Raw genomic sequence first — 57,671 nt, forward strand, 5'->3', positions numbered from 1 at the left:
CGACTTCGGAATCAAGAAGCTCAATAACGAGCAGATACTCGACCTGATGGAAATCATCGAGGACCGCCACGGGCGCAAATCAACCATAATCGCCTCGCAGATACCGGTCGCAGACTGGTATGACTGCCTGGAGACCAACACCACCGCCGCCGACGCAATACTCGACCGGATGGTGCACTCTGCCATACGTTTTGAACTCAAAGGCGATAGTCTGAGAAAAAATCATTAACTTTGCCGCATCAAAAGTGTCCCAGCCTCCTCCGGCGCACTGTCCCAGTCTGCTCCGGTTTTTCCAGTTTGAGTTGCTTGGCATTCAACAGGTACTCACGGAATTTTTTGCACAAGTCCACATTCACATCGCCAAAAGTACATTGCCCTTTAACGAAATTGTAGAAATGCTGATAGACAAACTGCCATTTCTGGTCTTTGCTTCGTGACATCTTCTTGAAGTAAGCAAGGAAATCGGCTTTCTGCTTGGTCTTATCCAAGAAGCCGAACTCTTCATTGATAAGCGATTGCACTCTGATACAACGGATAGCCTCTGCCTTGTTCAACATATCGTTGTTGAACTCTCGCTCCATCTCGTTCTTCGGACGGGCATAGATGTAGATGCCGAGATATTCCCGGCGGCTCATCTGCATCGTTTCGGGGTTACGAACTGCCGGATAATAATCCAGATACAAGGAGATGCGATTATTCCGAATCGCTCTCTGACGAACTGTTACTTTTGTACACGTGTGTGTCATACTGTTTATATTTAGAGTTTTACATTTGTTTGGTGCAAAGGAATAAGGTGATTCAATGGTGGCAACATTCACCGAAAAATAACTGACCTTCGGAATTATTCAATCTTTGGGGCTGCAAATAGCTTATCCAATTCGGGCTTGGAGATAAGCGTGTACTTGCCTTTCTTCACCTTGGGGATATTATGATACTTTGCATAGTGATAGAGCTGGTCACGAGTGAGGCTGAACTTCTCCATTGCTTCAGGTACAGTATAGTATTGCGGTTCTTCAGGCGCAACAACTCCTTTGGCTATATCCACATGCTTCTTGGAATAGTACACCATGATGCCTTCTTTCTTCTTTGGAATGGCATTCTTGGAAACAAAAGTGTAGATGGCAGATAAGCTCATGCCGAACTTCTTCTGCATCTCTTGGACGCTATACCATTCGGTAATGTCGGGGTTTGGGGCTTTCTTGGCAAAGTAAGCGTCCATGTGCTTCTTGCTCCAGTAGGTTTTGCCACGATTGAAAGTCCGGGGGATGTTATTCTTCTTGGCTACCAAGAATATCCATGACTCGTTTACATGGTATTTCTCTTTCACTTCGGCAGTAGTATAGAAGTCGGTGATAGGGGCTTTCTCTTTTGTAGGAGTATGGAACTCTGTCGGATTATTGAATAACTCATCAATATCCTCTTTCTTCAAAAGGTATTTGAAGCCCAATCGAGTGACCTTTAATTCACCTCGTTTAATGTATCCGTAAACGGTAGGTCGGGTTACTCCGAGATAGATTGCGGTCTCGGTAATTGTGAGAAATGGTTTGTCTTTGATTCTTTCGATAGGCTTTTCTTCAATCTTCTTCTCCACGAATTGATTGTTAGCCTTGATTGCTTCATCACGCCTCTTCTTTTTATAAAGAGCGTTGGCGCATTGTTTGGAACAACACGCTGTTGTTGTCTTTTGGGCGATAAACTCTTTACCGCACCAAACGCAAATTCGCTTAATTTTCAGGTTACTGCTCATTTTAATACATCTTTATTTCTCCATTATTACTGTAAATTCCCGTAAAACCGTGTAAAATGGCGTAAAGTTTCTCCACGACCTTTCCACCCGAATTCCGGATAGCAACAAGCGAGCAACAAATGCGGTACAAAAATGAGCTGAAAAAGCCCTATAAACGATAACTATCGCTTATAAGGCTAAAAAGAAAGACGCTCAAAATGAACGCCTTAATAATCATTGATGATGTATGCTAATCGTTGGTAATCACCATTTACTTGCCGATGCAAAAATGCTGGAATATATTCCGCAGCACCTGATCTGTCGTAACTTCTCCTATGATATCCGACAAGTGGAATATGCACGCTCGTAGATCTTGCGAAATGAGATCCCCGGAAAGGTTGGAGCTCAAGCCCTCTTGTACGTTATGTATAGCTTCCAGCGCATGCGTAAGAGCCTCGAAGTGGCGGACATTTGTCACGATGATGTCGCTTTGGTGGAGGGTGGGGATGGAAGCGACTTCCGTGAGGAGTTGTTGCAGCTCCGCGATATGCAGCTTGCGCTTGGCGGAGATCGCGATTTGATGCCAGTCGCCGGTGGGGAAAGAGAAGGCGGGGAGAGAGGGCGCGGGTAATACGTCGCATTTGTTCATCGCCAGGATAACAGACTTATCCGTCAATCTCGGAGCTATTGCCTGATAAAAAACCTCGAAATCCTTGAGGTCGCAGGTCAGGTCGTACATGAGGATGACGATTCGCGCTTGCTCTAGGGCCCTGAAACTGCGTTCGATGCCGAGCGCTTCGATCGTATCGCTTGTCTCGCGGATACCGGCGGTGTCGATGAAGCGGAAGAGCTGGCCGTTGATAAGGATCGTATCCTCGATAACGTCGCGGGTCGTCCCGTGGATGTCGCTGACGATCGCTTTATCCTCGTTCAGCAGCGCATTCAGCAAGGTGGACTTGCCAGCGTTCGTCTCACCGATGATGGCGACGGGAATGCCGTTCTTGATGGCGTTACCTACGCTGAAAGATTGGGCGAGCCTGGAGATGACCTGCTCGATATGATCTGCGAGCGCGCGAAGCTCGCTACGATCTGCGAACTCCAATTCCTCGTGATCGCTGAAATCCAGCTCCAGTTCCATGAGGGAGGTGAAATGGAGCAGCTGGTCCCGGAGTCCGGTGAGCTCCTTACTGAAACCGCCTCGCATCTGGCTTAGGGCCAAACGATGCTGACCCGCCGAAGTGGAGGCGATCAGATCCGCGACGGCCTCCGCTTGACTGAGGTCCATCTTGCCATTCATGAAAGCGCGTTGCGTATACTCACCCGGTCGCGCCATACGGCATCCGTTGGAGATAAGGGATTGCAGGATTTGTTGTTGGATATACGTCGAGCCATGGCAGGTGATTTCCACCGTGTCTTCCCCCGTGAAAGAATGGGGGGCGCGGAAAACGGCGGCGATCACCTCGTCTATCGTTTCGTCATCGTTGCCGCTGATGGAACCATACGTCAAGGTAGAAGCCTTTTGGGTAGACAAACGCTTACCCGCCCTCTTGGGGCGGAATATCCGGTCACAAATCTCGAGGGCATCCGGCCCGGAGACGCGGATCACCGCGATTCCTCCCACTCCCGGAGCCGTAGATATAGCGCAAATGGTACTCATCCCGTCTGTCAAACCGTTATCAATTCATACGCTTGAGAACCCAGCCCGATTTCTTCCGCGTAACGCAGGCCGGCTTGCCAGTTCGTGTCCGGGTGGATCAGATGGAATTTATCCGCTCCCGCCAGATGCTCGTGCGGATGAGCCTCGGCCAATTTGTTGCCTCCGATAATAGGCGCATTGATCACCATATCAGCGCAAGCCTTATCCAAGGCCACCGGATCAAAAGAGGCGGCGATGCCCAGATCCGGGATGATGGCGGCGTCGTTATGGTTCCAGCAATCGCATTCCGGAGATACGTTCATGATAAAGCTGACGTGGAAATGGGGCTTGTCTGACAATACGGCTTTCGTGTACTCGTCGATCTTGTAATTCAATCGCTCGGAGGTGTCATCTTCGCCCATCACGGCGCCATCGTACTGGCAAAGAGCCACGCACTGCCCGCAACCGACGCAACGTGCGTAATCGATCTCGGCCTTTCGGTTGTCGCTCAAATGGATGGCCTCGTGCCGGCAATGCTTGACACATAGGTTGCATCCCTTGCAATGATCGGTGTCGATTCGAGGTTGCGATGCCGAGTGAAGCTCAAGTTTGCCGCCTACGCTGGCGCATCCCATGCCGAGGTTTTTCAGCGCGCCGCCGAAGCCGGCCTGCTCGTGGCCTTTGAAATGGTTCATGGAAATGATGATATCGGCATCGGCGATGGCGGCGCCGATTTTCGGGGCCTTGCAATAGCGCCCGTCGATCTCGATTTCCCGGTAGTCCGTGCCTTTCACGCCATCGGCGATGATAACGTCGCAACCGGCGGACAGGGGATTGAACCCGTTCTCCATGGCGCTTTGAAGATGATCGACAGCGTTGGAGCGGCGGCCTGAGTATAGGGTGTTACAATCGGTGAGGAACGGTTTCGCACCGAATCCGCGCAGCAGGCGCGCCAGGCGGGCGACGTAATTCGGGCGGATGTATGCCAGATTCCCCGGTTCGCCGAAGTGGATCTTGATGGCTACAAATTGATTCTTGAAGTCGATATTGGCGATACCGGCACGTTTCACCAGGCGCTCCAGCTTGTCCAGCAGGTTGCTGCTGGGGGTCGTGCGTAAATTCGTAAAGTAGACGTTGGATGTGTTCATCTTTTTATTGGTTTAGTGCTGGCAAAGGTATGAAAAACACGGAACATTTTTTACATTCGCGCAAGACAGATTGATAAGGATCCCCATTCCGCTGTGGAATCTCTTGGCCCTCCTCCGGTTGGGCGAGGGGGAGGGGAGGACGCGGGCTTGACCGTATGGCCGGCACGGGTCGCAGGATTTAGTCATTGAGAATTTTAAAAATAGGATCGCTATGTCAGAAAGCATGAAGAACAGAAGAAGTATCCGTACCTATACGGATCAGGATATCCCGGAGTCTTTGCTGAATGAGTTGCTGGAAGTGGCTGCTCGCGCCTCGAATACGGGGAATATGCAATTGTACAGTGTCGTGGTCACCCGCGACCCCGCGAATAAGGAGAAACTGGCCCCGGCTCATTTTAACCAGCCCATGGTTACGGGAGCGCCGGTGGTCCTTACGTTTTGCGCGGACGCGAACCGTTTCGTGAAGTGGGCGGAGTGCAGGAAGGCGAAGGCCGGATTCGACAATTTGCAGACATTTATCGCCTCGACGATAGACGCGATGCTGTTTGCCCAGAGTTTCTGCGATGCCGCCGAGGAGAAAGGCCTGGGCATTTGCTACCTGGGCACGACGGCTTACAACGCGGACCGGATTATCGAGGTGCTTTCTCTTCCTCGTCTGGTTGTCCCGATCGTTACGGTCACGGTGGGCTATCCGGCAGCGCCTATACCCGCTCAAGTAGAGCGTTTGCCTCTGGCGGCCGTGGTACAGCACGAGACCTATACGGACTTTACCCCGGCCTCCATCGATGCCCTGTATAGTGAGAAAGAGGCATTGGCGGTGAACCGGCAGTTTGTAAGGGAGAATAATAAGGAGACCTTGGCTCAGGTCTTTACGGACGTACGCTATACGAAGCAGAATAATGAGTATTTCTCTGGCGTATTGCTTGGCGTGTTGAGGCGGCAGGGTTTCTTGCCGGAGGAATAGGTTCCCGGAGGGTCGCCGGGGGAGTCGGAAGCCTCGCGAGACGCGCGGCGAGGGGTCGCCGGGCATCCCGCACGCGTTTGAAACCAGATCCGCTAGATGCGCTCCAATACCTTTTCGATCAAACCTCCCAGCGAATCCTTGTAATCCGTGTTCATCCGGTGATCCACCCGCCCGGCGATGATACAGCATACGGTCATCGCCCGGTGCCCCATAAGGGCGGCCAGGCCGGCCAAAGAGGAGCTCTCCATCTCGAAGTTCGTAATCTTTCGCGCCTTGTAGTCGAAAGCCTCTATTTTCCGGTTCAACTCCGGGTCGGCCAGGGGCAGGCGGAGCTCGCGTCCTTGCGGCCCGTAAAAGCCATTCGCCGCGATAGTCGTCCCCCGGACCATGTCGTCGCGGGTGATTTGCTCGATCAACGACGGATCCGCCGATACGACATAGGGGCGGATGCCGTTAAGCCGCCAGTCCAGCTGTTTCACGAGTTCGGATTCCAGCTCTGCGTCGCGCACGGAGTCACTGTCCGCGTAGAAATAAATGACGCCATCGAATCCGATCGATTTCTCCGCCGCCACATAAGTCCCGATCGGGATGAACGGCTGCAACCCTCCGGAGGTCCCGATACGGACCAGGGTAAGCCGCTTGAACGCCGGCTTGACCGTACGGGTCGCGAAATCGATATTCGCGAGCGCGTCCAGTTCATTCAATACGATGTCGATATTATCCGTGCCGATGCCATGGGAGACGACCGTGATCCGTTTCCCCCTGTATCGGCCTGTGATGGTATGAAACTCCCGGCTGGAAATCTCGCATTCCCGGGAATCAAAATAGGAGGCGACGGTCGTGACCCGCGCGGGATCACCGACCAGCACCACGCGGTCCGCGAGTTGCTCCGGTCTTAGACGCAGGTGGAAAACGCTGCCATCCGAATGGATCGCCAGTTCTGAGGCGGGGATTGTTCTCATATTCGATCAGTTGATTACGTTTGTCTTATTCAGGAGGGGCAAGGCGCGAACCCCGCCCCCTCCCCGTGCGGGCAGCCCTGTCTCAGTCCTTTAAGGGTCTTGACGGAGCGCCGGCCGGTTTGGCGATCGCTTCGCGCATGGAGGTGTCCGCCTCGATGTTCTTCATCTTATAATAGTCCATTACGCCCAGGTTTCCCGTGCGGAAGGCGTCTGCCATCGCCTTGGGAACCTCCGCCTCTGCCTCGATCACCTTGGCCCGGGCCTCCTGCGCTTTCGCCTTCATCTCTTGTTCGAGGGCGACAGCCATCGCACGGCGCTCCTCGGCCTTTGCCTGGGCGATGTTCTTATCCGCTTGCGCCTGGTCCATTTGCAAGAAAGCGCCGATGTTCTTGCCTATGTCGATATCGGCGATGTCGATGGAAAGGATCTCGAAAGCCGTCCCGGCGTCAAGTCCCTTGCGAAGCACTAGCTTCGAGATGGAATCCGGGTTCTCCAATACGGTCTTGTGGCTTTCGGATGAGCCGATGGAAGATACGATACCCTCGCCCACGCGGGCCAAGATCGTCTCCTCCCCGGCGCCACCCACCAATTGCTTGATATTTGCGCGAACGGTGACACGTGCCTTGGCGATTAACTGAATGCCGTCTTTCGCCACCGCTGTCACCGGAGGGGTATCGATCACTTTCGGGTTCACCGACATTTGTACCGCCTCGAATACGTCGCGTCCGGCCAAATCGATAGCGGTGGCCATCTGAAAGGGAAGGTCGATATTCGCCTTCGACGCGGAAACCAGCGCGTGCACCACCTTCTCGACATGTCCACCCGCCAAGTAGTGCGCCTCCAGCTCGTCACGCGTGAGCGTCTTCAATCCCGCCTTGTGCGCCTCGATCATCGCGCGCGTGATGATCGAGGGAGGGACCTTGCGGATACGCATCAAGAATAACTGGATCAAGGAGATATTGACTCCCGATACTTTGGCCGAGATCCAGAGCAGGAACGGCACGTAATAGAAAAAGATCGCCAGCAGAAGCACCGCAGCTCCCAACAGGACAAGGGGTAAAAAGGTTATTTCCATATACAAAAAAATTTAAGCGTGAATAGTTGTCTCTTCTCTCGGGCGGACAACCGCATCGCGGCTGTCTGCCCTGATCACTTAGTTCAGTTGGGGTTGTCTCTCAGGTATGCGATCTCAGCGTTGCGCGCCCGCTTCTCCCATTCGTCCGGTTGGTCGAGCAGGTTGTCCAGCCTCTCTTCCGCGTCAAGAATCGTAGGCTTCAGCTGTTCTCGCCTCGCCTTGTCCCCTTTGATGTAGCCGGCTCGCAAGCTCTCCAGCCTCTCCTTCAACTCCTGGATCTGCTTACGGAGGGCAACCGCCTTCTCGTAGCAGTTCTTCGCCTCCGGGCTTCGGATATCGTCCAGCGTGTAATAAACGATATCCTGATGGATCGGGAACGTGAAATCTTTCCGTATCTCCACACGTCCATAGGGTATCTCGGCATGGGCCAGATGAACCAGCTCTTCGTAATTCGATCCGGGTTCCCACGAATCCTTGATCGAGGCGATCGAGGCCCGGGCGCGTTTCAGTTCGATGTCCTCGCTATCTACCCGCTCGCGGTTGTCATTCGGGATGAACAGGTATACACAGACTTTCCCTTCCGGCTGGTGGCGATCGGAAACGAACCATCCCAATTGCTTGGCTTCGTCGATCACCATCATATAATCGTTGGACGGGGAGTTATAGGGCATGCCCAGCTGCTCCGGTGTCAGGTACGTATCGGAATTGATGTTGTAGCGGGTGACGAATAAATCATATCCGCCCAGGGAGCCGTTCCCTTTGGACGCGTAATAAATCGTCACGCCATCGGCAAGTACGAAAGGATACCCGTCGTCGGCGTCACTATTGATATTCATCGGCAGCTGTTTCTCGTCTCCCCATTGGTCCATGAGCTTGGATTGGGTAAAAAGACAATTGCGGCTGCCGTCTGTCGGGTGGGCGTAATAGATCTTGTCCCCCTTCTGGTTCATGTATACCGACGCATTGTCCGGATCCTTTGTCCGGAAGAAATCCTGGTAAGTGGTCAGCCTGCCGCTCTCCTCGCTCAAGGTATAAGCGGACAAGAAATCCTCTTTGTCAACGACCATGCTATCGATGATCCGGACATTCTCTACCTTATCAAGCATGCGGCTTGCCTTGCTTGCCAAATCCATACGGATCCGGTAAGGCTCCACCTCTTGTTTCTTTTTCGTCAGGAGGGTGATGTATTCCTCGAACATCTCCTCGGCCTCGTCAAAACGATAGGTCCGGTAGTAGATTTCTCCAAGGTATCGATAAGCCTCCTGTATCCTACGCTTCGCAGCGATCTTGAGGTGTTTCTCCGCTCCCGCTAAGTCTCCGGTCTCGAAACAGCAAACGCCATACCACTGATTATAAGAGGCATTACTTGGCACTCGTTTCACCAGCCTCTCGAACACCGGTTTGGCTTCCGCGTAGTTCCCGTCGTTATAGAATTTCTTTGCCTGATCAAGATTTTGCGCATGTAGCTGCATCCCTCCGCATACGAGTGTGACTCCTAGCGCGTAAAGCAGCTTTTGGGATAACCGTTTCATTTTTTTTCTGTTCTGGATTATGTAGTTATACAGTCTCAAAGGTAAGAATATTTTTGTAGAGGCATGCAAATCGAAAAGATAAATATATAATTTCGCGCCTATGAAGAGGGTATATACCTCGAAAAATAAGATAATATGCAAAGTGTTTATACGATTTTGTTGTTGATCGTGTCTAATGTTTTTATGACATGCGCCTGGTACGGCCACTTGAAGATGAAGCAACAATTCAGTTGGTTCGAGCATCTTCCTTTGTTTGGCGTAATCCTGTTCAGTTGGTTTCTCGCTTTTTTCGAGTATTGTTTCCAAGTGCCGGCGAACCGTATCGGTTTCCGGGATAACGGGGGACCGTTCAACTTGATCCAATTGAAAGTGATCCAAGAGGTGATTACGTTGGTGGTATTCGTGGCCTTCAGTACCATCGCCTTTAAGGGGGAGTCGTTTAAATGGAACCATGCGCTCGCCTTTGTCTTCTTGGTAGCCGCGGTCTATCTAGTTTTCAAGAAATAAGATCGGCGCGTTTGATGGTGATAAGCGACGCTACAGGACCTGTTGCCCCAGGTGCGCGAATATCGCTTCGGTGTCCTCCGGATGGAACCATGTTATCTCCGGGTCCCGTTTAAACCAGGTCATTTGCTTCCGGGCGTAGACCCGGGAGTCTCGTTTGATCTTCGCTACGGCGAGGTCCAAGGTCCATTCTCCGCTGAGATAATGGAACAATTCTTTGTAACCGACCGTGTTCAAGGAATTCAAATGACGGAAGGGATAAACCCGGCGGGCTTCTTCCAATAAGCCCTCGTCCATCATTTGGTCCACACGTCGGTCGATACGTTCGCATAGTTCGTCGCGGTCTCTGGCAAGCCCTACTTTGATGATCCGGAACGGACGCTCTTTCTTGCTGTTCGTGCGAAAGGAGGAGTAAGGCTTGCCTGTCATCCGGCAAATCTCTACGGCATGGATCACCCGTTTGTAATTATCGCGGTCCACCTCCTCGTAATGAACCGGATCCGCTTCTTTCAACTCGGCGAGGATAGGGGCTAGTCCCTCGGTCTCATATTGCCGGTACAAGGCATCCCGGATCTCCGGTGTAACCGTCGGGATATCATCAATGCCCTTACATACGGCGTCGATGTACATCATAGAGCCTCCGGCCATTACGACGGTCGGTATCGTTTTATGTAATTCGGATAAAAGGGAGATCACGTCTTTCTCGAAGTTGCTGGCGCTGTAATAATCGGTAAGCGAGAGCGTGCCTACCATGTAATGCTTGACGCGGGCCCTTTGTCCCGGTGTGGGGGCAGCCGTGCCGATCGGGAGGTCTTTATAGAGCTGACGGGAGTCGGACGAGATAATCGGAGAGCCGAAACGTTCCGCCACCTGGAGGCTCAACTCGGTCTTTCCGACTCCTGTCGGCCCAAGCAATACAACGAGCGAATTCATCAAAAACGCTCGTCGTCGTAAGGATTATCCATCGGGCCTTCGCCTAAACCGTCGAAGCCGCTTTTATCTAACTCATCGATATCGTATTCGGAATCCCCGTAAAAATCTTCTCCCACATCCGTGCCGTTGTTTCTCGTCTCGAACTCATCCAAAGAAATCATCTGCGCGGGAGGGGTACCTGTCGATTTGCTACAGATAGGGGCATCCAGGTTTTTCCCCGGAACGATCTCGCGAAGCTCCATGAAGAACGCACGTTCAGTCATATAATCGAAAACGAAAAGTAGTTTTTGGCGCTCATCTTCCAATAATTCTTCCAGTTGGGTATCGGCCATGACATAGCTGTCCTCCTCGGAGGAGGTATCCATCTCCACTAACGTGATCTCTGTTTTCTTACTCCAGTCATCGTCACATATAAAGAAAGAGGTCATTTGATCTTTTGTATAGCCCACAGAGTCGAGGATGGCGTTTTGCAAATCCAAGAAAGTAGCCTCGGAATCAATCTTGATCTCGCGCTTGAAGTTGTCTGCTTCATCTGATAGGATTAGAAATCTGAATAGCATAGTCGTTTAGTTTTATTGTCGCCTCAAAAGTAGTAAAAATATGGATATGCCCAATAGGCGTCGCTATAAATAATGAAGGGGGGGCGCGCTTCCGATCCTTCCGTCTCGATCGCTTTCAGGGTAAGTTTCGTGCCGGTCGGAATATCCATGCCCGGGGTGTCTTGGAAGGTCACCCGGTGGTGTCTTGGGAGATCACCGGGTGATACCGTGTCGTTTATACGTCGATCGAGCCTCTTACGATACCCCGGCTGGAAGACTTGATGAAATTAAGGATCAAGTCTCTTTCCTCGCTGGGTTCGTATTCCGTCTCGATCGCCTTCAGCGCCTCCGTATTATTCAATCCTCGGGTATACAGCGTGCGGTAGATGTCTTGAATCAGGAATACCTGCTGATTCGTGAATCCCCGGCGACGCAAACCTACGATATTGATGCCGCAATAGACGATTGGATCGCGGCCGATCAAGGTATAAGGCGGAATATCTTTCCCGATACGGGAACCGCCTTGTATCATCACGTGCTTGGATATACGCGAGAACTGATGTACCAAGGAACCTCCGCTTACGATGGCGAAATCGTCAATCTCCACCTCCCCGGCGATTTGCGAAGCGTTTCCGATGATAATATGATCTTTCAAGACGCAATCATGGGCCACGTGCGAATAAGCCATGATTAAGCAATTGCGGCCTACCACGGTCTTTCCTTTGGAAGCGGTACCCCGGTTGATCGTCACGCACTCGCGAAGCGTCGTGTTATCTCCGATTTCCGCCGTCGTGGTTTCTCCCGCGAATTTCATGTCTTGAGGGATACCGGCGACGACCGCTCCCGGGAAAACAGCGCAATTCTTGCCAATCCGCGCGCCATCCAAGATGACGGCGTGAGGATATAGATGGCAATTGTCACCGATTACGACATCTTTCTCAATCACGGCAAACGGATCGATAGTTACATTCTGCCCGATCCGGGCTTCCGGATGAACGACTGCTAGAGGAGATATATTCATGATCGTACGTTATCTTATTATTTGTTTTTTACAATCTGAGCCATGAACTCGGCTTCACTAACCAATTTATCGCCAACGAATACATACCCTTTCATGGTGGAGATGCCGCGACGGATCGGCGCCAGCAATTCCAGACGTAAGATCAATGTGTCGCCCGGAACGACTTTCTGACGGAATTTCACGCCATCTATTTTCATGAAGTAGGTAGAATAACGCTCCGGCTCATCTACGGAATTCAAGACTAGCAAACCTCCCGTTTGTGCCATGGCCTCAACCTGCAAGACGCCCGGCATGACCGGCTCCTGCGGGAAATGCCCTTGGAAGAACGGCTCGTTGGTCGTGATATTCTTTACGCCTACGATGTAATTTCCTCCGATCTCGATGATCTTGTCGACCAATAAGAATGGATAGCGGTGTGGCAACAGCTCGCGGATACGATTGATATCCATCACCGGCTCGCGGTTCGGATCGTATACAGGGGCTTGCACCTCGTTTAACTTGATATCCTTGCGGATCATACGGGCCAGCTGGTTATTGATCTTATGGCCCGGACGGGTAGCGATCACACGTCCGCGGATCGGCTTGCCGATCAAGGCGATGTCTCCGATCACGTCGATCAATTTATGACGTGCCGGCTCGTTATCGAATACAAGCGGTTTGTTATTGATATAGCCTAACTCCCGTACGTTCTTGTGAGGGATGTTCAGCATATCCGCCAATTTGTCCAAAGACTCTTGAGGGATTTTCTGGTCGTAGATGACAATGGCGTTATCCAAGTCTCCACCCTTGATTAAGTTGTTGTTCAACAACATCTCGACCTCGCGGACGAATACGAACGTACGTGAGGCCGCCAATTCCGCGGGAAATTCGCCAAGATCGTTCAACGTGGCGAATTGGTTGGAAAGCACGGGCGAATCGAATGAGATCAATACGTTCGCGCTGAACTTATCATCCGGAAGGATGATCAGCGAAGAACCGGTCTCCTCATCTTTTACCTCGATCTTGTGCTTTACGATGTAATAATCCTTCGGAGCGTTTTGCTCAACGACCCCTGTCTTTTGGATTTCCTCGGAGAAGAAGCGGGAGCTTCCGTCCAGGATCGGAAACTCGGGCGCGTTTACCTCGATCAAGCAGTTATCGATCTCATAAGCGTATAAAGCCGCCATCGCGTGCTCGATCGTACTTACTTGAACGCCATTCTTGCTGAGTACCGTACCCCGTTGTGTATTAACCACGTTCTCCGCCAAGGCATCGATCGTCGGTTGGCCTTCCATATCGACACGTTTGATCTTGTATCCATGGTTCTCGGGCGCGGGATTAAACGTAATCTCTATATCTAATCCGGTATGCAACCCTTTTCCTTTCAAGGAGAAACTTGCCGCGAGCGTTTTCTGTTTTTGCATAGGTCTTTATTGTTTATTGATTTCTTTCTTGAGTTGTTCGATCTCCCGTTGCATTTGCCCCAGCGAGCGGTATATATCCGGAAGACGGTTGAAGATTGCGCTGGAACGCATGAAATTCTTCGCGTTGATCGCCGGCGCCCCAAGCAATGTCGCGGCCTCCTTTACGTCGCTGATAACGCCGGCCTGAGCTCCGAATACGACATGGTCCGCCACACGGATATGTCCGGCCAGGCCCGCTTGCCCTCCAAACATGCAATGCTTCCCTATTTTTACGGAACCGGCGATGCCGACTTGCGCCGCCATCACGGTATTCTCGCCTACCTCTACGTTGTGAGCGATTTGTACGAGATTGTCCAGCTTAACGCCTCTACGAATGATCGTGGAATCCATCACCGCGCGGTCGATCGTCGTATTGGCTCCGATCTCTACATCATCCTCGATGATAACGTTGCCTAATTGCGGGATTTTCTTGTAAGTCTCCCCTTCGGGAGCGAATCCGAAACCATCGGCCCCGACTACGCTGCCGGCATGCAGGATACAATTATTACCGATCGTGCAATTCTCGTAAACGGTGGCATGCGGATAGAATACGCAGTTGTCTCCTACCGTCACGTGGTCGCCGATATAGGCGTGCGGGTATACCATACAGTTCTTACCCATTGTCACGCCTTCTCCGATGTAGGCGAAGTTGCCGACATAACAATCGTCGCTCACGGTCGCGGAAGCGGCGATAAAAGCGGTAGAATCAACCCCCTTCTTTTTGCTCTTCGATTGCTCTACCCGATTCAATAACACTGCGAGCGCCGCGTAAGCGTTCTCTACTTTTACAAGTGTGGCTTTTATCGGTTGTTCCGGTTTAAAATCATGATTCACCAAAACAATGCTTGCCTCGGTAGTATAAATATGATGCGCATATTTAAGATTCGCCAAAAAGGTCAATGTACCTGGCTTTCCTTCTTCTATTTTAGAGAAGTTGCTGACTTTGATGTCCGGATCTCCTTCGATCGTCCCGTTCAGGAAGTCGGCAATTTGTTGGGCTGAAAACTCCATTACTTATTCAATTATATATGTATCTTCGTCGACCGTCCGCTGTTTATGGACAGTTCGTTTGCAAAAGTGGTGAAAATTCTTTACATAGCCTATGCTTCGCGGGGAATAATTCCCTTATCGCGTAGATAACCGGCCATTTCTTTCTGTACGGTATGCGCTGCCTCGCCGGCTACGTTGGCGAAAGCCTCCGTCTGGTCCGCGTAAATAATCGCACGGGAGGAATTGACCAAAAGGCCGCATTGGTCGTTCATCCCGTATCGGGCTACTTCCGCCAGGCTTCCGCCTTGAGCGCCCACGCCCGGGACTAACAAGAAATGATCCGGGGCCTGCTTGCGGATGTCCAGGAACATCTTGCCTTGGGTAGCGCCCACTACATACATCATTTGCTCGTCGGTCGCCCACGCCTGCGATTTCTTCAATACTTTCTCGAAAAGACGTTCGCCATTCGCGTCTTCCGTCAATTGAAAGTCCTGTGAGCCTTTATTTGAGGTCAAGGCCAATAAGATTACCCAAGCCTCCGGGTAGATCAAGAATGGCTTCACGCTATCCTCGCCCATATAGGGAGCGACCGTTACGGCATCTACCTTGATATGATCGAAGAAAGAACGGGCGTACATCTCGGAGGTATTCCCGATATCGCCGCGTTTTGCGTCGGCGATGATAAATTGATCGGGATAATTCTCCCGTAAATAGGCCACTGTTCGCTCAAAAGCCATCATGCCCTTTGTGCCGAGGCTCTCGTAAAAAGCCAGATTCGGCTTGTAAGCGACGCAATAATCGGCGGTAGCGTCGATGATCGCTTTATTGAACGCAAAAATAGGATCTTCCTCCGACAATAGATGCCGCGGGATCTTTTTTATATCGGTATCTAATCCGACACAAAGGAAGGATTGTCTTTTTTTTATATTCTCGAATAGTTGCTGCTTGTTCATTTTCTTATTCCGTATGAAATGATTGGTGTGTTTACAATTCAGACTCTTTCAGTCGCTCGGCGTTCTCCGCTACGATCAGGTGGTCCAAGCAGTCTTGAATTTCGCCGTCCATAAAGGCTGAAAGATTATAGATCGTGTAATTGATACGGTGATCCGTAATACGTCCTTGCGGGTAGTTGTAAGTACGGATCTTCGCGGAACGGTCACCGGTAGATACCATGGTCTTGCGCTTGCTGGCGATATCATCCAGGTATTTCTGGTGTTCCTTGTCATAAATAAATGAACGAAGACGGGTAAGCGCCCTCTCTTTGTTCTTCGGCTGGTCTCGTGTCTCCGTACATTCGATCAGGATTTCCTCACTCACACCTGTAATGGGGTTCTTCCAGACATAACGCAGGCGAACACCGGATTCCACCTTGTTTACGTTCTGGCCTCCGGCGCCACCGGAGCGGAAGGTATCCCATTTAATCTCCCCTTCATTGATCTCAACATCAAACTCATCCGCCTCGGGCAATACGGCGACCGTGGCGGCGGAGGTATGTACACGTCCTTGCGTCTCCGTAGCCGGTACGCGCTGTACGCGGTGTACGCCGGACTCATACTTCAACGTTCCGTATACTTTCTCGCCCGATACCGTGAAGATGATTTCCTTAAAGCCGCCGGACGAGCCTTCGCTAAAGCTAGACACGCTTATTTTCCATCCTTTCAGCTCACAATACTTCACGTACATGCGATACAGATCGCCGGCGAAAAGGGCGGCTTCGTCACCTCCCGTTCCTCCTCGTATCTCAACGATCGCATTCTTGTCGTCTTGCGGATCAGCGGGGACGAGCAATAATTTTATCTCTTCTTCCAAAGAGGGAATACGTTCGTTGCAGGTATCCAGCTCTTCACGGGCTATTTCCCGCATTTCCGGATCTTGCTCGGACTCAAGCAAGGCTCTCGCTTCCTCGATCCCGTTCAAGACTTTCACGTATTCCGAACGAGCTCTCACGATTTTCTCCAAATCGCGGTACTCTTTGTTCAGCTTTACGAACCGTTTCATGTCGGCGATCACCGCCGGGTCGGTAATAAGGGTACCGACTTCCTCAAAACGGCTCACTAATCCGTCTAATTTACCAAGTAAACTATTTTCGGCCATTTATCTGTATTAATAGGTGAAGCGACCTTTCTCGCTTTCGATAATCAATTCATTTTTATCGGCTTCCTCTACGAAGCCCACGATTCGTGCGTCAATGCCAAAGCTTTTTGAGACGCTGATTACTTCTTCCGCGTACTCGGGAGCGATGTAGATCTCCATCCGGTGTCCCATGTTGAATACCTTGTACATCTCGCTCCAGTCCGTACCGCTCTGTTCCTGAATCGTGCGGAACAGCGGCGGGATAGGGAAGAGGTTGTTCTTGGTCACGCGCTTGTTCTCTACGAAATGCATAACTTTTGTCTGGGCCCCTCCCGAACAATGTACCATGCCGTGGATTTGGGCGCGCAGCTTATCAAGCAATACCTTGATTACCGGCGCGTAGGTACGTGTCGGCGAAAGCACCAGCTTTCCGGCGTCGATCCCTAATCCTTCGATCCGGTCCGTAAGTCTCAATCCTCCGGAGTATACCAATTCCTCGGGGACGGCGGCATCGTAGCTTTCCGGATATTTTCTCGCTAAGTACTTGGAGAAAACATCATGGCGGGCGGAGGTCAATCCGTTGCTTCCCATACCGCCATTGTATGCTTTCTCGTAAGTGGATTGTCCGGAAGATGCCAGGCCTACGATCACGTCCCCTCCCTGGATATTCTTAGTATCGATTACGTCCGAACGTTTCATGCGGCAGGTAACCGTGCTGTCTACGATGATGGTACGAACCAAGTCGCCGACATCTGCGGTCTCGCCACCGGTCGCGTAGCAGCCAACGCCCATCTCGCGTAATTCCGCCAGCAACTCGTCCGTCCCGTTGATGATCGCCGAGATCACCTCGCCCGGGATCAGCAGCTTGTTACGTCCGATCGTGGAAGAGACCAAGATGTTGTCTACGGCACCTACGCAGAGCAGGTCGTCGATATTCATGATCAGGGCGTCTTGGGCGATACCTTTCCACACCGAGAGATCTCCGGTCTCTTTCCAGTACAGATACGCTAAGGACGATTTGGTGCCGGCGCCATCCGCGTGCATAATATTGCAATATTCGGGATCACCGCCTAAGATATCGGGGATGATCTTACAGAACGCTTTCGGAAAAATTCCCTTATCGATGTTCTTTATCGCGTCGTGAACATCTTCTTTCGAAGCGGAAACGCCTCGCAGGTTATAACGTTGATCACTCATTGTACTGTATTGTTTGAACCGCGAAGGTAATACTTTTTTATGTTACTTATCTAAGTTTTAAGACATCTCCTTCTTCCGGGATGTAATCTTTGTCTTTTTTATTCATTTTATACAGGCTCTTGATCCGGATCCCGTACATCTGCGCGATGCTGTGCATCGACTCCCCGACTTGTATCACATGGTCGTAATTCGGTTTGTCCGCCTTCTTCTTTTTCTTCTCCAGGTATACGATATCGCCCGCCTGCAACGGGAAGTCCTCGGGCACCTCATTGAATTTCATCAACTGCTTGGCCTTGAATCCCAGGCTTCGGGCGATCCGGTCGAAACTGTCGTTGTCCTTGGCGTATACATAGATCAGGCCGTGGGTCCGATAGACTTGATAATCGGACACCGGAAGATCTCGCTGCTTCTTCGCGGCGGTTTTCTTTGTTCCCTTGCCGGAGTCAAAGCGATATAACTCATAATCTTCGATAACCTTGATTAGTTTATTCGCGTAAGCACGGTCGGTCGCGTAACCGCATTTTTGCAGTCCTTTGGCCCAGCCTTTGTAATCCTTGATGCTTAACTTGAACAGGCGTTCGTAGCGGGAGCGTTCGGCGAGGAAGCGGGAATGGTCATCGTAAGAGTCCTCTACTCGTTTGTATTTCCGGAAACACTCTCCCCGCAGGTCGTCGTCGTGATAGACCCTGCCTCCCCGCCAGTCTGAATGGCATTTGATACCGAAGTGATTGTTGGAACGCCTGGCCAAGTCGCTTTGCCCGGCTCCGGACTCCAGTAATCCTTGCGCTAAGGTGATACTTGCCGGGATGCGATATTTCTTTTGGTGTTGAACCGCCAAGTCACTGTATTTATTGATGTACTTCTGATAGAGAGTCAGCTTCCGCTGGCTTTCCGCCCCCGCGCTTAAACAGACGAGGGAGAGGCATAATATGCCTAAAAAATGAAGGGATAAACGCATACTTGTTCTTTTTAATCGAGGGGTTAAAAATAGGAGATACGGGCTAGATAATCGTAATGCTCCCCCTCTTCTATTTTCTCCGCTTTGAAGCCGGCTTGCCTCGCGTATAGATAGAGGGTGTTGAAATCGATATAGAGCCAATCGAACGAATCTCCCCGGATACTCTTATATTGCATACGGAAGTCGATCTCTCCGAAATAATCGTCCTCGGGGGCGATATCCAGATTCCCGTCTTCATCCTCAAATAAATAGCTTAAATCACTGGAGTCGAGTAGAAGTTGTCCGTCTCGGGCTAGCACCTCTTTCAAGCGGTGAAAGAAGGCCGGGAGATTTTCCAGTTTGCCGATAATCCCGGAGCCGTTCATCAAGAGAAGGAGGGTGTCGAATGGCCCGGTTAAGCGCTTGTCGAAGAAGTTCTGCAAGCGGGCCTCTTTCACGCCCCGCGCGCGCATGGCCTCTACGGAAAGAGGGGATATGTCGATAGCGGTGACCGCTTTGCCCATCTCTTGCAAGGCCAAGGTGTGACATCCGCTTCCGGCACCGACATCCAGTATCTTGCCTGTACTGAGTTGAAGGGCCTTCTGTTCCAGGGAAGGCATTTCCTGGAAAGTCCGGAATAATTGATTCACCGGGATCTCGTCCTCGTCGAACATGGAGGAGAATACGCGGAGTTTGTCCGCTTTCCCATGCGCGAGATAGTCGGTGATCGCGGCGCCCATCGGGTCTTTATCGGAGGTCAGAAGCATTGAATGCATAGGTGTTTGTTTTATATATAAGGTGTGTTTTAGGATATGGGTGCGAAATTAATATATTCTTTTTACATTTATGGCCTATAAGAAGTATAGTTATGTTTCTTTCAAAACCGTAAAGCAATCAAGAGAATGAAAGCATTGAGATTAGAGACCCGGGTAGAGCTCTTCGAGGTAGGAGAGTTGGACGCGGTATACAAGCGATTGTACGAGGCCGCCTTTGAAGCTTCGCGGAAGGCCTACGCTCCTTATTCCAAGTTTCATGTGGGAGCGGCGGTCCTGTTGGAGAATGGCGAGATCCTTTCCGGGAATAATCAGGAGAACGCGGCCTATCCGTCCGGGCTTTGCGCGGAACGGACCACCTTGTTCTACGCGGGGGCGCGTTACCCGGACGTGCCCGTCCGGATTTTGGCGATCGCCGCTATGAAGGATGGGGAGCGTGTGGATCTTATCACGCCCTGCGGCGCTTGCCGGCAAGTGATGTTGGAAACCGAGCAGCGTTACGGCCAACCGATGGAAGTCCTTCTTTGTGGAAAAGAGGTGGCGTATCTCGTTCCGGGCGCGGCGACCCTGCTGCCGTTCTGTTTCGGTAAGTCGGATTTGATCCGGTAGCCTAAGAAGCGGCGAGGACGATTCCCGCCCTCGCCGCCATATGCCCGATCATGAAGTCCGGTTAGATTCCTAAGGAGGCCTTGATCTGGCGGATCTTTTCTTCCGCCGCTTTCTCGGCCTCCGGCAATTCATCGACATGTTTTACCTTGGAGTGAACCTCGCAATAGAATTTGATCTTCGGTTCCGTACCGGAAGGACGGATGGATACCTTTGTATTGTCTTCCGTGAAGTATTGGAGCACGTTGGAGGTAGTAGGCATGTCTAACGTGACGGTCTCGTTCTCCGCGTAGTCCTTGCCTTTCAGGGTGGAGTAATCGTAGAAATAGGTTACCTTGGAGCCGGCGATCTCAGTCAACGGGTTCTCGCGGAACTGCTTCATCATAGCCTCGATCTCTTCCGCTCCGCTCTTGCCTTTCTTCACGACAGAGATGCCTTTCTCCTTGGAGAAGCCGTATTCTACGTAAATCTTTTGAAGCAATTGGTACAGACTCAAACCTTGATCTTTTGCCCAGGCCGCGATCTCGGCCAAGATGACGCAGGCGGAGACGGCGTCTTTGTCGCGAACGAAGTCCTCGCAAAGGAATCCGTAGCTTTCCTCGCCACCGCCGATATAGTTTTTCTTGCCCTCGTTCTCGCGCATCACGTTGGCGATCCATTTGAAGCCCGTGTAGACATCGTACAGCTCTACGCCATTGCGCTCGGCGATCGCCTTGATCGTCTCTGTCGTGACGATTGTCTTTACGATATATTCCTTACCGTTGATCTTGCCCAACTCTTTCCAGCGGGTGATCAGGTAGTAAACGAACATCAAGGCGGTCTGGTTGCCATTTAAAAGCACCCATTCGCCCGCGTTGTTCTTGACGGCGGCACCGACACGGTCCGCGTCCGGATCGGAGGCCATCACCAATTCGGCGTCGGTCTCTTTCGCCTTCTCTACGGCCATCGCCAAAGCGGCCGGCTCCTCCGGGTTCGGCGAGATGACCGTCGGGAAATCACCGCTGACGACATCTTGTTCCGGCACATGGATGATGTTCGTGAATCCGTAAGCTTTCAAGGCGGCGGGAACCAATTTGACGCCTGTCCCGTGGATCGGGGTATATACGATCTTCATATCCTTATGGCGGAAAATAGCCTCCGGAGACAAGGAGATCGTCGTCAACGCCTTGATATATTCATCATCGACGGCTTGCCCGATGATCTCGATCAGGTCTTTATTCCCTTTGAACTTAATCTCGCTCGCGTTGCGGATCTTATTGACCTCGGCGATCGTATTCTTGTCGTGCGGGGCGATCATTTGCGCGCCGTCATCCCAATACGCCTTGTATCCGTTGTATTCTTTCGGATTGTGGGAAGCCGTCAAGATGATTCCGCTCTGGCATCCCAGCTTACGGATCGCGAATGACATTTCCGGGGTCGGACGCAGGTCCTCGAATAGATAGACCTTGATGCCGTTGGCGGAGAAGATATCGGCCGATATTTCCGCGAACTTACGGCTGTTGTTCCGGCAATCGTGGCCGATGACGACCTTTATCTGTTCCAGGTCCGCGAATTCCTTTCTCAGGTAGTTGGACAACCCCTGGGTGGCCGCGCCAACCGTATAGATATTCATGCGGTTCGAGCCTACGCCCATGATTCCCCGCAATCCACCCGTGCCGAATTCCAGGTCTTTATAAAAACACTCGATTAACTCGGTCGGATCTTCGTTGTCCAGTAACGCTTTCACTTGCGCGCGAGTCTCCGCGTCATAACTTTTCGTAAGCCATCCTTGTGCCTTACCTCTTACCATTTCCAATAAGTCGTTGTTTTCCATGTTTATAATATTATTGTGTTTATTGTTGAGTAACCTACTCAATACGATAAATATACGAGAAACAAATATACGAATTTATTGAAGTAAAGCAATCAAAGGGCCTATATTTTGCCTAAAAAAACGCGATTTATCGCGTTTTACCACGTAAACGGGTGTGTGTAAACCGACTCGTTCCCGCAAGCATCCGTCACGGTCAATTTAAGTTCGTGCCTGCCTCTTCGCAGTCTCTCTTTGTCGAAGCGATAGGTGACGACCGATTTATTGTTCATCTCGAACAGGGCGAACTGCCCGTCTATCTCTCCCCGGTAGCTTTGTACTCCGCTCAGGTTGTCGGACAAACGGAATACGAAGCGCTCTCCGCGGATCCACGCCTGCCGGTTGAGCGGTGTGATGACCGGGGCCTCCGTATCGGACGCGATCTTGTAACTGCCCAGCTCCCGGATCTCCGCGTCGATCCAGCCGTCGCGGTAGGTGCCGCCTATCCAGGAGGCACGCCCGTCTTGCAAGCGGATCACGCCATATTGCCGCCTGTCCGCGCACGTGTCGCGTCGCGCGAATAGCGATAGCCGGGCCCTTCCATGCAAGGGGACGGGTTTGTCGTGCAATAGGTGGGTGGCCGACAACGCGGCGCTATCTTCTTTCACCGAGTAGCGGAAGTAGAGGTCATTGTACAGATTGCCTCTCGGCAGGACGAGACGGATGCCCTTGGCGCCGAACCGGTTCTCGCTGCCCCAGTGGAAGAATACCGCGCGGGCCGTGTCGATCCGGGGGATCTCCTGCTCCTTCCCCTCGATCCGGATGGATAGGCGGGTCGTGTTGCCGAAAGCGTCGGCGAGTGTATAGGCCAGCTGATAGGTGCGCGGTTCATCGACGCGCAAGATCCCCCGGTTTACGCTCTCAAGGAAGCGTAGCCGGTTTCCCGGCTCGATGAAACTGCGCGTATAGAAGGAGCGGCGCTCTTTCCAGGTTTCGTAGTCGGTGAAGCTGTTCAGGTAGCGGGTCTCGTCAAACGAGAAGGTGTCGAGATGGCTACGGAAGATCACTTGGCTGTCCGCCGTGAGCGTGATGTCTCGTACGCCATAGGTGTTGGTCGTGTTATCCATGTAGTCGCAGGCTTTTACGGCGAGTCCGATCTCTCCCCACGCCTCGATTTTCCCGGCGATTGTCAGTTCCCCCTCTTTCGTCGCGACGGCTTTTCGCTCAAGCTTCCCGCTTTTGCCGTTTACTACGCCTTTCCCTTCGATGGGGACGATCTGTATGCCCTGGATTTTAGGAGGGCGGGTGTCGGTTATCCGGTCCAGGAAATAATCCAAGGGGTCCAGGAGCTCCTCCGTCTCCGTGTCTCGTACCTCGAAATGGAGATGAGGCCCGCCGGAGCTCCCGGTATTGCCGCTCAGCGCCACGACCTCGTCTCTCTCCACGGGAAGCAAGTCCGGCGTGAGGCGGAGATCCACGTTGAAACTTTCTCGCTCGTATTGTCGCGCCTTCACGTAATCCGCTATTTTCTTCGAGAATTCCCGCAGGTGGCCGTATACGGTAGTCGTCCCATCCGGGTGTGTGATGTAAAGCCCGTTGCCGTAGCCCCAGGGACTTACGGATATACGCGATACATATCCCTCTTGTACCGCGTGTACGGGTTTGCCTTCCGCCCCTTGGGTCTTGAAATCGATCCCGGAATGGAAATGGTTGCTTCTTAACTCTCCGAAATTCCCGCTCAGCAGGATCGGGAAATCGAGGGGATTCCTGAGTCGCTGGGCCTCTGCCTTGGCGAGGATGCCGCCGATCAGGAGGAGTAGGAGTGATGTATAGGGGATCTTCATGCCGCTTTTCTGTTTGAGAGGGCAAATATAGTGAATTGCCGGCTGTTTTTTCGCCGTTTTGGGGCTGTTCATCGGATGACCGGGCTGTTTTTTCGCCGTTTTGGGGCTGTCCATCGGATGGCCGGACGATTTTTCGCCGTTTCGGGGCTGTTCATCGGATGATCGGGCGATTTTTCGCCGTTTTGGGGCTGTTCATCGGATGACCGGGCGATTTTTCGCCGCTTCGGGGCTGTTCATCGGATGACCGGGCGATTTTTCGCCGTTTTGGGGCTGTTCATCGGATGACCGGGCGATTTTTCGCCGTTTTGGGGCTGTCCATCGGATGACCGGCTGTCTATCCGGAAGTCGGCGATGATCGGCAGGTGGTCGCTGAAGCCACCCTCGTATTTAAAGCCGTGATAGGTCCGGAAAGGACGTACGCCCCGCCAGGTCTTGTCCCGGGTCAGCAAGAAACCGGGGGCGAATAGCCGGATGCTTTCCGGGATGAGGCGCAGGGAAGAGCCTGGCGTGACGAGATCGCGGTTTACGATGATTTGATCGAGCTGGCTCCATTCGCCCCGGTATTTGTGGCTGCCCGGGAATTGGGTTATGCGGGGGTCCGCGAACAGGTTGTAGTAGGCGCAAGACGCGGGATCCGCGCTCCGCGCCTCCTCGGGAAGGGCCCGGGCGGCGAGTACCTCGGAGATGCTCCGGTCTTGAGGCGTATCGTTGAAGTCTCCCAGCATGAGTATCCGCGGTTTCTCCCGCGTCCGGCACAATGAGTCGCCAACCTCTCGTAACGTGCGGGCCGCGTCGAGGCGATCCCGCTCGCTCTCCTTCTCCCCTCCGTAGCGGGAGGGGAAATGACACACGAGAACATCCAGGGTATCGCCTGTCACGATCTTCCCGGATACGTGCAGGATGTCCCGGGTTAATTTGTGCCTCTCCCCGGAGAAACGAACCGGGATGGAGGCGTGGCGTAAATAGCCGAATTGATCGCGTTGATAAAGCAGGGCGACGTTCATCCCCCGGGGATCGGGGCCTCGCGTGATGATGTACCGGTACTCCAGCCAGCGGAGCGGGGTGCGGCGGGTCAGGTGAGAGAGGACGGAATCGTTCTCGACTTCGCAAAGGGCGATCAGGGCCGGCGTGCCCCACTCCCCGGCGGCGCTGATCACTTTCGCGATGTGTTGTAGCTTGCGGTCGTAGCGGCCGGGCGTCCAGTAGCGGTCGCCGGAGGGCAGGAACGCGTCGTCGTCCGCGGTTGGGTGATCCCTCGTGTCGAAAAGGTTCTCCACGTTATAGGCCATGACCCTGAAGGTCGCCTGGGCGAATAGCCGAGGGGCGGCAACGGATAGGAGAAAAAGCAGGAGAATCTTCATTGTCAAGGCTTGGGGGGATGCTGCGAGGTCTCTTTACTCGCCCGGATCCTCGGTCTCTTCCCGGACGAACTCGTAGGCGCCTATGGTCGGGCCGTCCGAGGCGGTCAGCCGGTCGACGCCGTAGCGGTCGACCGGATAATTCCTCGTCACCTCGGGGTCCGCTTTCCCGACCCCGGCGGTCGACGCGGAGTCGGGCCGGAAATCGTAGGCATATTGGTTGGGCTTGCCTCCCACTTTCCGGTAGGAGGGCGTCTCCTGGATAAACAAGACCTCCCGGAAGTGGTCGCCGGAGGATTCCCGGGCCTTGAGCACGCAGTGGTTGAACCGATAGTCGAAATCCGTGCCGCCATCCGCTCTCGGGGTGAGCGGCTGGCCCGAGGCGATCCCGATCTCGCCCGACGTCCCGATCTCGCCCGCCTCATAGCTTCCGTCGATAACGCAATTGTCGAAATGGGCTCGCGCGATGGGATAGGGGCCGCCCCCGTCTACCGTCACGTTATCGAGCAGGTACAGGCATTTGCTGTCCAAAGAGACGGTCTCGCCGGCCATCTCCCTTTGGGTCAGGCTCATGTAATTGGCCATCGTGCAGTGGGCGAAGTAGTAGCTGCCGCCGGCCAGGGTAAGTACGCTTCCCGCGGCATTGCTGAATTCCGTGTTCGCGGCGATAACCTCACAATTGACGGCGAGGAACAGATCGCCTCCCATATTCGTGATCTGTGAGTTGTTTATCGTGATCTTCGGCCGGTCCGGGGTGGAGGGCTCGCAGTAGACACCGGAGGTGCCATTCCGTACGATCACGTTGTCCCAGACATTCCCGTAGCTGTCCGCCTTGAAGGTAATGCCTCCCCATTGCCCGGGAGTCCGGTCGTAAGGCAATAGATCATCGAGTATATAATCCAGGCGGTCGCCCCGGAACGTGATCGGCTCATCCAAGGTGCCCGAGGCGTTCATGGAACCGTGAACGATCAGGCTCGCCTTGTCGTGCATGTAGAAAGTGGCCCCCTTCTCGATACGCAGGGAGACACCCTTCGCGATAACCAGGCTGTCGTAGACCAGGTAAGGACGGCGGGCCGTGAGGATCGAGTCTCTCGTGATCGTGACACCGCCTTTGCAAAGGTTGACATCCTGCCCGTAGGCTTCCAGTAACACGGATTGCCGGACGCCGTTCACCGTGAACAGCACGGAGTCCTGTATCAACAGCGGTTGGTCGCCTCCGTTCGGATCGACGGTTACCTCCACGAATACATACATGCTGTCATGGGCCAGTATCCCTACATTATTGAACAGGCTGCCTCTGCGCCCATCCACGTTCATCCGGAAGCCGGTGGCCTCACCTCCGGCCAGCAGGATGGACTCGATGCTCAGCGGCTCATCGTTCTCATTGTAGATCATAAATTGGCGGGTGGTGGAACCGATCGTGCTGAAGACCGTGTCGAAGGCGAGCGTGTCTGTCGAGAAGCTTAGCCGGTAGGTCGGGTTGGCGGAGTACGGCTCGTCCAGGCCGTCGCACGCCGGGAGCAGGTTCAACAGAAGCGTCGCGAGTATGAATAGTGTTGTCGTGAATCGTCTCATTTCCGTAAATTAAAAAGAGGACAGACACGGCTCTCGTGTCTCTCCTCTTCCTCTAACGCAAAAAACGCGGGTTTATTTTGCGGGGATGCTCTTTAATAACTCAAGAAGGTGGCTCCACCATAAACCGACCGTGGCGATCTCGATACGCTCGTTGGGTGAATGCACGTCACGCAAGGTCGGCCCGAACGAGATCATATCCAGCCTCGGATATTTCTCCAGGAACAGGCCGCACTCCAATCCGGCGTGGATGGCCATGATCTTGGCCTCCTTGCCGAACAGGCGTCTGTAGGTCTCCCGCGCGATCTTCAAGATCCCGGAATCGGGATTCGGGGCCCATCCCGGGTAGCCGTCGCCCTGTCTCACGTCGGCCCCGGCCAGCAAGAAGGTGGAGGCTACCGTGTTGGCGGCGGCGATCTTGCTGGACTCGATAGAGCTGCGCTGGCTGGTGCCGACCAAGATCGTGTGGCCCTCTTTCATCTTTACGGAAGCGAGGTTGGTGGAGGTCTCCACCAAGCCCTCTATATCGTGGCTCATACCGATCACGCCGTGCGGGCAAGCGTGCAAGGCGTAGATTAATTTCCCGGCGGTGGCGTTGTCGATATGATACTCCGGACGATCCGTGGATTCCATGGTGAGCTGAACCTTCGGATCCACATGCCTCAGCTCATTCTCTACGTCGGCGGCGAGATGGTTCAGCAAGACACGTACATCCTCCTTGTCCTCCGGGCGCAAGCCGATCACGGCGTGTGCCTCGCGGGCGATCGCGTTACGCAAGTTCCCTCCATCGATCGCGCAAAGGACGAAATCATAGCTCTTTTTCAACAGGAACAGGAAACGGGTCAATATCTTGTTGGCATTGCCCAGCCCCTTGTGGATCTCGCCACCGGAGTGACCGCCATTCAGCCCCTTCACATCGATGCGGAAATAGAGCATCTCGCCGGACGTAGGAACCGGCTCGTACTGGAAAGTCGCCTGCGTGTCCTTGCCTCCGGCGCAGCCCATGAAGATCTCTCCCTCGTCCTCGCTGTCGAGATTTAACAAGATATCCCCGGTCATGAAGCCCTCTTTCAAGGCTTTCGCCCCGGTCAAGCCGGTCTCCTCGTCTACCGTGAACAGACATTCGATCGGGCCGTGTTGGATATCCTCCGAAGCAAGCAAAGCCAACTCGGCCGCCACGCCGATACCGTTGTCGGCTCCCAAGGTCGTGCCGTTGGCGCGCAACCACTCGCCGTCGACGATCGTCTCGATCGGATCCTGTTCGAAATCATGTTTCGTGCCGTTATTTTTCTCGCAAACCATATCCATGTGAGACTGCAGTACCACTACCGGGCGATCCTCCATCCCCGGAGTGGCAGGCTTCGACATTAAGAGGTTGCCGGCTTCATCCTTCTTGATCGCTAGGTTATACGCTTTCGCGAACGATTCCAGGAATTCAATCATTTTCCCTTCCTTTTTTGAGGGGCGAGGCACTTGGGTTACCTGATGGAAGAATTTCCATACGATAGCAGGCTTTAAATCAGTAATCTTCATAATGTTACAATGTATTATAGATGTTACTCCAAAGTTAATAAAATCGCAACCGGAAGAGCTTAGTTCGAAAAAAAGTAGAATAAAATGCCAAAAAGACACTTAGTAATCACTTAAACTCTTATATTTGCGTCCACAAATATAGAGAAAATGCTTGCAACGTTATTATTTACGATCATAATTCTTGTTATCAGTGTCGCGTTGCTGTCGATAAAGGTGCTGTTGAAAAAGGGAGGGAGGTTCCCGAATACGCATATCGAAGGAAACCGGGCGTTGGGCAAGAGAGGCATATTTTGCGCGAGGACCATGGATCGTATGGCGGCTAAGCAAAAGGGGCTCTATGAGATCATGAACGAGATAAAAGAATAGAAAATAAGATTTAAATTGCACTTTATGAAGAACATTAACTACGTTATTAACGGTGTGCTGGCGGTGGCTGTCGTAATCTTGTATATTATGCAATTTTCCGGCAAGAAAGAATCAGGCGTGACAAGGACATTCGCGTCAACGGGGGACACAACGGCCTTGCTCCCGGTCGCTTATGTAAATGTGGATTCCCTGTTACTCAATTACAATTATTCCAAGGATCTGAACGAGATCATCTTGAAGAAGCAAGAGAACTCTCGCGCTAACATCACCCAGAAGGCTCGTAGTTTACAAAGCGAGATGCAAGATTTTCAGCGGAAGGTAGAGAACAACGCTTTCCTTACCCGCGAGAGAGCGGAGCAAGAGCAGCAACGTTTATTGAATAAGCAACAAGAGTTGCAGGACTTGGATAACCAACTGGCCCAAGAGTTGATGCAAGAGCAACAGAAGCTGAACGAGCAGCTACGCGATACGGTGGTTTCTCAACTAAAGGCATTCAACCAGGGTAGAGGTTACCAAGTGGTATTCAGCAATACGGTAGGAGACAATATCCTTCTGGCCGGCGATTCCTATGACATCACAAGCGAGTTGCTGGAATACTTGAACAAGAATTATTCCTCTCCGGCCAAGTAGGCTATTCCTGAAGTCAGGAGAGCGGAAAAAGGGTGTATCAAAAGAGCGTTTGATACACCCTTCCTTTTGTGGGCGGTTACTCCTTAGGCGTGACGAAAGCGGTATATACCTGCAAGATAGCGGCTACGCTCAAGCAAAGGATCCACTCGGTACGGTCGTTGAACATAAAGCCGGAAGATACGACCATCAGAAGTCCGGCGAATACGTTGAAACGGTGGAGCCGACGGCGGCGAAAGTCCAAGTCCTTGACCGGGAGGGTCAGGTAGCAGACCGCTATACCCGCCGCGCCGATAGCGAATAAATAAGGGGCGACAGCCCAATGGGTAAGAAACAATCCCGCGCCGGCTAAGACGAGCAATCCCGCTACGCCGAAAATAATCGATCTGATCGGTTGATTCATCTATTTGTCCTTGATAATAAAAACATCCTCGTTCGACCTTTTCATGAAATACTCTTCACGGGCGAAACGTTCCAGCCCCTCCTTGTCCGTATGAAGGTCGTTTAATTTCTTGCTGTTGATTTCGATCTCCTTTTGGTAATGATGGATCTCTTTCTCCAGACCGCGTATCTTCTCATCGTACGTATAGCGTTTATACAGGCTGCTATCGCCTACCGTAAAGGTGACGATAAGGAACACGATGGTGACCAACCAATAAGCGTTGATCCACGATAGGTACTTTAGGTAAAACTCTTTTATGCGTGACATCGGAAAATCGTTTTCGCGAAGATAATGAATTTTTTTGCCTATCTTTGCCAAAGTCAATAAAAAGCAGAGAATGGATAATTACATTGTATCGGCGAGAAAATACCGCCCGTCCACTTTCCGGAGTGTAGTAGGGCAGAAGTCTCTTACCACTACGCTGAAAAACGCGATACAAAGCAACAAACTGGCGCATGCCTACCTGTTTTGCGGTCCTCGGGGCGTGGGAAAGACCTCGTGTGCCCGTATCTTTGCGAAGACGATCAACTGCTTGAATCCGACGGCGGATGGCGAGGCTTGCAACGCGTGCGAGTCCTGCCGGGCTTTCAATGAGCAGCGTTCCTACAATATCCATGAACTGGATGCCGCGTCGAATAACTCGGTGGATGATATACGCACCTTGATCGACCAAGTGCGTATCCCGCCCCCAATCGGTAAATACAAAGTCTTCATCATAGACGAGGTCCACATGTTGACAACCGCCGCTTTCAACGCGTTCTTGAAGACATTGGAGGAGCCTCCGCATCATGCTCTTTTTATCTTGGCTACGACCGAGAAGCATAAGGTGCTTCCTACGATCCTTTCCCGTTGCCAGATCTATGATTTCTCCCGTATATCCATCGCCGATATGGTGGAGCATTTGCAATATGTCTCTTTGCAAGAGGGGGTTACCGCGGAGCCGGAAGCCTTGAACGTGATCGCTCAGAAGGCGGATGGAGGTATGCGCGACGCCTTGTCCATCTTTGACCAAGTGGTAAGTTTCACGAATGGCAATATCACGTATCAGGCGGTTATCAATAACTTGAACGTGCTGGATTATGAGTACTATTTTCGTCTGACGGATGCGATCTTATCCGGTAATGTGCGGGCATCTCTATTGACCTTGAACGAGATATTGGGTAAAGGATTTGACGGGCAGAATATTATAACCGGTTTGGCCGGGCATTTCCGGGATTTGTTGGTATGCCGGGATGAGTCCACCTTGGCGCTATTCGAGGTGGGAGCTTCTATACGCGAACGATATAAGGAGATGGCGAAACACTGTCCGGATCAGCTTCTGTTCAAAGCGATAGAGCTAGCGAATACGTGCGATTTGAATTATCGTGCCAGCCGCAATAAGCGTCTTTTATTGGAATTGACGTTGATTCAGCTCTGTCAATTAACACAGATGGCCGCCGACGATAAAAAAAAAACACAGATTGAGCCGATATCCGCCGGGGCGAACCCGGCTCCTCAAACGGTAAGTAACGGGCAGCTTCAACAGCCGCCTCGAGCACCTCAAGCCGCCGCCGCGCAAGTCATGAGCACGCGCATGCCGAGCTCGGCTCTTACGCCACCTCCGTCTCCAGCGCCTAATCCGGCCCGGAAAACCGCTCGTCCGATGGGAATATCCATGAAGGAGATCGGAGTGGAGAAGCCTAAGCAACAAACCGTTCAACAAACGATAACGACCGAAAGGGAGGTAGTAACTCCCTTCGACAATGACACCTTGGTCCGTGAATGGGATAGTTACGCCGCTACGATTGACAAGAAAGTGTATCTTAAGAATACGATGATCAACTGTAAGCCCACCTTGCAGGAGAATTACTATTTCGAGGTGGCTGTACACAACCCGGGGCAGCAAGAGGAATTGATCAATAACGCGATCCATATCTTGCCATTCCTCCGTCAGCGTCTTAATAATAGCCGCATCCAGATGCGTGTCCGGATCGTAGAGGAAAATGAGAAACAGTTGGCTTATACATCCACGGAGAAGTTAGCGTTGCTGATGAAGATAAATCCAACCTTGGGCCGTTTGAGGGATGAGTTTAATTTGACGTTAGATTAAAATCACTATCTTTGAGGCGAATCAAAAACCGAAGGCTTATGACTCTAATAGCGAATCCCATTTATGACTCCGTCTTTAAGTATATGATGGAGGATGAGAAGGTGGCGAACATCTTATTATCTGCGTTGCTCAAGAAAGAGATCTTGGAGTTGCAGCTGCGCCAGCATGAATATACGAATACGCAGCGGACAAATATTTCCTTGTTTCGCATGGATTTCTCCGCCAAGATAAAGGACGGTAACGGCGAGGAACATCTTGTTCTCATCGAGTTGCAAAAGACATGGTTGCCAACTGAAACGCTTCGTTTTCGTCAGTATTTAGGGACCCACTATTTGAATAAGGATAATGTATGCGAGGATCCAGACTCTCACTTTGGGTTGCCGATAATCTCCATTTATATATTGGGGCATACCTTGGGCGAGTTGAAGGAACCGGTTATCTATGTACGTCGTCGTTATTTGGATTACGAGGATAATGTGATCGAGGGAAAAGACAAGTTCATTGAGAGTCTGACGCATGATAGTATTATCGTACAGATTCCTTTTTTACAGAAAAGAACTCGCAATCGCTTGGAGCGATTACTTAATATCTTTGATCAGAATAGTTGTTTGAAAAATGATGGCCACTTATTGGAAATTGACGAGAACTTGTTTCACAAGGAGGATTTTCCTGTTCTGACTCGTTTGCTTAAAGCGGGTGTCGCTCCGGATGTCCGTCGCTCTATGGATGTGGAAGATGAGATCCTTTCAGAGATTGAAGCCCGTGATACGGCGCTCATGCAGAAAGATCAACTCATTCAGCAAAAGAATCAACAAATAGAACAAAAGAATCAGCAACTAGAGCAAAAGGATCAGCAACTAGAGCAAAAGGATCAGCAACTAGAGCAAAAGGATCAACTCATCCGTTCCATGATACGGATGATGGAGCAAGAAGGCTTGAGTGAAGAGCAAATCGCTCGAAAATTAGGGCTCCCTGTTGAACAAATCAGATCGCTAAAGTAAGAAACAAAAGAGGGGTAGTACTAACCACCCCTCTTTCTTCTCAATACTTTCATTGGAGGAATGCCATACGAGGGTTCGGTTGGCGTTCTCTTCTGCGTCAGATGTCACGAACAGTTGTTCGCTTTGCCCGATCTCTAGCGATAGTGTTTGCTTGTCCAAGCGGATACTAAAAAGAGCTGTCCCTTACAGGATTGTTCTTTGCGGGGGCAACTTCTATTTGATTAAAGCGCAAGCCCTACTAGCAGGCTTTGAAGCTCATGTCTAAGCTCTTGACGGAGTGAGTCAAGGCTCCTACGGAGATGAAGTCTACGCCACATTCCGCGTAATCACGTAGTGTGCTGAACGTGATACCGCCGGAAGATTCCACCTCGAAACGTCCGTTGATGCGTCGAACCGCTTCTTTCGTATTTTCTATATTGAAATTATCCAACATGATACGATCGATACCGCCTACTTTCATGGCTTGTTCCAACTCGTCGAAGTTACGAACCTCGATCTCGATCTTCAGGTTCTTTCCTTTCTCTTTCAGATAGTTTTGCGCACGTGTGATCGCTTGCTCGATGCCGCCGGCGAAATCCACGTGATTGTCTTTCAATAAGATCATATCGAATAAACCGATGCGATGGTTCATGCCGCCACCGATCCGTACAGCCTCTTTCTCGATCATACGCATGCCGGGAGTTGTCTTGCGGGTATCCAAAACGTGAGTTTTGGTACCTTCCAACGCCTTGGCGTATTTACGGGTCGTAGTAGCGATACCGCTCATGCGTTGCATAACGTTCAGCATCAATCGCTCGGTCTGCAACAAGGATTGGATCTTACCTTCCACTACGAACGCGATATCTCCTTTTTTTACTTCGGCTCCGTCTTGTATAAAGACCGTCATTTTCAGTTCCGGATCAAAGTCGCGGAAGATGCGTCTCGCCATTTCCACGCCGGCCAATACGCCATCTTCCTTAATGATTAGCTGGCTTTTCCCCATCGCTGTCTCGGGGATGCAGCATAAGGTCGTATGATCGCCATCGCCAATATCCTCGGCAAACGCTAATTTGATTAAGTCGTCAATAAGCTTGTCCATGTTTTATTCTATTCTGATTGATTGTATGATCGCTGTATTCCCTTCAGCCCGGTACGTGATGTTTACGCGGTACTCACCGGAAGAGGTCGGAAGCTTTCCGACAAGGAAACCGCTTCCCTTTTTATCTGCGTGATGTACGACCGAGAATCCGGAAGGTTCGTTCGAACCGAAAAATGAGGATAACATAGAGACGGCCTCACTCCCGTTGCATTTCTTAGAGGAACCGGGCAAGGCTACATCCACCTCCTTATCCATCGCCCCGGATAGGGAGGAGGCATTTCCTGCCTTGAAAGCATTTGATATATGGGCAATATCCGCCGCCTGCGCGCATACGAACGCGAATACCAAGACGAATGTAAGTAAAAGTCGTTTCATAAGCTCTCCTTATTTAAATAGTTTCTTTCATTTTTTTGAAGAACAGAAGTTCTCTTGTTTTTGCAAAGGTATGTATTTTTCTCGTAACTTAGCCCTTCTAAACACGTAAATGTAAGTAGATGAAGATTGGATTGATTGTGATTGGCAAGACGGATGCCGGTTATTTTGTGGAGGCTATCCATGAGTATAGAAATCGCTTGACGCATTATATACCTTTCGAAATGGAAGTCATACCGGATATAAAGAACGCGAAGAACCTCTCTGAGGCGCAGCAAAAGGAGCGGGAGGGAGAATTGATTTTAAAGGCCTTGCAGCCTGGCGATTATTGGGTGTTGCTGGATGAGAAGGGGAAAGAGTTTACCTCCATGCAATTTTCTGCTTATCTGGAAAGGAAAATGCATACGGTCCCGAAACGCTTGGTATTTGTGGTGGGCGGTCCTTACGGTTTTAGTGAGGCCGTGTATAAGGCCGCGTCGGAAAAGATTTCGTTGAGCAAGATGACTTTCTCCCACCAGATGATCCGATTGATCTTTATCGAGCAGATTTACCGGGCGATGACGATCTTGAATAACGAGCCTTATCATCATGAATAACCGCGTCGCCTCACGGCGATGCGGCCGCTAAACGTTTTTCCGGGTCTTTTGGATCAATAAATAATCCAATAGGGTCAGGGCGGTCATAGACTCGACAATAGGTACCGCACGAGGCAATACGCATGGATCATGACGTCCGCGTGCCTTTAGTATTGTATCCTCTCCCGCCCTATTAACCGTTTCTTGTTCCATCAGGATCGTAGCGACCGATTTAAAGGCTACCCGGAAATAAATATCTTGCCCGTTGGAGATCCCTCCCTGGATACCGCCGGAATAATTGGTGCGCGTATTGATATGCCCATTATCATTGAAGAAGCGATCGTTCCTTTCCGATCCGCGGAAGAGGGCGGCATTGAACCCGTCTCCATACTCGAAGCCCTTCACGGCGTTGATCGTAAGCATCGCATGTCCCAACGCGGCATGCAACTTGCCGAATACAGGTTCTCCCAATCCGACGGGAACCCCTTTCGCCACACAGGTAATAACACCGCCGATCGTGTCTCCTTTTGATTTGACCTCGGCGATCAAGGTCTCCATTTCCGAGGCGGTCTTCGGATCCGGGCAACGTACGTCGCTCGCTTCTGTCAAGCTTAAATCGTAATCTTGGTAACCTCCCGCTAATCGGATCGGACCGACCTGCGAGGTATAAGCCTGGATCTGTATGCCGTATCGCTTAAGAGCGAGTTTCGCGATAGCCCCGGCCACGCAACGAGCGATCGTCTCCCGGGCGGACGAACGTCCGCCTCCGCGAGGATCGCGGATTCCATATTTTGTTTGATAAGTGTAATCGGCATGCGAGGGACGGTAAACCGCTTTCATATCATCATAGTCCGAGGAATGTTGGTTTTTATTCCAGATGATGAAACCTATTGGCGTACCGGTTGTCTTTCCCTCGTAGATACCGGAAAGAAACTGTACCTCATCATCCTCTTTACGGGGTGTCGTGATACGGGATTGTCCTGGTTTACGGCGATTCAGCTCTTGTTGGATGAATGCCGTATCCAATTCGATTCCGGCCGGGCATCCATCGATCACGCCGCCAATACCGGGGCCGTGCGATTCGCCGAACGATGTCAGTCTATAAATAGTACCAAAAGTATTCATCACTTTGTCTGATTGAGAATCGAAAATTGAATATTGAGAACCAAAAGCCGATGATTAGGCATTCCTCCTAAGTCTCAATTTTCAATTCTCAATATCCCTTTATTTAGTGACATCCACCACAACCGCAACCACCCTCGTGGTCATCGCCACAATCACCACCGCAATCGCCGCAACCGCAACCGCATCCACCGGCGGGAGCGGAGAAGGCAGCGATCTCTTCCGCTGTCGGTTCGTGTACGTCGATTACCTCGCCGCTGAAATGCAAAGTCTCGCCGGCCAACGGATGGTTGAAGTCCATTACCACGATATCATCCTTCACTTCCAATACGGAGCCGTTCATGCGGTTACCGTTAGAATCCATCATCGGGACGGTATTACCTTCCGTGATCATCTCGGCGTCGAATTTACCATCTACCTCGAAGATATTCTTCGGAAGATCCAATACGTGCTCCTCGTTATATTCGCCATAAGCCTCGGCCGGCTCGATGGAGAAGTTGAACGTGTCGCCTACTCCCAGCCCGTTCAAGGCTTTCTCGAATGCCGGAAGCATCATGCCTGTCCCGTAGATGAATTTCAAAGGAGCCTCGACCGTCGCTTTTTCCATTAACTCACGTTCTTCACCTTCGCCAACGTTCAGGTCGTATGTAACCGCAACGTATTTGTTCGCTGTAATTTTCATGTGTCTTGTATTTTAAATATGTATAGAAATGCTCGCGAAGATACGATTTTATTTCTTATCCACCGCCTTTTTGAGTGCCTTCATCGCTTTGTCTAAAACAGAGCGGGGGCAACCGATGTTCAAACGCATGTGGCCCTCTCCTCCGGGGCCGAAGATACTTCCGTCGTTCAACGCCAGTCCGGCCTCGTCTTTGAACAGGTGTACGAGCTCCTCTTGACTGAATGCCAATTCTCTGCAATCCAACCAAACGAGGAAGGAGGCTTGGGGTTGGTAGACTTTTATCTTGGGGAGATGCTGTTTCATGAATTCTTCCACAAAACGCACGTTTTCCATGATATACATTCGCATTTGTTGCAACCATTCGGCGCCATAGGTGTAAGCGGCGGTCGTCGCCGTATAAGCGAAGATCGTGCCCTCGCCAAACTCTCCGGCCTCAAGGAAAGCATAAAATTCTTCCCGGATGAGATCGTTGGGTACGATTGCGTAGGAAGTCACGATACCGGCGATATTGAACGTCTTGCTGGGGGCCATGAAGGTCACGCTGCAAGAAGCGGCGGTATCCGATACGGAGGCAAATGGATAATGCGTATACTGAGGATAGGCCATTTCCGCATGAATCTCATCGGAGATAACCAATATATTGTGCTTGGCGCAAATCTCGGCCAATCGGACTAGGCTCTCCTTTTTCCAGACGATCCCACCCGGATTGTGAGGGTTGCAGAGGATCAGCACCTTACATTGATCATCCAGAATAGACTCAAGATGGTCAAAATCCATCTCATAGATGCCGTCTACCATCTTTAGCGGATTATAAACGACTTCACGCTTCATTTTCTCCGGTACGATGCGGAACGGATGATAAACAGGGGGCTGGATGATGACCTTATCCCCTTTTTGCGTAAAGCATTGGATCGCGAACGCGATTCCCTTTACGATTCCCGGGATATAGCTGATCCATTCCCGTCGCAGTTTCCAGTTATGTTTGTAATGCACCCAATTAATAATGCTTTCGTAGTAATCGTCGGAACCGAATGTATAACCGAAGACCTCATGCTCACAACGCTTTTTCAGGGCATCTACGATAAAGTCCGGTGTACGGAAGTCCATATCCGCCACCCAAAGTGGTACCAGATTCTCATCACCGAACATCTCTTTCAAGCGGTCGAATTTCACGCAACCCGTCCCATGCCGTTCGATGACCTCATCAAAGTTGTAGTGTTTCATATTTCTATTAACGATCAGTTTCTTCATTGTTTTGGGGGTCAAACTTAATAAAAAAACTGCGATTATAAAGCGAAACGGGAATAAAGATACCCTATTTCCCGATTCTTAAGCAATACACCCTTGCTTCTGTTAAAATACAATCCCAGGATGGCGTTTGCTTGAGAATTGAAAGAAAAAACGGAATTTTCTTTTAAATCCTTTGCGCATATCAATTATTGTTCTACATTTGCGGCGTCGAATAAATAAAGACAACCGGAAAAGATGATGAACAACGTATTGCATATTATTCTCGTGGTGGTCCTTCTAGTCATTAGTAGGTGAGGAGAAAGGTGTGCAAGAAGTTGTGAAGTCATAGAGATATTTCTTAAGCCTTTCTCCATATAGGGAAAGGCTTTTTTAGTATAAGTAAATCAAGGTAGAGGTGTGGATAAAGCGCCCTGCGAATAAAAAACAGGAAAGAGATGAAGAATCCGTTAAGAAGCTCATTTAGCACCGAAGGTCGTAGGATGGCCGGGGCTCGTGCGCTATGGCGTGCCAACGGGATGAAAGAGGAGCAGTTCGGTAAGCCTATTATCGCTATCGTAAATTCATTTACCCAGTTCGTGCCGGGTCATACGCATTTGCATGAGATCGGGCAATGGGTCAAGGCCGAGATCGAGAAACAGGGTTGTTTCGCCGCTGAATTCAATACGATCGCTATCGACGACGGTATCGCTATGGGGCACGATGGCATGCTTTACTCGCTTCCCTCGCGCGACATTATCGCGGACAGCGTGGAATATATGGTAAATGCCCATAAGGCGGATGCGATGGTTTGCATCAGCAATTGCGACAAGATCACGCCGGGTATGCTTATGGCTTCCATGCGATTGAATATCCCGACGGTGTTCGTGTCCGGAGGCCCGATGGAGGCCGGAGAGCTGGAGGGTCGCCAGCTGGATTTGATCGACGCGATGATTGAGTCCGCCGATACATCGGTAAGCGACGAGCGTATCGAGCAGGTAGAACACCATGCGTGTCCGGGTTGCGGTTGTTGCTCCGGGATGTTTACCGCCAACTCCATGAACTGCTTGAACGAGGCGATCGGTCTGGCGCTTCCGGGTAACGGGACGATCGTGGCCACCCATACGAACCGTATCCAACTTTTCCGCGACGCGGCTAAGCAAATCGTTGAGAACGCTTACAAATACTATCGTGACGGTGACGATTCCGTGTTGCCTCGCAACATCGCTACCCGCCAGGCCTTCCTGAACGCCATGGCGTTGGATATCGCCATGGGAGGCTCTACCAATACGGTGCTTCACTTATTGGCCGTGGCACAAGAAGCCAGCGTCGATTTCCGTATGGAGGATATCGACAGGTTATCCCGCAAGACGCCCTGCCTGTGTAAGGTAGCCCCGAATACGCGCACGTATCATGTACAAGACGTAAACCGTGCCGGCGGAATCCTCGGTATCATGAACGAGTTGATGAAGACCGGGCTTGTGGATGGCCGCGCGAGACGTGTGGACGGGTTGACCTTGGCCGAGGCGGTTGATAAATACGCCGTTACCTCCCCGAACGTAACGGAGGAGGCGATCCGTAGATACAAGAGTGCTCCCGCTCATCGATTCAGTGTCCGGATGGGTTCCCAGGACTCCTATTATAAGGAATTGGATACGGATCGAGCCGGAGGCTGTATCCGTGACGTGGAGCACGCGTATTCCAAGGATGGCGGCTTGGCTGTCTTGAAAGGGAATATCGCCTTGGACGGATGCGTCGTAAAAACCGCCGGTGTGGACGAGCGTATTTGGAAATTCGCCGGCCCGGCGAAAGTCTTCGATTCGCAGGATGCCGCTTGCGAGGGTATTTTGGGCGGCAAGGTCGTTCCCGGCGATGTGGTCGTCATCACGTATGAGGGTCCGAAGGGGGGGCCGGGCATGCAAGAGATGTTATATCCCACCTCCTATCTGAAGAGCCGTCACTTAGGCAAGGAATGCGCTTTGATCACGGATGGCCGTTTCAGTGGCGGCACGTCCGGCCTTTCTGTCGGGCATATCTCTCCCGAGGCCGCTTCCGGTGGCGCGATCGGATTGGTGAGAGACGGGGATATCATCGAGATCAATATCCCGGAACGTTCCATCAACGTGCGGTTGAGCGACGCGGAGTTGGCCGAGCGGCGTAAGGCGGAGGAGGCATGCGGGAAGAAAGCCTTTACGCCGCCGACGCGTCAGCGTGAGGTATCGAAAGCGTTGCGGGCGTATGGGAAGATGGTTAGCTCCGCCGATAAGGGAGGGGTAAGGATTGTTGAAGATTAAAGCCAATAATACACATTAAACACATTATTTCTTATGGAGAAACAAAAGATCACCGGTTCGGAAGCTTTGCTGAAAGCGTTGATCGCTGAAGGAGTAGATACGATCTTCGGCTATCCCGGCGGACAGGCGATACCGATTTACGACAGTTTATACGATTATAGAGACCGGTTGAGGCATGTATTGGTGCGCCACGAGCAAGGCGCTACCCATGCGGCTCAAGGATATGCCCGTGTATCCGGCAAGGTGGGGGTGGCATTGGTTACTTCCGGCCCGGGCGCTACGAATACCATCACAGGTATCGCTGACGCGCTGATGGATAGTACGCCGATGGTCGTAATCGCCGGTCAAGTACCCTCGCCGTTGTTGGGAACCGATGCCTTTCAGGAGGTCGACGTGATTGGCATCACGCAACCGATCACCAAATGGGCCTATCAAATCCGCAAGCCGGAGGAGATCGCGTGGGCTGTTTCTCGTGCTTTCTACATCGCTTCTACAGGCCGTCCGGGACCGGTGGTGCTAGATCTGGCGAAGGACGCGCAAGTCGGGTCGGTGGACTACGAATACAAGAAGGTAGACTACGTCCGTAGTTACCAACCGGAGCCGGATATCAATACGGATCGCGTCAAGGCCGCCGCCGATTTGATCAACGGGGCGAAGAAACCCTTCTGCCTGGTCGGGCAGGGCGTTTTGTTAGGCGGCGCGGAAGAGGAATTGAAAGCGTTTCTCCGGAAGAGTGACATACCCGCCGGATCCACGGTATTGGGCTTATCCGCGTTGCCAACCGATTTCCCGCTGAACAAGGGAATGCTCGGTATGCACGGCAACGTGGGGCCGAACCGGAAAACGAATGAGTGCGATGTGTTGATCGCGATCGGTATGCGTTTCGACGACCGCGTGACCGGCGACTTAAAGACCTACGCGAAGCAAGCCAAGGTTATCCATCTGGATATCGACAACTCGGAAATCGGCAAGAACGTCCCCGTAGACGTAAAGGTGCTGGGCAATGCCAAGCACACGATTCCGATGATCGCGGCGTTGCTGGAAGAACGTAAACGCCCGGAATGGAACGCCGAGTTCGACCGGGACGAGCAAGAGGAATACGATAAGGTAATCAAGAAGGAATTGTATCCGGCCGGAGGCCGGCTGAAAATGGGCGAGGTCGTCCGTAAGGTTTCCGAGGCGGCCGGTAACGACGCCGTATTGGTAACCGATGTCGGGCAGAACCAGATGATGAGCGTCCGCTATTTCAAATACAAACGAACCCGCAGCGTGGTGACTTCCGGAGGGTTAGGCACGATGGGATTTGGCCTGCCCGCCGCCATAGGCGCTAAGTTCGGAGCCCCGGACCGTACGGTTTGCTTCTTTACCGGCGATGGGGGTATGCAGATGACGATTCAGGAATTGGGTACCATCATGCAGGAGAAACTGAACGTGAAGATCATCATCCTTAACAACAACTTCCTGGGGATGGTACGTCAGTGGCAAGAATTGTTCTTCCGCGAGCGTTATTCGAACACCGTCATGGCGAATCCGGATTTCGTGGCGATCGCCAAGGCCTACGGCATCGCCGGCCGTGCCGTTGAGAAGCGGGAGGAATTGGACGACGCGATCACCGAGATGCTAGACTGCGACGGCGCCTACCTGCTGGTCGCCAACGTGGAGGCTTGCGGGATGGTATATCCGATGGTCCCGGCCGGAGGAAGCGTGACGAACATGATCATGGGAGACGAGCGATAAGGAGAGGAGGAGCAGCTATGACAACAAAGAAACTATATACCGTTATTATCTTTTCAGAGAATATCGTCGGCCTTTTGAACCAGATAACGATTATCTTCACGCGCCGACAGCTGAACATCGAGACCCTCTCGGTCTCTCCGTCCGCCATCAAGGGCATCCATAAGTTTACGATCACGACCTTCGCCGATGAGGATATGATCGATAAGGTAGTGAAACAGATCGATAAACGGGTGGATATCTTGAAGGCCTATTACAATACGGATGAGGATCTGGTGTATCAAGAGATCGCCCTTTATAAGCTAAGTACCGAGCTTTTCATCAAGATGGGAACCGTGGAGGGCTTGATCCGTAAATACAACGCCCGGATCTTGGAGATGAACGATACCTGCGTGGTATTGGAGAAGAGTGGCCACTACGACGAGACACAAGCCTTGTTCGATGAGTTGAGCGAGACGATCGGTGTCCTGCAATTCATCCGTTCCGGGCGCGTGGCTATCACGAAGAGCAAGGTGGAGCGCTTGAGCGATATGCTGGCCGATATGGAGCGGAAGTTACAGGAAAAGCAACAAGCATAAGATATGGAGAAAGTAGGATTATTTCAGTTCGCGGCGGAGCCTTATTTAATGGATTTCCGGGGGCGCGTAACGCTCCCCATGATCGGAAACTACCTGATTCACGCCGCTTCCGGCCATGCCGCGGCGCGCGGGTTCGGTTTCAACGACATGTCGGAGCGCCATACGGCTTGGGTGTTGTCCCGTCTGGCTATCGAGATGGAGGAATACCCTACAGCCTACGATAAGATTCAGGTATACACTTGGATCGACGAGGTCGGACGCCTCTTCACCAGCCGTTGTTTTGAGCTGGCGGGCGCGGAGGGGAAAACTTTTGGATTCGCCCGTTCCATCTGGGCGGCCATCGATGTGGCGACCCGCCGGCCTACCCGGTTGGATATAGAGGCACTGAGCCAATACATCGACGGGCGTCCGTGTCCGATCGAGAAGCCGGGCAAGATCATGCCGGCGGAGAATAGGGCGGAGGGAATCCCGTACGCGATCAAATACAGCGACTTGGATATCAACGGTCACCTCAATAGCGTGAAGTATATCGAGCATCTGCTGGATTTGTTCGATATCGACCGGTTCAAGACCCGCGAGATCGCCCGTCTGGAGATCGCCTACCAATCCGAGGGCAAACAAGGCATGCCGCTTACGCTCCATAAGGCGGAGTCCGGTCCCGATAAGCAAGACCTGGCCATCTGCCACGCGGGAAAGGCGATCTGTCGTGCGGCGGTGACTTGGAGATACGAAAAGAGAGACACATAAATAGGATTTTAAACATTAACAGTTAAAAAGAAAATGGCACAAATGAATTTTGGCGGTGTCGTAGAGCATGTAATGACCCGCGAGGAATTTCCGTTGGAAAAGGCAAGAGAGATACTGAAAGATGAGACAATCGCCGTGATCGGCTATGGCGTACAAGGACCGGGACAATCGTTGAACCTTCGCGACAATGGTTTCAACGTAATCGTAGGCCAGCGCCCGGGCAAGACCTACGAGAAAGCGGTCGACGACGGATGGGTTCCGGGCGAGACGCTGTTCGGTATCGAGGAGGCTTGCGACAAGGCCGCGATCATCATGTGCTTGTTGTCGGACGCGGCCGTAATGTCCGTATGGCCTACGATGAAGCCCTATCTGACAGCCGGCAAGGCCCTGTATTTCTCTCACGGTTTCGCGATCACTTGGAACGATCGTACAGGTGTTGTCCCTCCCGCGGACATTGACGTGATCATGGTCGCTCCGAAAGGCTCCGGTACCTCTTTGCGCTCCATGTTCCTGGAAGGCCGCGGCTTGAACTCCTCTTACGCGATCTATCAAGACGCTACCGGCAGGGCGATGGACCGTACGCTGGCGCTGGGTATCGGTATCGGTTCCGGCTATTTGTTCGAGACCACCTTCAGCCGCGAGGCCACTTCCGACCTGACCGGTGAGCGCGGTTCCCTGATGGGCGCCATCCAAGGTCTGCTGTTGGCGCAGTATGAGGTATTGCGCGAGAACGGACACACCCCTTCCGAGGCCTTCAACGAGACGGTCGAGGAGTTGACCCAATCCTTGATGCCTTTATTTGCCAAGAACGGCATGGACTGGATGTACGCGAACTGCTCTACGACGGCCCAGCGCGGCGCTTTGGACTGGATGGGGCCGTTTCACGACGCCATCAAGCCGGTGGTCGAGAAATTGTACGCGAACGTGAAATGCGGCAACGAGGCTCAGATCGCGATCGACTCGAACTCGAGGCCGGACTATCGCGAGAAATTGGAGGCCGAATTGAAGGCATTGCGCGAGAGCGAGATGTGGCAGACCGCTGTTACCGTGCGCAAGCTTCGTCCGGAGAACAACTGATCCGATCCGGATCCGGATGGATCCGCGAAGGAGGGCGGGCCGCTTGGAGGGCTCGCCTTCCTGAAAAATAATCATTTATATTTTGTTGTATTGGATTTAATACGTACTTTTGGCCCTTGTATTATGAAAACCAGATGAAACAGCTTACGATAGATAGTATGTTAACCTTTTTTACCAATATACATTTGGCAAAACGGGATAATTGTGTAGCAAGCAAGCAAGCAAGCAAGCAAGCAAGCAAGCAAGCAAGCAAGCAAGCAAGCAAGCAAGTAGTATCTACATACAATGTATACGATCCCGCATGCGGAGGATTTCCTCCGCATGCGGGATCGTTGCGTTTGGAGCAATCCGCGTTATCCCGGGACGGCTTGTCCCTGCGTTCGAAAAGTGATGGAATACATTTATTCAAATTTTTATGCTTATGAATACATTTTTACGAAGATTCAGTTTGAGGTTGTCGCTGGTGGCGATGATCTTGTGCTTGTACGCCGCCTTGCCGGGGCAGGGCTTGGCGTGGGGGCAGACGGGTGAGGAGGTAGGATTTAGAACTACTCCTGATCCGGTTTCCTATGCATTTGTGTATAATTCAAATGAAGCGACCCACTACTCTTATTTTAGTGTGTCCGGCTTTACGGAAGGCATGGCCGTCCGGGTACAGTTGGCGGACAAGGCGAACCCTAACGGGATAAGGATGAGTTACTGGGCGAATGGCTCGGAATCTATGCTTGAGTTGGTGGACGGTGGATGTTGGATACCGGATGAAATGGTGTCCCACAATTTTGAATTGACGTTGACAAGTTCGAAGGTATGCGACGTGGATTATACCGTGAGCCTGTACGCATCGAAGGATATGAGCGCCGCTCCTTTGGCTACTACCTCGCATACGGTGCAATATAGAGATTCCGACGATAGGCCGCGCATTGATACACCGGATCGTATAGCCGGCGAATTAAATACGGATATTCCCTTTACGATTAATGTATCGCAGACCGGATTTTTGCAAGGACAACCGGCGCAGCTTAAGATCTTATTGAGTGGTTCGTATGAGGGCTTGACGCTTTCCGGACAAGGTTTGGAAAAAGATCCTGTCGGTACGAATGTGTACGTGATGAAGATCCCTTCGTTCACCGCCACCCAATATACGTTTACCGCCCGCGCTACGGAGGCTTGTAACGGTACTTACCACGTGTCCATTTATGACGGGGATGGCAATGACGTACGGGGGGGGACAAGTGCCTCGTTCGTCATCCCGGTGGAATATTCCGCGGCAGATATCGCCGCTTTGGAGGCGATCGCCGCGGCTAATCCATCGAGCAACGACTTGCGGAATTTCATCGCGAACAAAGACTATTTGAAAGATAGGTCTCCTTATAATAACTACAATGTGGGCGTAGCCTGGAATACGGAGACACCGAGCCGGGTGAAATCCTTCTTTATCGATGATTATAGGACGCAGACAGTCTCTTCTTTGGACGTGTCGGGGCTGACCGGGCTGGAAGAGCTACGCTTGAGCGGAACTCGTGCGAAATCTTTGGATCTATCGGCATTGACGAAGTTGGAGCGTTTGGACTTGAATGGAAATGATTCCCTCACATGGTTTACCGTGAAATTCCCGGATCCATTGCCCGAGAATTTTTGGGCAGGCGGCTCTACGCAGATCATGGCCGGTACCCCGGTAGACGATTCCAATTCATACGCTACCTCCGGCACGGAAATCGACCTTTCCGCTTATGCGGAGGTAAATGGCAAGAAGTCTACGTATCAATGGTTTCGTGTGACTCGGAGGGAGCCTTATAGCTCTACGGAAGTTACCTTGAAAACCGTACCCGGTAAGGAGGGCGCTTTTATCTTTGAGGGGGCGCCGGGTGAATATTACCAGTGCAGGATCAGCAACCCCGCATATACAGGTTGGAATATGCGTACGCCCGAGATCAAGGTAGCCCGGGGTTCGGATGATTACTCTCCGGTCGACATCGCCGCCTTGGAGAAACTGGCCGCCGACAATCCGGGTGTCACCCAGTTGCAAGAGTTCGTGAAGAGCAAAGGCTGGGAACATGAGAACTGGGATACATATAAGGACGCGGTTGCTACGGACTGGAGCGTGGGGGTACCGAGTCGATTGACGCATCTACGTATACAGCTCGATTGGAATTCAAAAGATACGATCTCCTCCTTGGATTTGAGTGCCTTTACCGAATTGAAGTACTTCGAGTGCGAGCGTTTCATGAATATTGAGCAGCTGGATCTCTCGAAGAATACGAAACTGGAGCATTTGCACCTATTCAGTGCGAACCTGGCTTCGTTGGATCTCTCCCATTGTCCGGATCTGCAATATTTCTGCTTTGGTACGCAAAGTATAGGAGAGGGAAGCTATCGGAAGACAAAGCTGAACACGGTCAACTTGACCGGTTGCACGAAGCTGAGGGAGCTTTACCTGGAGCATTCTCCGATGGCTTCGCTGGATATATCCTCCTTTAAGCAATTGAACCGATTGGAGATCGAGTGGTGTCCGAACTTGAAGGTACAAGGCTTTGAGAGCGCTACACAATTGGAATACTTGGCCTTGCCGCATACAGACCAGTTCGCCGATCTTTTGAAGAACTTGCCCGCTAACATCCATTATTTGTATTTGCAAGATACGGAGTATACGCTTCCTACTGCCGAGGTGGCGAAGAATTTATGGACATTAGGCCTGCCAAGTTATGTGGAGAGCCTGGATATGGCTCAATATCCGAATTTGAGGACCTTGGAGGTGGGTTATGGCGATTCCCGCTTGAGATATTCCACCTTGAAGAATTACCGGCAGATACGGTATAACGGAAGGAGTGAATATCAGCTTACCTCTCCCTCTCATCCGCAGACTCCTTATCGCTTCGAGAACGGCGATACGATCGACCTCTCGTCCGAGGCCGTGATCGATGGCGTAGAGACGGTCTTCCTTTGGGTGAACGCAAAGTATAGGACGGAGGAGAAAGAGGCCTTGGTGAAGGTACCGGGTCGTCCGGGCGTATTCGTGCTGAATAGCAAGGAGGAGGGATACGGCGAATATTATTGCAAGATGATGAACCCGAAATTCTGCGAGATCACGGAGATCAACTATCGCAATGGTTGGAATGTCGAGACCACATATTTCCGTGTCGAGACCTCCGTCCCGGTGGTATTCGCCGAGAGCGACGTGGCTACCTTGGCCCGTATCGTGGATGCTTCCAGCAACAAGGCATTGCAAGAGTGGTGGCGCAGCGGCGCATGGCAGACGAACGAGAACTCCTCGAACGCGCAAGCCGTTTGGAATAACGAGAACCCGCGCCGATTGACGGAATTGTATTTGTATCAGATGGGCAACAGCTTTGCGACGGAGGTAGATCTCTCCGCATTGGATAAACTGGAAGTCCTGTCGTTGTTCGGCAATCGGGTGGAGAAGTTGGTCTTGCCGACGAACAGTACCGCGTTGCGATGCCTGATGTTGGGCAACAACCCGACGCTGACATCCTTGATCGTATCGGCCTATTCGGAATTGATCCATTTGAATGTAGCCAATACGGGCTTGACGGCGCTCGATGTGTCTAACAACAAGCAATTGACGGAGCTGTTGCTGAACGGGACGGCGCTCGACGGGGTAGAGGAGAGCGCCCCGGATATTGCCGCTCAATTAACCGCGTATGGCTTGCCGAAGTCCGTGACCGAGATCGATTTGGCAAACTTCCCGGCCTTGACCTCTCTCAATGTGGATGGCTCGGGCTTGGAGTTCGCCAACGTGAAGAACCCGCGGCAACTGAAGGCTGACGGCATCGTCAGGTTTGCGGTAGGTACGGTGCGTCCGGGCGGTTATGTGGCTTATGGGGAGACCATCGATCTCTCCTCACAAGCGATGGTAGGCACATCCGCCTCTCACTTTACTTGGGTAATGGAGGGGGATACGATCGACCATGCGGACAGCCGCTATCCGATTGTCGATAGTTTGGAACCGGATGCTCAAATTACCGGTCATGTAACCAATCCGTTATTCCCCGGCTGGACGGTTCAGTACACCGCACGGATTTACACCTGCGATGGCGACGCGAACCTGGACAAGCTGGTGAACGTGCAAGACGTGACGGCTACCGTAAGCTACATCTTGAGAGACTCGGCCAATATGATACCAAAATTCGGAAGGGGCGAGGCAGACGTGAACTATTCGAATCATGTAGAGATCGCCGACGTGGTCGGTATCGTCAACATCATCCGCGACCAGCCTATTACCAAGGCCGGCATGCTACGTGCCGAGACCGAGGCTCCCGTGTGGGTGGAGCTGGATACGGACAACTTCCTGACCCTCTCCAGCCAAGTGCCGATAGCCGGTATCTACCTGGAATTGGTAGGCGCTACCGAGGAGCTTCCGCTCGTGGGCGAGGCCGCCAAGTTCCTGCAAGCCGCTCACCTGAATGGCGACACGTTGCGTGTGATCGGCTATAGCCTGGACGGACGGACGATTCCTTCGGGCAAGACCCGCGTCTTGCGTATGCCGGCGGGCGTTACCTTGGTGGGTGCATCCTTCTCCGACGCGAAGGCCGGCAACTTGCGGGCCGGTGGTGACGCGATCGTGACTTCCAACGCCCCGATCGAGGCGATCGAACGGGTGGATGCCATATCCAACTACCCGAACCCGTTCTGCGGCAGCACGACTTTCCGCTATCAACTGGCTGAGCCGGCCGATGCGGTGACGATCCATGTGTTCTCCGCCAACGGAGCCTTGGCCGCCGTATTGAACGGTCTGCCCGGCGAGGTGGGCGAGAACCGGCATACCGCCGCGCTTACGCTTCCGGCCGGTGTCTACTACTACCGCTTGACAGCGAAAGCCGGTCGCAGCGTGAAGGCAAGTAATACTAACATCTTAATTATTCAGTAAGTTATGAACGTGAATCATATAAAACAATTATTCGTAGCCCTCTTCCTGCTGTTATCAGCGGGAACGGCTACCGCCGCCAATTGGCAATTGCGGAAGACGGAGTTGAACGCCGCGGGCAGCAAGGATACGCTCGTTTTGGTTGTGGCCGGTAATTCCTTTGGTTTCTCCTCTTTCCAAGTGGAGTTCACTTTGCCGGAAGGAATCTTGCCGAATGGCACGCCGATCTTGGGGGATATCGCGGTCGATCACGCGCTTGAGTGGAAACAGGAGAAGGGCAGCTACCGTTGTGTAGTCTACAGCCCGAAGAACACGGAAATGAAAACCCCGGAGGGGGATCTGCTCTATATCCCCGTGGAATTGGCCGCCTCTTTTAAGGAGGGCGATTTCAAGGCGAAGAACGGCCTCTTGTCCAACAAAAAGTCCGAGGGTGAACAGGTGTCGGAGATGACCGCTACCTTGAAATCCTACAAAGAGAAGGCGGATTTGGTGGTGAACGTATGGGGCTTGGAGCAGATGGTAAAAGAGAATACAGCAGCCGAGCTAAGCTACACGACCGTACCGGAAGGCAAGGAATTGGAGGTCACTTACTACACGGACGGTTCTTGTACGGATACGGCTACCGTCGATGCTCGCAAGCAGGAGGGCACACTGTATGTAAAACTCTCCTATCCGGGCGATTCGGTGTATAACGCTTTCGAGAAAGTCTATGTCATGAGTCTGACCAGCAAGAAGGTGATCACGGCGGATAAAATCACTCTGCCTGTGGCCAGTCCGATCAAGAAGGGACAATTGCTTTCCGCTTCCTTGCTTACGGGCGGTAGCGTTACGGATGAGGGCTATTCCGTAGCCGGTACGTTCGCCTGGACGGATGGGAGTATCGCGGTGCCGGCCGGTAAGCGAAGTTACTCGGTGACTTTCTATCCGGAGAATGCCTCTTATTACGCTACGGCACAGGACTCAGTGGAGGTTGAGGTGGCCGAGACCTATACGATTACCGCCGTGGCAGCTACCGGAGGTACGGTGAATGTAGTGGGCAAGACGGAGGATAATAAATATGTGGCAGGACAGACGATCTCTTTGAAAGCGATCCCCCTGCCGAACTATCAGTTTGACGGCTGGGCGGTGACAGGCGCGAGCGAGACGTTGGGCAAAGCTGATACGATCGTTGTCAAGGCGGATAGGGACAAGACTTATTCCGCCAACTTCTCACCGATTATGCACTCGGTGTCAATCGCTGTGGAGGGCAATGGCCGCTTGTCGGTTACGACAAATGAGAATGAGAATGAGGTGACCGACGGCGGTTCCCTGCAACAGGGGACGGTCTTGCAGATCCTCGCGGATCCCGATACGAATGCTCAGTTGACGAGATTGACGATCAATGGCGACTCACTCAAGGGAGATAAGGTGACACTTATGAAAGCGTTAAATATTCAGGCCGTGTTCGAGGCGAAGCCGGCAGAGCAGGCGTTGGTGACCATCGAGAAGGTTGACAACGGATCTGTCCTGCTGTATGACGCGGCAGGTTCGCCGATCGCTTCCGGCTCTACGGTAGTGAAGAACACAAAGGTAAAGGCGATTGCCCTCGCGGATGCCGGGTATCAATTGGCTGGAGGCACGATCTCCCTGTCGGGTACGGCGGTGAAGGATGGCGGGGAATATACCGTGACCGGTGATATTAAAGCGAAAGCCACTTTCAAGGAACGGACGTATAAGGTGACCGCTTCTGCCGTCAGCAGCAATCCGAACGAGACGAAACCGGCCGGAACGATCACCTTGGAGCCTTCGGGCGATCAGCCCTACGGCACGGAGGTGCGCATAACCGGTATCAAGGGACAAAATGGAGCGCGCCTGCTGACCATCCTGGCGAACGGTAAGGAGGTTGGTGAGAAAGATGTCTTGACCGTGACCGGCGATTTGACCGTAACGGCCGTATTCGACCACCGGGTGGATATCAAGAAGGAATATATCATGTGGCCTTATCAGGAATACTACTACAATGGCGTATCGCGTAACTTCGTGCCTTTCGCCTCGCAGACCTATGCCGGCTTCTCGTTCGAGGTTAAGTATAAAGATCCTAGAGATACGACTAAAAGACTGACGGCGGCGATCGACGCAGATCATTATACCGTTGTGTTGCATCGCAAGGCGGATGGCCTGTACAATGAATTCTATGCGGAATACGAGGATGGCTTGATCATCAAGAAGTCCAAGATCGCGGTGACGGAGGCCCCGGCGGGTGAGAATGATAAGCCGAAAACGCGTCCAGGTGAGGAAGAGGTGGATATAAAGATTGATAATACCTATCCCGTTGAAGGCGTGAAAAAATATGTGATTTCTCCTAAGGAGAGTACTTCTGCTTATAAGAACTATGATAGTACGGTTTATTACCATTCTACGAAACCTAAGATTTCCCTATCCTTCGGCTCTTCCATCTTACGCTCGGGCGATGAGGCGAATGGCTCTGTCCGTGTTACCAACGGCGGTATGCCGTACGGCGTGACGGATAAAGGCATGGTGGATGTTCCCGCAGGAGTAACCGTGACATTGGAGGCCGTGCCTGCCAAAGGTTATACCTTCTCTAAATGGTCGGATGGCAAGACGGAAAATCCGAGAGAATACGAGGTGGAGGAAGGAGCGAAGGGTGTAAAGCCGATATTTGTCGGCAAGCCGGGGGCTTCCTATACCTTGGTCGCTACGACCTCGGTTTATGACGGTACGGCGCAGACCGTATCCGTAACGGGTGAGGGTAACGAGCAGTGCCAGATCTCCTTCTTCTTTGATAAGGATTGCAAGCAACCGGCTGTCTTGAAGAACGTCGGCACCTATTACGTCCGTGTATACCGTCCGGAGGATACGGTCTATAAGGCTTATGATGAGACCTTCACGTATACGATTGAGCCGGCCGAGGCAAAGGTGACATGGCCTACCGCATCCGCGATCTTGTCCGGTCATGCGTTGGCCGAGTCTGTCTTGCAGGGCGGTCACGCCGGTATCGTGGCCGGAACGTTCACTTGGAGTAAGCCGGAAACCGTGATGACGGCCGAGAGCGAACAGGAGGTGATCTTCACGCCGACCGATCCGAACTATAAGCCGCAACGTAAGAAGGTGAACGTAAAGGTGGTTTCCCCGGTTACCGCCTCTACGGGCTCCGATATTCCGGTGACGCCGGTGGATCCGGTGACTCCGGTAGATCCGGAGAAACCTGAGAATCCGGACACGCCGACCGGCGTAGCCTCTATCGAGGAGGGTATGACGTTGTACACCGCGAACCGGTCGATCTGGGCGAACCTGCCTCGACAAGCCGCGCTGACGGTGATAGACGTAGCCGGTATCGTCGTTTACAAAGAGACGGTAGCGGGCGAGGTGAGGATCCCCGTAAGCCATACCGGCGTCTACTTCGTGCGCTGCGAGGCCACCGGCGAATCGTTCGTGCGGAAGGTCGTTGTGCGCTGATTCTGACACTGCCCATCGTAAGCCGACTACAATGGGCATTGTAAACACCTTATACTGCCCATCGTAACCCCCTTACGATGGGCAGTGTTATTTCGTAACGGATGGGGATGTTTCGCTTACGTTTTATAAGGAATGTCCCGTAAAAACCTCGAATTATATTTGGCGGTCTCGAAAAAGGGCGTATCTTTGCAGCGTTCAAACAAAAACAATACAGCAAGCACAATGATACGCGACTCGCGAAACAGTCTCATGATTTCTCTAGACATTATTCTACTCCGGAAACGGGATGGGAAGTGAGACGGTATGCGTCGCGGGCATTACGATGGATGAAAGAGCCTTTCTCACTTCCCGGTGAGAGAGGCTCTTTTTAGTGCGTATGGAGATGATTCGTAAATTAAGCATGTAAGATTATGTCAGACAGATTATTTATTTTCGACACCACCTTGCGCGATGGTGAGCAGGTTCCGGGATGCCAGTTGAATACGGTGGAAAAGATTCAGGTGGCCAAGGCGCTGGAACAACTTGGCGTAGATGTGATCGAGGCGGGGTTCCCCGTATCCAGCCCGGGTGATTTCAAGAGTGTGGTCGAGATCTCGAAGGCCGTGACCTGGCCGACCATCTGCGCCCTGACCCGCGCGGTGGAGAAGGATATCGACGTGGCCGCCGAGGCGTTGAGATTCGCCAAGCGCGGACGTATCCATACCGGGATCGGCACGTCGGACGCTCATATCCGATACAAGTTCAACACCACGCGGGAGGAGATCGTCGAGCGCGCGATCGCCGCCACGAAATACGCCAAAAAGTATGTGGAGGAGGTGGAGTTCTACTGCGAGGACGCGGGGCGTACGGATAACGAATACCTGGCCCGCGTCGTGGAGGCCGTGATCAAGGCCGGGGCTACCGTGGTGAATATACCGGATACGACCGGCTATTGCCTGCCGGATGAGTACGGGGCGAAGATCAGGTACCTGATGGAACATGTGGAGGGCATACAGAACGCGATCCTCTCCACGCATTGCCACAATGACTTGGGGATGGCTACCGCGAACACCGTACAAGGCGTGCTGAACGGAGCCCGTCAGGTGGAGGTGACCGTGAACGGCATCGGTGAGCGTGCGGGCAACACCTCCTTGGAAGAGGTCGCCATGGTTTTCAAGAGCCATAAAGAGCGCGGTATCACCACCCACATCGCGACGCATAAGATCTATGGCGCGAGCCGCCTGGTCTCCAGCTTGATGAATATGCCGGTACAGCCGAACAAGGCGATTGTCGGGCGCAACGCGTTCGCTCACTCCTCCGGTATTCACCAAGACGGCGTCTTGAAGGACGCGCGCACCTACGAGATCATCGACCCGAAGGAGGTGGGTATCGACGATAGCGCGATCGTGCTGACGGCCCGTAGCGGTCGCGCGGCGTTGAAGCATCGCCTGCATCTCTTGGGCGTGGACCTGGAGCAGGAGAAATTGGATAAGGTGTACGACGCGTTCCTGAAACTGGCCGACCGGAAGAAAGATATCAATGACGACGACGTGTTGATGTTGGTCGGGAAGGATCGCACGGCCACCCACCGCATCCAATTGGAATATTTGCAGGTGACCAGCGGCGTCGGCGTACAATCCGTCGCGAGTGTGTGCCTGAATTTGTCGGGCGTGAGAAGGTATGAGGCCGCGGCCGGCAACGGACCGGTCGACGCGGGCATCAAGGCGGTGAAAAAGGCCATCAGCGACAGCGACATGACGATCCAGGAGTTCCTGATCCAAGCCATCAACAAGGGTAGCGACGATACGGGCAAGGTACACATGCAGGTCGAGTACAACGGGGCTGTCTATTACGGCTTCTCCGCGAATACCGACATCATCGCCGCCTCCGTGGAGGCTTTCGTAGACGCTATCAATAAGTTTATCGTAAACTAAAACATAGACAAGACCATGAGCAAGACATTATTCGAGAAAATCTGGGACAAACACGTGGTGGATACCCTGTCCGACGGGACCATCCAGTTGTATATCGACCGCCTGTATTGTCATGAGGTGACCAGCCCGCAGGCCTTCGCCGGATTGCGCGCGCGGGGCTTGAGGCCCTTCCGTCCCGGGCAAATCACCTGCGTGCCGGATCACAATATCCCGACCCGGAACCAGGACAAGCCCATCGAGGACCCCGTCTCCAGGAAGCAGGTGGATACCCTGGAGGAGAACGCGCGCCATTTCGGCCTGGCCTATTACGGCCTTCGGCACCCGAAGAACGGGATCATCCACGTGGTCGGCCCGGAGACCGGCCTGACGCGGCCGGGCATGACGATCGTTTGCGGCGACTCCCATACCTCCACGCACGGCGCCATGGGCGCCATCGCCTTCGGCATCGGCACGAGCGAGGTGGAGATGACCTTGGCGACCCAATGCATCCTGCAACGTAAGCCGAAGACGATGCGTATCACGATCGATGGCGTACGCGGGCCCGGGGTCACGGCGAAGGACATCGCCCTCTACATCATCCGTGAGATGACGACCGGTGGCGCCACGGGCTATTTCGTGGAGTATGCCGGCGAGGCGATCCGCCATACGACCCTGGAGGAGCGGCTGACGATCTGCAACCTCTCGATCGAGATGGGCGCCCGCGGCGGTATGATCGCCCCGGACGAGGTGACCTTCGCGTACCTGAAAGACCGCGAGTTCGCCCCGAGAGGCGAGGAATGGGAGCGGAAGGTGAGCGAGTGGCGCCGGTTGTATAGCGATCCGGACGCGACCTTCGACAAGGAGATCGCTTTCCGCGCCGAGGATATCGAACCGATGGTTACCTACGGGACGAACCCGGGCATGGGTATCGGCATCCGCGAGAGGATCCCCTCGTTGGAGAGCCTGCCCGAGGCCGGCCGGATCTCCTTTCAGAAGTCGTTGGATTATATGGGCTTCAAGGCCGGCGAGCCGCTGTTGGGCAAGCGGGTGGATTATGTCTTTTTAGGCAGCTGCACGAATGGCCGCGTCGAGGATTTCCGCGCCTTCGCCGCCTTGGTGAGGGGGAAGAAGAAAGCGGAGGGGGTGACGGCTTGGCTGGTTCCCGGCAGCTGGCAGGTGGAGCGGGCGATCCGCGCCGAGGGGATCGACCGGGTCTTGGCCGAGGCCGGCTTCGCGCTGCGCCAGCCGGGATGTTCCGCTTGCCTGGCGATGAATGAGGACAAGATCCCGGCCGGCAAATACGCGGTCTCTACCTCCAACCGTAACTTCGAGGGCCGCCAGGGGCCGGGCGCCCGGACGATCCTGGCGGGACCGCTGGTGGCCGCCGCCGCCGCCGTGACCGGCAGGATCACCGACCCGAGAGAACTGATGTAAAGAAGAACCTGATAAAAATAGCATACGATGAAAACAAAATTCAACAGCATCACGAGCACTTGCGTGCCGCTTCCACTCGAGAACGTGGATACCGACCAGATCATCCCGGCGCGCTTCCTGAAGGCGACCACCCGCGAGGGCTTCGGCGAGCACCTGTTCCGGGATTGGCGATACGACAAGGAGGGGAACCCGATCGAATCGTTCGTCTTGAACGATCCTACGTATGGCGGGCAGATCCTGGTGGCGGGAAAGAACTTCGGCTCCGGCTCGAGCCGCGAGCACGCGGCCTGGGCGATCGCCGATTACGGTTTCCGCGTGGTGGTCTCCAGCTTCTTCGCCGATATCCATAAAAGCAACGAGCTGAACAACTTCGTGCTGCCGGTTGTCGTCACGGAGGCCTTCCTCGCCGAGTTGTTCGATTCGATCGCCCGCGACCCGAAAACGGAGATCGAGGTAGATCTGCCGGCGCAGACGATCACGAACAAGGCCACGGGCAAGAGCGAGCGTTTCGAGATCGACGCCTACAAGAAGGATTGCCTGATCAACGGGCTGGACGATATAGACTATTTGTTGGCGAACCAATCAAAAATCGAGGCCTTCGAGGCCGCGCGCGAGGTATGATAGAGATCATGGATACCACCCTGAGGGATGGGGAGCAGACCTCGGGCGTCTCTTTCTCCGCGCACGAGAAGCTGGGCATCGCGCGGGTGCTGCTGAACGACGTGGGGGTGAACCGGGTGGAGATCGCCTCCGCCCGCGTGTCGGACGGGGAGTTCGAGGCCGTGAGGCGCGTGGCCGCCTGGGCCGCCCACTCCGGGAACCTGGAGAAATTGGAGGTCTTGGGCTTCGTGGACGGCACGGTCTCGCTCGACTGGATCGAGGCCGCCGGCTGCCGTGTCGTGAACCTGCTCTGCAAGGGCTCTTACAAGCATGTCACCGAACAGCTCCGCAAGACGCCCGAGCAGCACGCGGAGGACATCCGCGCGGTCGTGCTGGAGGCGGAGCGGCGGAAGATCGACGCGAATATCTACCTGGAGGATTGGTCGAACGGGATCAAGGACTCGCCGGACTACGTCTTCCGGATGATCGACGCGCTGCGCGGGCTTCCGATCCGCCGCCTCATGCTTCCGGATACCCTGGGTGTCTTGAATCCCGGGAATACCTATCAGTATTGCAAGCTGATGGTAGACCGCTACCCGGACTTGCGCTTCGACTTCCACGCGCACAACGACTACGACCTCGCTGTCGCGAACGTCTATTCCGCCATCCGCGCCGGTATCCGGGGCGTCCATACGACCGTGAACGGCCTGGGCGAGCGCGCGGGCAACGCGCCCTTGAGCAGCGTGCTGGCCGTGATCAAGGACCAGCTGGGCGAGCGGACGAGCCTGCGGGAGGAGAAGATCAACAAGGCCAGCCGACTGGTGGAGACCTATTCGGGGGTGCATATCCCGCCCAACAAGCCGATTATCGGAGAGCATGTGTTCACGCAATGCGCCGGCGTGCATGCCGACGGCGACAGCAAGAACAACCTCTATTGCAACGACCTGCTCCCCGAGCGCTTCGGCCGGGTGCGGGAGTATGCCCTGGGCAAGACCTCCGGGAAGGCGAATATCCGCAAGAACCTGGAGGCGCTCGGCATCGACATGGACGAGGCCTCGATGCGCAAGGTCACGGAGCGGATCATCGAGCTGGGGGATAAGAAGGAGGTGGTTACCCCGGAGGATCTCCCCTACATCATCAGCGACGTGCTCCACCATGACAACGCGCGGGAGAACCAGAAGATCCGGCTCCTGAACTACTCCCTGTCGCTGGCCCAGGGGCTGAGGCCGGTGGCCGCCCTGA

Annotated in this window: 48 protein-coding genes and 2 pseudogenes (1 of these 50 running past the window's edge); 20 read left to right on the plus strand and 30 right to left on the minus strand. The window is 52.8% G+C overall.

Annotation, left to right across the window (positions count from 1 at the left end):
* Positions 1-229 (plus strand): ATP-binding protein (locus G7Y39_RS03530; RefSeq protein ID WP_165154149.1); only part of this gene is annotated, 229 nt, incomplete at its 5' end.
* A 67-nt stretch (positions 230-296) separates the two neighbouring features.
* Here G7Y39_RS03530 and G7Y39_RS03535 read toward each other — a convergent pair.
* From G7Y39_RS03535 to G7Y39_RS03550, 4 genes and pseudogenes are all read right to left on the minus strand, one after another.
* Positions 297-746, minus strand: a pseudogene (locus G7Y39_RS03535) (phage integrase SAM-like domain-containing protein); the annotation flags it as partial.
* A 95-nt stretch (positions 747-841) separates the two neighbouring features.
* Positions 842-1,747: a helix-turn-helix domain-containing protein gene (locus G7Y39_RS03540; protein WP_165155132.1), complete on the minus strand. Its 906-nt coding sequence runs from the start codon at positions 1,745-1,747 to the stop codon at positions 842-844.
* A 250-nt stretch (positions 1,748-1,997) separates the two neighbouring features.
* Positions 1,998-3,383 carry a tRNA uridine-5-carboxymethylaminomethyl(34) synthesis GTPase MnmE gene (gene mnmE, locus G7Y39_RS03545; protein WP_165155134.1) on the minus strand — a complete coding sequence of 462 codons (1,386 nt, stop codon included), beginning with the start codon at positions 3,381-3,383 and terminating at the stop codon, positions 1,998-2,000.
* An 8-nt stretch (positions 3,384-3,391) separates the two neighbouring features.
* Entirely contained in the window at positions 3,392-4,510 is a 1,119-nt protein-coding gene (locus tag G7Y39_RS03550; RefSeq protein WP_165155136.1) for a DUF362 domain-containing protein, read from the minus strand.
* A 211-nt stretch (positions 4,511-4,721) separates the two neighbouring features.
* Here G7Y39_RS03550 and G7Y39_RS03555 point away from each other — a divergent pair, with 211 nt between their 5' ends.
* Complete coding sequence (locus G7Y39_RS03555) at positions 4,722-5,474, plus strand: nitroreductase family protein (RefSeq protein WP_165155138.1); 753 nt, start codon at positions 4,722-4,724, stop codon at positions 5,472-5,474.
* 92 nt (positions 5,475-5,566) lie between these two features.
* Here the strand turns inward: G7Y39_RS03555 and G7Y39_RS03560 are convergent, their stop codons facing one another.
* The 3 genes from G7Y39_RS03560 to G7Y39_RS03570 form a co-directional block, all read right to left on the minus strand.
* Positions 5,567-6,436 (minus strand): nucleoside phosphorylase, encoded by an 870-nt coding sequence (locus tag G7Y39_RS03560; protein WP_165155140.1) that lies wholly within the window; start codon positions 6,434-6,436, stop codon positions 5,567-5,569.
* A gap of 82 nt (positions 6,437-6,518) precedes the next feature.
* Entirely contained in the window at positions 6,519-7,511 is a 993-nt protein-coding gene (gene floA / locus G7Y39_RS03565) for a flotillin-like protein FloA (RefSeq protein ID WP_165155142.1), read from the minus strand.
* An 83-nt stretch (positions 7,512-7,594) separates the two neighbouring features.
* Positions 7,595-9,043, minus strand: coding sequence for a tetratricopeptide repeat protein (locus G7Y39_RS03570; protein ID WP_165155144.1), 1,449 nt, complete (start codon positions 9,041-9,043; stop codon positions 7,595-7,597).
* A 135-nt stretch (positions 9,044-9,178) separates the two neighbouring features.
* Here G7Y39_RS03570 and G7Y39_RS03575 point away from each other — a divergent pair, with 135 nt between their 5' ends.
* The gene (locus G7Y39_RS03575) at positions 9,179-9,550 is read left to right on the plus strand and encodes a DMT family protein (RefSeq protein WP_165155146.1); all 372 of its coding nucleotides are present in this window, start codon (positions 9,179-9,181) and stop codon (positions 9,548-9,550) included.
* Positions 9,551-9,580: 30 nt separating this feature from the next.
* Here G7Y39_RS03575 and miaA read toward each other — a convergent pair whose 3' ends face one another.
* The 10 genes from miaA to G7Y39_RS03625 form a co-directional block, all read right to left on the minus strand.
* Positions 9,581-10,480, minus strand: coding sequence for a tRNA (adenosine(37)-N6)-dimethylallyltransferase MiaA (gene miaA, locus G7Y39_RS03580; RefSeq protein ID WP_165155148.1), 900 nt, complete (start codon positions 10,478-10,480; stop codon positions 9,581-9,583).
* Positions 10,480-11,040, minus strand: a complete 561-nt coding sequence (locus G7Y39_RS03585) for a hypothetical protein (RefSeq protein ID WP_165155150.1) — start codon at positions 11,038-11,040, stop codon at positions 10,480-10,482. The genes miaA and G7Y39_RS03585 overlap by 1 nt, the downstream gene beginning before the upstream one ends.
* A gap of 214 nt (positions 11,041-11,254) precedes the next feature.
* Complete coding sequence (lpxA, locus tag G7Y39_RS03590) at positions 11,255-12,040, minus strand: acyl-ACP--UDP-N-acetylglucosamine O-acyltransferase (protein ID WP_165155152.1); 786 nt, start codon at positions 12,038-12,040, stop codon at positions 11,255-11,257.
* Positions 12,041-12,057: 17 nt separating this feature from the next.
* The gene (locus G7Y39_RS03595) at positions 12,058-13,443 is read right to left on the minus strand and encodes a bifunctional UDP-3-O-[3-hydroxymyristoyl] N-acetylglucosamine deacetylase/3-hydroxyacyl-ACP dehydratase (protein ID WP_165155154.1); all 1,386 of its coding nucleotides are present in this window, start codon (positions 13,441-13,443) and stop codon (positions 12,058-12,060) included.
* Between the two features lie 6 nt (positions 13,444-13,449).
* Positions 13,450-14,493, minus strand: a complete 1,044-nt coding sequence (gene lpxD / locus G7Y39_RS03600; RefSeq protein WP_165155156.1) for a UDP-3-O-(3-hydroxymyristoyl)glucosamine N-acyltransferase — start codon at positions 14,491-14,493, stop codon at positions 13,450-13,452.
* Positions 14,494-14,582: 89 nt separating this feature from the next.
* Entirely contained in the window at positions 14,583-15,425 is an 843-nt protein-coding gene (gene pyrF, locus G7Y39_RS03605) for an orotidine-5'-phosphate decarboxylase (RefSeq protein ID WP_165155158.1), read from the minus strand.
* A gap of 31 nt (positions 15,426-15,456) precedes the next feature.
* Entirely contained in the window at positions 15,457-16,566 is a 1,110-nt protein-coding gene (gene prfA / locus G7Y39_RS03610) for a peptide chain release factor 1 (RefSeq protein ID WP_165155160.1), read from the minus strand.
* 9 nt (positions 16,567-16,575) lie between these two features.
* Positions 16,576-17,742, minus strand: coding sequence for an AIR synthase related protein (locus tag G7Y39_RS03615; RefSeq protein WP_165155162.1), 1,167 nt, complete (start codon positions 17,740-17,742; stop codon positions 16,576-16,578).
* A gap of 46 nt (positions 17,743-17,788) precedes the next feature.
* On the minus strand, positions 17,789-18,700 hold the full coding sequence (locus G7Y39_RS03620; RefSeq protein WP_165155164.1) for a glucosaminidase domain-containing protein: 912 nt from the start codon (positions 18,698-18,700) through the stop codon (positions 17,789-17,791).
* A 23-nt stretch (positions 18,701-18,723) separates the two neighbouring features.
* Positions 18,724-19,455 carry a bifunctional 2-polyprenyl-6-hydroxyphenol methylase/3-demethylubiquinol 3-O-methyltransferase UbiG gene (locus tag G7Y39_RS03625; RefSeq protein ID WP_165155166.1) on the minus strand — a complete coding sequence of 244 codons (732 nt, stop codon included), beginning with the start codon at positions 19,453-19,455 and terminating at the stop codon, positions 18,724-18,726.
* 126 nt (positions 19,456-19,581) lie between these two features.
* On the opposite strand from G7Y39_RS03625, the gene cdd reads away from it, so the two are divergent.
* The gene (cdd, locus tag G7Y39_RS03630; RefSeq protein ID WP_165155168.1) at positions 19,582-20,061 is read left to right on the plus strand and encodes a cytidine deaminase; all 480 of its coding nucleotides are present in this window, start codon (positions 19,582-19,584) and stop codon (positions 20,059-20,061) included.
* Between the two features lie 61 nt (positions 20,062-20,122).
* On the opposite strand, the gene G7Y39_RS03635 is transcribed toward cdd, so the two are convergent.
* From G7Y39_RS03635 to G7Y39_RS03655, 5 genes and pseudogenes are all read right to left on the minus strand, one after another.
* On the minus strand, positions 20,123-21,871 hold the full coding sequence (locus G7Y39_RS03635) for a phospho-sugar mutase (RefSeq protein WP_165155170.1): 1,749 nt from the start codon (positions 21,869-21,871) through the stop codon (positions 20,123-20,125).
* Positions 21,872-22,008: 137 nt separating this feature from the next.
* Positions 22,009-23,691 (minus strand): M23 family metallopeptidase, encoded by a 1,683-nt coding sequence (locus tag G7Y39_RS03640; protein WP_165155172.1) that lies wholly within the window; start codon positions 23,689-23,691, stop codon positions 22,009-22,011.
* Positions 23,692-24,017: 326 nt separating this feature from the next.
* Positions 24,018-25,052: pseudogene (locus tag G7Y39_RS03645) on the minus strand (endonuclease/exonuclease/phosphatase family protein); the annotation flags it as partial.
* Between the two features lie 33 nt (positions 25,053-25,085).
* Positions 25,086-26,624 carry a hypothetical protein gene (locus G7Y39_RS03650; protein ID WP_165155174.1) on the minus strand — a complete coding sequence of 513 codons (1,539 nt, stop codon included), beginning with the start codon at positions 26,622-26,624 and terminating at the stop codon, positions 25,086-25,088.
* A gap of 72 nt (positions 26,625-26,696) precedes the next feature.
* Positions 26,697-28,154 carry an aminoacyl-histidine dipeptidase gene (locus G7Y39_RS03655; protein ID WP_165155176.1) on the minus strand — a complete coding sequence of 486 codons (1,458 nt, stop codon included), beginning with the start codon at positions 28,152-28,154 and terminating at the stop codon, positions 26,697-26,699.
* Between the two features lie 147 nt (positions 28,155-28,301).
* On the opposite strand from G7Y39_RS03655, the gene G7Y39_RS03660 reads away from it, so the two are divergent.
* Positions 28,302-28,520 (plus strand): hypothetical protein, encoded by a 219-nt coding sequence (locus G7Y39_RS03660; protein WP_165155178.1) that lies wholly within the window; start codon positions 28,302-28,304, stop codon positions 28,518-28,520.
* A 24-nt stretch (positions 28,521-28,544) separates the two neighbouring features.
* Positions 28,545-29,150 (plus strand): OmpH family outer membrane protein, encoded by a 606-nt coding sequence (locus tag G7Y39_RS03665; RefSeq protein ID WP_165155180.1) that lies wholly within the window; start codon positions 28,545-28,547, stop codon positions 29,148-29,150.
* 76 nt (positions 29,151-29,226) lie between these two features.
* Here G7Y39_RS03665 and G7Y39_RS03670 read toward each other — a convergent pair whose 3' ends face one another.
* Both G7Y39_RS03670 and G7Y39_RS03675 read right to left on the minus strand, forming a co-directional pair.
* Positions 29,227-29,550: a hypothetical protein gene (locus G7Y39_RS03670; protein ID WP_165155182.1), complete on the minus strand. Its 324-nt coding sequence runs from the start codon at positions 29,548-29,550 to the stop codon at positions 29,227-29,229.
* Positions 29,551-29,856, minus strand: a complete 306-nt coding sequence (locus G7Y39_RS03675) for a septum formation initiator family protein (RefSeq protein ID WP_165155184.1) — start codon at positions 29,854-29,856, stop codon at positions 29,551-29,553.
* A gap of 70 nt (positions 29,857-29,926) precedes the next feature.
* Here G7Y39_RS03675 and G7Y39_RS03680 point away from each other — a divergent pair, with 70 nt between their 5' ends.
* Positions 29,927-31,678, plus strand: coding sequence for a DNA polymerase III subunit gamma/tau (locus G7Y39_RS03680; protein ID WP_165155186.1), 1,752 nt, complete (start codon positions 29,927-29,929; stop codon positions 31,676-31,678).
* Positions 31,679-31,716: 38 nt separating this feature from the next.
* Entirely contained in the window at positions 31,717-32,679 is a 963-nt protein-coding gene (locus G7Y39_RS03685) for a hypothetical protein (protein WP_165155188.1), read from the plus strand.
* Here G7Y39_RS03685 and G7Y39_RS13850 read toward each other — a convergent pair.
* The 3 genes from G7Y39_RS13850 to G7Y39_RS03695 all read right to left on the minus strand — a co-directional run bounded on the left by G7Y39_RS13850 (position 32,671) and on the right by G7Y39_RS03695 (position 34,132).
* Positions 32,671-32,838, minus strand: a complete 168-nt coding sequence (locus G7Y39_RS13850) for an Ig domain-containing protein (RefSeq protein ID WP_370520352.1) — start codon at positions 32,836-32,838, stop codon at positions 32,671-32,673. The two genes, G7Y39_RS03685 and G7Y39_RS13850, sit on opposite strands and share 9 nt — an antisense overlap.
* A 79-nt stretch (positions 32,839-32,917) precedes the next feature.
* The gene (nadC, locus tag G7Y39_RS03690; RefSeq protein ID WP_165155190.1) at positions 32,918-33,757 is read right to left on the minus strand and encodes a carboxylating nicotinate-nucleotide diphosphorylase; all 840 of its coding nucleotides are present in this window, start codon (positions 33,755-33,757) and stop codon (positions 32,918-32,920) included.
* A 3-nt stretch (positions 33,758-33,760) separates the two neighbouring features.
* Entirely contained in the window at positions 33,761-34,132 is a 372-nt protein-coding gene (locus tag G7Y39_RS03695) for a DUF4783 domain-containing protein (protein ID WP_165155192.1), read from the minus strand.
* Positions 34,133-34,251: 119 nt separating this feature from the next.
* Between G7Y39_RS03695 and rlmH the strand changes: the two genes are divergently transcribed.
* The gene (gene rlmH / locus G7Y39_RS03700; protein WP_165155194.1) at positions 34,252-34,725 is read left to right on the plus strand and encodes a 23S rRNA (pseudouridine(1915)-N(3))-methyltransferase RlmH; all 474 of its coding nucleotides are present in this window, start codon (positions 34,252-34,254) and stop codon (positions 34,723-34,725) included.
* A 27-nt stretch (positions 34,726-34,752) separates the two neighbouring features.
* Here the strand turns inward: rlmH and aroC are convergent, their stop codons facing one another.
* The 3 genes from aroC to G7Y39_RS03715 all read right to left on the minus strand — a co-directional run bounded on the left by aroC (position 34,753) and on the right by G7Y39_RS03715 (position 37,732).
* Positions 34,753-35,829, minus strand: a complete 1,077-nt coding sequence (aroC, locus tag G7Y39_RS03705; protein WP_165155196.1) for a chorismate synthase — start codon at positions 35,827-35,829, stop codon at positions 34,753-34,755.
* A 103-nt stretch (positions 35,830-35,932) separates the two neighbouring features.
* Complete coding sequence (locus G7Y39_RS03710) at positions 35,933-36,508, minus strand: peptidylprolyl isomerase (protein WP_165155198.1); 576 nt, start codon at positions 36,506-36,508, stop codon at positions 35,933-35,935.
* Positions 36,509-36,556: 48 nt separating this feature from the next.
* Positions 36,557-37,732 (minus strand): MalY/PatB family protein, encoded by a 1,176-nt coding sequence (locus tag G7Y39_RS03715; RefSeq protein WP_165155270.1) that lies wholly within the window; start codon positions 37,730-37,732, stop codon positions 36,557-36,559.
* A 461-nt stretch (positions 37,733-38,193) separates the two neighbouring features.
* Between G7Y39_RS03715 and ilvD the strand changes: the two genes are divergently transcribed.
* The 11 genes from ilvD to G7Y39_RS03770 form a co-directional block, all read left to right on the plus strand.
* Positions 38,194-40,029: a dihydroxy-acid dehydratase gene (gene ilvD / locus G7Y39_RS03720; protein ID WP_165155200.1), complete on the plus strand. Its 1,836-nt coding sequence runs from the start codon at positions 38,194-38,196 to the stop codon at positions 40,027-40,029.
* 33 nt (positions 40,030-40,062) lie between these two features.
* Positions 40,063-41,766, plus strand: a complete 1,704-nt coding sequence (gene ilvB / locus G7Y39_RS03725) for a biosynthetic-type acetolactate synthase large subunit (RefSeq protein WP_165155202.1) — start codon at positions 40,063-40,065, stop codon at positions 41,764-41,766.
* A 17-nt stretch (positions 41,767-41,783) separates the two neighbouring features.
* The gene (ilvN, locus tag G7Y39_RS03730; protein ID WP_165155204.1) at positions 41,784-42,341 is read left to right on the plus strand and encodes an acetolactate synthase small subunit; all 558 of its coding nucleotides are present in this window, start codon (positions 41,784-41,786) and stop codon (positions 42,339-42,341) included.
* Between the two features lie 3 nt (positions 42,342-42,344).
* Entirely contained in the window at positions 42,345-43,088 is a 744-nt protein-coding gene (locus tag G7Y39_RS03735; protein WP_165155206.1) for an acyl-[acyl-carrier-protein] thioesterase, read from the plus strand.
* Between the two features lie 33 nt (positions 43,089-43,121).
* Entirely contained in the window at positions 43,122-44,165 is a 1,044-nt protein-coding gene (gene ilvC, locus G7Y39_RS03740; RefSeq protein ID WP_165155208.1) for a ketol-acid reductoisomerase, read from the plus strand.
* 421 nt (positions 44,166-44,586) lie between these two features.
* Positions 44,587-49,050: a T9SS type A sorting domain-containing protein gene (locus G7Y39_RS03745; RefSeq protein WP_165155210.1), complete on the plus strand. Its 4,464-nt coding sequence runs from the start codon at positions 44,587-44,589 to the stop codon at positions 49,048-49,050.
* Between the two features lie 3 nt (positions 49,051-49,053).
* Entirely contained in the window at positions 49,054-52,503 is a 3,450-nt protein-coding gene (locus G7Y39_RS03750) for a T9SS type A sorting domain-containing protein (RefSeq protein WP_165155212.1), read from the plus strand.
* A gap of 410 nt (positions 52,504-52,913) precedes the next feature.
* The gene (locus G7Y39_RS03755; RefSeq protein WP_165155214.1) at positions 52,914-54,416 is read left to right on the plus strand and encodes a 2-isopropylmalate synthase; all 1,503 of its coding nucleotides are present in this window, start codon (positions 52,914-52,916) and stop codon (positions 54,414-54,416) included.
* 15 nt (positions 54,417-54,431) lie between these two features.
* Positions 54,432-55,829, plus strand: a complete 1,398-nt coding sequence (gene leuC, locus G7Y39_RS03760; RefSeq protein WP_165155216.1) for a 3-isopropylmalate dehydratase large subunit — start codon at positions 54,432-54,434, stop codon at positions 55,827-55,829.
* Positions 55,830-55,856: 27 nt separating this feature from the next.
* The gene (leuD, locus tag G7Y39_RS03765; protein WP_165155218.1) at positions 55,857-56,450 is read left to right on the plus strand and encodes a 3-isopropylmalate dehydratase small subunit; all 594 of its coding nucleotides are present in this window, start codon (positions 55,857-55,859) and stop codon (positions 56,448-56,450) included.
* On the plus strand, positions 56,447-57,671 hold the 5' portion of the coding sequence (locus G7Y39_RS03770; RefSeq protein WP_165155220.1) for an alpha-isopropylmalate synthase regulatory domain-containing protein. 290 nt of this gene lie beyond the right edge of the window; the window shows 1,225 of its 1,515 coding nt (coding positions 1-1,225); the start codon lies at positions 56,447-56,449; its stop codon lies off the right edge, out of view. Before leuD ends, G7Y39_RS03770 begins: the two co-directional genes overlap by 4 nt.

This window comes from Parabacteroides sp. ZJ-118, from assembly GCF_011038785.1.
In the GTDB taxonomy this organism is placed as follows: domain Bacteria; phylum Bacteroidota; class Bacteroidia; order Bacteroidales; family Tannerellaceae; genus Parabacteroides.

What these genes read in the sequence shown, in the direction of transcription:
- G7Y39_RS03540 (WP_165155132.1), bottom strand. Translation starts at nt 1,747, where the DNA reads ATGAGCAGTAACCTGAAAATTAAGCGAATTTGCGTTTGGTGCGGTAAA.
- mnmE (WP_165155134.1), bottom strand. Translation starts at nt 3,383, where the DNA reads ATGAGTACCATTTGCGCTATATCTACGGCTCCGGGAGTGGGAGGAATC.
- G7Y39_RS03550 (WP_165155136.1), bottom strand. Translation starts at nt 4,510, where the DNA reads ATGAACACATCCAACGTCTACTTTACGAATTTACGCACGACCCCCAGC.
- G7Y39_RS03555 (WP_165155138.1), top strand. Translation starts at nt 4,722, where the DNA reads ATGTCAGAAAGCATGAAGAACAGAAGAAGTATCCGTACCTATACGGAT.
- G7Y39_RS03560 (WP_165155140.1), bottom strand. Translation starts at nt 6,436, where the DNA reads ATGAGAACAATCCCCGCCTCAGAACTGGCGATCCATTCGGATGGCAGC.
- floA (WP_165155142.1), bottom strand. Translation starts at nt 7,511, where the DNA reads ATGGAAATAACCTTTTTACCCCTTGTCCTGTTGGGAGCTGCGGTGCTT.
- G7Y39_RS03570 (WP_165155144.1), bottom strand. Translation starts at nt 9,043, where the DNA reads ATGAAACGGTTATCCCAAAAGCTGCTTTACGCGCTAGGAGTCACACTC.
- G7Y39_RS03575 (WP_165155146.1), top strand. Translation starts at nt 9,179, where the DNA reads ATGCAAAGTGTTTATACGATTTTGTTGTTGATCGTGTCTAATGTTTTT.
- miaA (WP_165155148.1), bottom strand. Translation starts at nt 10,480, where the DNA reads ATGAATTCGCTCGTTGTATTGCTTGGGCCGACAGGAGTCGGAAAGACC.
- G7Y39_RS03585 (WP_165155150.1), bottom strand. Translation starts at nt 11,040, where the DNA reads ATGCTATTCAGATTTCTAATCCTATCAGATGAAGCAGACAACTTCAAG.
- lpxA (WP_165155152.1), bottom strand. Translation starts at nt 12,040, where the DNA reads ATGAATATATCTCCTCTAGCAGTCGTTCATCCGGAAGCCCGGATCGGG.
- G7Y39_RS03595 (WP_165155154.1), bottom strand. Translation starts at nt 13,443, where the DNA reads ATGCAAAAACAGAAAACGCTCGCGGCAAGTTTCTCCTTGAAAGGAAAA.
- lpxD (WP_165155156.1), bottom strand. Translation starts at nt 14,493, where the DNA reads ATGGAGTTTTCAGCCCAACAAATTGCCGACTTCCTGAACGGGACGATC.
- pyrF (WP_165155158.1), bottom strand. Translation starts at nt 15,425, where the DNA reads ATGAACAAGCAGCAACTATTCGAGAATATAAAAAAAAGACAATCCTTC.
- prfA (WP_165155160.1), bottom strand. Translation starts at nt 16,566, where the DNA reads ATGGCCGAAAATAGTTTACTTGGTAAATTAGACGGATTAGTGAGCCGT.
- G7Y39_RS03615 (WP_165155162.1), bottom strand. Translation starts at nt 17,742, where the DNA reads ATGAGTGATCAACGTTATAACCTGCGAGGCGTTTCCGCTTCGAAAGAA.
- G7Y39_RS03620 (WP_165155164.1), bottom strand. Translation starts at nt 18,700, where the DNA reads ATGCGTTTATCCCTTCATTTTTTAGGCATATTATGCCTCTCCCTCGTC.
- G7Y39_RS03625 (WP_165155166.1), bottom strand. Translation starts at nt 19,455, where the DNA reads ATGCATTCAATGCTTCTGACCTCCGATAAAGACCCGATGGGCGCCGCG.
- cdd (WP_165155168.1), top strand. Translation starts at nt 19,582, where the DNA reads ATGAAAGCATTGAGATTAGAGACCCGGGTAGAGCTCTTCGAGGTAGGA.
- G7Y39_RS03635 (WP_165155170.1), bottom strand. Translation starts at nt 21,871, where the DNA reads ATGGAAAACAACGACTTATTGGAAATGGTAAGAGGTAAGGCACAAGGA.
- G7Y39_RS03640 (WP_165155172.1), bottom strand. Translation starts at nt 23,691, where the DNA reads ATGAAGATCCCCTATACATCACTCCTACTCCTCCTGATCGGCGGCATC.
- G7Y39_RS03650 (WP_165155174.1), bottom strand. Translation starts at nt 26,624, where the DNA reads ATGAGACGATTCACGACAACACTATTCATACTCGCGACGCTTCTGTTG.
- G7Y39_RS03655 (WP_165155176.1), bottom strand. Translation starts at nt 28,154, where the DNA reads ATGAAGATTACTGATTTAAAGCCTGCTATCGTATGGAAATTCTTCCAT.
- G7Y39_RS03660 (WP_165155178.1), top strand. Translation starts at nt 28,302, where the DNA reads ATGCTTGCAACGTTATTATTTACGATCATAATTCTTGTTATCAGTGTC.
- G7Y39_RS03665 (WP_165155180.1), top strand. Translation starts at nt 28,545, where the DNA reads ATGAAGAACATTAACTACGTTATTAACGGTGTGCTGGCGGTGGCTGTC.
- G7Y39_RS03670 (WP_165155182.1), bottom strand. Translation starts at nt 29,550, where the DNA reads ATGAATCAACCGATCAGATCGATTATTTTCGGCGTAGCGGGATTGCTC.
- G7Y39_RS03675 (WP_165155184.1), bottom strand. Translation starts at nt 29,856, where the DNA reads ATGTCACGCATAAAAGAGTTTTACCTAAAGTACCTATCGTGGATCAAC.
- G7Y39_RS03680 (WP_165155186.1), top strand. Translation starts at nt 29,927, where the DNA reads ATGGATAATTACATTGTATCGGCGAGAAAATACCGCCCGTCCACTTTC.
- G7Y39_RS03685 (WP_165155188.1), top strand. Translation starts at nt 31,717, where the DNA reads ATGACTCTAATAGCGAATCCCATTTATGACTCCGTCTTTAAGTATATG.
- nadC (WP_165155190.1), bottom strand. Translation starts at nt 33,757, where the DNA reads ATGGACAAGCTTATTGACGACTTAATCAAATTAGCGTTTGCCGAGGAT.
- G7Y39_RS03695 (WP_165155192.1), bottom strand. Translation starts at nt 34,132, where the DNA reads ATGAAACGACTTTTACTTACATTCGTCTTGGTATTCGCGTTCGTATGC.
- rlmH (WP_165155194.1), top strand. Translation starts at nt 34,252, where the DNA reads ATGAAGATTGGATTGATTGTGATTGGCAAGACGGATGCCGGTTATTTT.
- aroC (WP_165155196.1), bottom strand. Translation starts at nt 35,829, where the DNA reads ATGAATACTTTTGGTACTATTTATAGACTGACATCGTTCGGCGAATCG.
- G7Y39_RS03710 (WP_165155198.1), bottom strand. Translation starts at nt 36,508, where the DNA reads ATGAAAATTACAGCGAACAAATACGTTGCGGTTACATACGACCTGAAC.
- G7Y39_RS03715 (WP_165155270.1), bottom strand. Translation starts at nt 37,732, where the DNA reads ATGAAACACTACAACTTTGATGAGGTCATCGAACGGCATGGGACGGGT.
- ilvD (WP_165155200.1), top strand. Translation starts at nt 38,194, where the DNA reads ATGAAGAATCCGTTAAGAAGCTCATTTAGCACCGAAGGTCGTAGGATG.
- ilvB (WP_165155202.1), top strand. Translation starts at nt 40,063, where the DNA reads ATGGAGAAACAAAAGATCACCGGTTCGGAAGCTTTGCTGAAAGCGTTG.
- ilvN (WP_165155204.1), top strand. Translation starts at nt 41,784, where the DNA reads ATGACAACAAAGAAACTATATACCGTTATTATCTTTTCAGAGAATATC.
- G7Y39_RS03735 (WP_165155206.1), top strand. Translation starts at nt 42,345, where the DNA reads ATGGAGAAAGTAGGATTATTTCAGTTCGCGGCGGAGCCTTATTTAATG.
- ilvC (WP_165155208.1), top strand. Translation starts at nt 43,122, where the DNA reads ATGGCACAAATGAATTTTGGCGGTGTCGTAGAGCATGTAATGACCCGC.
- G7Y39_RS03745 (WP_165155210.1), top strand. Translation starts at nt 44,587, where the DNA reads ATGAATACATTTTTACGAAGATTCAGTTTGAGGTTGTCGCTGGTGGCG.
- G7Y39_RS03750 (WP_165155212.1), top strand. Translation starts at nt 49,054, where the DNA reads ATGAACGTGAATCATATAAAACAATTATTCGTAGCCCTCTTCCTGCTG.
- G7Y39_RS03755 (WP_165155214.1), top strand. Translation starts at nt 52,914, where the DNA reads ATGTCAGACAGATTATTTATTTTCGACACCACCTTGCGCGATGGTGAG.
- leuC (WP_165155216.1), top strand. Translation starts at nt 54,432, where the DNA reads ATGAGCAAGACATTATTCGAGAAAATCTGGGACAAACACGTGGTGGAT.
- leuD (WP_165155218.1), top strand. Translation starts at nt 55,857, where the DNA reads ATGAAAACAAAATTCAACAGCATCACGAGCACTTGCGTGCCGCTTCCA.